Genomic DNA, 56,264 nt, shown 5'->3' with positions numbered 1-56,264 from the left:
CACCAGCTCGCCTCGATGATTGCCTATCTCGATCCGCTCGCCATTCTCGATGCCAAGCTCAGCCGCGTCATCAGGATGGATAAGCAATTCTGGCCGGATTTCCTTGGCAAGCGATGTCGGCGTCTCGGCAAAGGTTGAATTCAGGAAATTATGCGCCGGTGAGGTCGTCATGCGGAAGGGATGCTCGGCATCCGCCGTTTCGATCACTTCCCAATGGTCTGGAAACTCCGGTATCGACTGGAAGGGCCCCTGCAGCCCCATGACTTCCGGCGGCTTGTTCGGCGACGGGCTCCCGGTCCAGTCGGGTCGGAAGCGGAATTTGCCATCCGGCCATTTGAAGCCATTGATATAATGCGCTTCTTCGAAGGGCGGCTGCAGATCGACAAAGCGCTTTTCCTTCAATTCGTCGAATTGCGGCAAATCGCTATTGGCATTCATGTTGTCGATCAGCGTGCGCGCGTCGAGATCAAAACCCGGCAGATGCGCAACGCCGAGGCGCTTTGCCAGTTCGTTGATAACGAAGATATTCGGACGCGCATCGGCGAGAGGCTCGATCAGCTTCGGCCCCAGAACCACATGCTGCTGCCCGCCGCCGCGATAGATATCGTCATGCTCAAGGAACGTCGTGGCGGGCAGCACGACATCGGCCATCTTCGCCGTATCGGTCATGAACTGTTCGTGCACGGCAACGAAAAGATCCTCGCGCGCAAAGCCTTTGCGAACCAGCCGCTGTTCCGGCGTCACATTCATCGGGTTGGTGTTCTGGATCAGCATCGCCATGACGGGTGGGCCGCCATAAAGAGCCTCACTGTCACCGGTGAGAATACGACCGATTTTCGACTGATCGAGAAAACGAAGACCTACATCCTGCATGGCGCGACCTTCGATCTCGCGCTTGTCCATCTTGAAGATGCCGGAGTTCGAGTGGAATGCGCCACCGCCTTCATAAAGGAAAGCGCCTGTCACACAGGCAATCGAAGAAGCTGCGTGCATGTTCACTGCGCCGTTGCGCTGGCGGGTGAAACCATAGCCAAGACGGAAATAGGTGCGCTTGGTCTTGCCGACGAGATGGGCGAATGCCTCGATCTCTGCGACCGACAGGCCGGTGATGGCGGCTGCCCATTCAGGTGTCCGGGTTTGAAGATGCGCTTCCAGTCCTTTCGGATCATCGGTGTAGCGCTCCAGATAATCCCAGTCTGCAAGGCCATCACGGAACAGCACATGCATGACTGCGCAGGCAAAGGCGCCATCCGTACCCGGTTTCAGCACAATGCCCATATCCGCCTGCCGGACGGTCGCATTGGCGTAAACATCGATGACGACGATCTTTGCGCCGCGTTCCTTTCGCGCCCGAACCGCGTGGGTCATCACATTGACCTGCGTGGCGGCGGCATTGGTGCCCCAGATCACCACCACATCTGCCTTTGCCATTTCACGCGGATCGGGACCGGTCAAGCTCCCTGTTCCCGCAAAATAGCCAGTCCAGGCCATATTGGTACAGAAACTGTCAAACTGGTTGGAATAGCGCTTGGCGAAACGCAGACGATTGATTGAGTCGCGCTGCACCAGCCCCATCGTGCCAGCATAGTAATAGGGCCAGACGCTTTCGCTGCCAAACTCATGCTCGGCTTTCAGGAAGCGCTCGGCAATGAGATCAAGTGCTGCTTCCCATGAAGCTTCCTTCCATTGCCCCGTGCCTTTCGCACCGGCACGAACCAGCGGATGCTTGAGGCGGTCGGGATGATGGACACGCTCGGCATAGCGCGCGACCTTGGCGCAGATGACGCCAGCCGTGTAGCTGTTGTCCTTTGCCCCCCGCACGCGCCCTATGGTGCGCTCATCGAGGATTTCGACATCGAGTGCGCAAGTTGACGGACAGTCGTGCGGGCAAGCCGAATGACCTGTTTTGATGTTCGAGATGGGAGCGTGCTGGTTCATGTTACTTTATTATCTCAAGCCACTTCACGCAGAAACGAATTTCTGCCGGAAGATTGTCACTGTGACGAAATAAATTTTCACGACAGGCGGAGCGAAATCGCACCAAGAACGATAAGACCGGCAGCGATGAAACGCGGCAAGCCAACCTTTTCCTTCAACACCACCGCCGAGATGAGTACGCCGAAGAGGATAGCCGTTTCGCGAAGCGCCGCCACGACGGCAATCGGAGCCATGGTCATCGCCCAAAGTGCCAATCCGTAAGAACCGAGGGTTCCGACACCGCCAATCATGGCCGGTCGCCAGTGATTGCGCAGATATTGGATAAACCTGTTCGGTTCACGATAAAGAGCCCAGCCTGCCAGCGGCATGGCGTTCATCAGGAATAGCCACAGCGTATAGGAAATCGGTGCGCCCGAGACACGAACACCGAGGCCATCAATGATCGTATAGCTTGCGATGAAGCCCGCATTCGCGAGCGCAAGCAACGCCGTGCGACTTGAGGCGCCACGATTTCTGCGGCGGGCATCCAGCGCCATCGCAAGAACACCGGAACAGATCAGCACGATCCCAAGCCAGCTTTGCCAGCCCATAACCTCGCCGACCAAGGGGGCACTCACCAGCGCCACCAGCAAGGGCGGCGTGCCGCGCATAATCGGATAGGCTTCGCTCATGTCGCCCGATTTATAAGCCGCGGCCACGAGCGACATGTAGAATACCTGCGTGACGGTTGAAGCAACTATGTAGCCCCAGCTTGCCGGGTTCGGCAGTGGCAAGAATGGCAGGATAAAAAGAGCAATCAAACCGGCCGCACCGGTTACACTGGCTGCGCCGAAGAACTTGTCTCCGCTTCCCTTTACAATTGCGTTCCAGCTCGCGTGGAGGAACGCGCCAAAGAGGACGATCAGAAGGACGCCACCAGACATTTCGGGACTCGACTCAAAGCTAAGGAGCGGATGTTGAAAGTTGTATGTCACATTTGTGACAGGAGAGATATTGCAGGAACGACGCAGACCGGGGTCTTTTTGGATATCACTGCCTCTTGCCGAAAACTGGCTGGCATGAAACAAGCGCAGCCATGAATTATCGTCACGCCTATCACGCCGGAAATTTTGCGGATGTCGTCAAGCACGTCATCCTGACCCGTCTCGTCGAGTATCTGAAACGCAAGGATCAGGCCTTTCGCGTCATCGACACACATGCAGGCATCGGCCTCTACGACCTGAAGGGTATCGAAGCAGGCAAAACCGGCGAGTGGACGGGCGGTATCGACCGCATCATGGACGCGGTGAAGAAAGGGCAGATCGAGCAGCCCGCGCTTGAACTTCTGGAGCCCTATCTCGCCGCTGTCCGTGCGGTCAACAACGGTGAAAAGCTTCGCCATTATCCGGGTTCGCCGCTTGTCGTCCGGCATTTGCTGCGCAAGCAGGATCGCCTGTCCGCACTGGAACTGCATCCGCAGGACTCCACCAAGCTGGCGAAACTTTTCGACGGTGATTATCAGGTCCGCGTGACGGAGCTCGACGGCTGGCTTGCGCTTGGCGCTCACCTTCCGCCGAAGGAAAAGCGCGGCATGGTGCTGGTTGACCCGCCTTTTGAAAAGGAAGGCGAATTCGATCGTCTGGTCGATGGTCTGGCCAAGGCCTACAAGCGCTTCGGCGGCGGCATCTATGCACTGTGGTATCCGGTGAAAGATCGCAAGGAAACAGAACGGTTCACCCGGCAGCTGCGGGAAACCGGCATTCCAAAGATCATGCAGATTGAGCTTGCGATTCGTGCACCGTCCGCTGAACCACGCCTTGATGGCACCGGCATGATTGTCGTTAATCCGCCCTATACACTCGAAAGTGAGATGCAAACCCTGCTTCCCTGCCTTACCAAGCTTCTAGCTGAGGAAAAAGGGAGCAATTTCAGCATCAAGTGGGTGCGCAGCGAGACGGATCGCACTTGACCCGCGCGAATTGCTGACAGAAACTGCGCCTCAACGCTTCGGCTATCACAGATTAGAGCGGGTGCGAGCTCGCAATTTGGGACAGGACAGAGATATGCAACGAACCCTGGAACGTATCGGACAGTATTCACGCGCAGCCCTGTTTGCTGCGTCTGTCCTTCCCCTGACGCTTGTGTCTCTGCCGGCCAGTGCCGCAGACTATCTCACTCCTGCTCCAGCAGGCGTTGCCGATGCAGGCGCTTGCAGCCAGCAGAGCGTTTTGCGCTCGGTGGTTTCCGATTTTGGCTATCAGGTACGTCATGTCCCGAACCTGCCGCAGGTCGGTATTTCGGCGATGAGCGATGTTCAGCTGACACGCTATGAGCCGAAGACCAATCCGGCCCAGATCGAACGTACCTATTGCAAGGCAACCGCCGTTCTGACCGACGGTCAGTACCGTTCGGTCTGGTATATGGTCGAAGAAGGTCAGGGCTTTGCCTCGATGGGCCGCAACGTCGAATTCTGCGTCGATGGTTTCGACCGCTGGTATGTGTACGACGCGAGCTGCCGCGTTCTTCGCTAGTGGTCTGATTCCGACATTTGCATCCCTCGGATATGAGCACTGAGCAAATGTCGGAATCAAAAGACCACTAGTAACTTTATGAATCTAGTGGATTTTTCGAATTTGACGTTTGAAACGAGATTTATATCGGACGGGTATCAAACGTCAAATTCAATCCACTAGTGTCTGCTCCAAAAGTCGCCATGCCGGTCTGCAAATGGCAATTTGTCTGCGTTCCGGTGCTCACGTACCTTTAAGTACGCTCCGCTCCGGTACTCGAAAATCACCATTTTCGCCTCGGCCTGTCGCTTTTTGATTCAGACACTGAAGCCTTGAGCAACGATTGAGTGGAGGGCATATGCTGCGGAATTTTGGTGCAGCTGCGTTTACGTTGCTCGCAGCGGCAGTTGCGAGTGTTTTGGCAGTCGCACCAAGCCATGCTGATGACGTTGCGGGCGAGTTCGACTTCTACGTCCTCGCCCTCTCCTGGTCGCCGAGCTATTGTGCCTCCGAAGGCCCCCGCGCCAACAAGCAGCAATGTGGAACCAACCGTCCTTTCGGTTTCGTGGTGCACGGTCTCTGGCCACAGAACGAATGGGGCTATCCGGCGAACTGCCAGTTCGACAATGCCCGCAGTCGGGGCAGCTATGTGCCTCGTCCAATCATTTCCCGCCTGTCGGATATCATGCCGTCTGCCGGTCTTGTCGCTTATCAATGGCGCAAACACGGCAGTTGTTCGGGCCTGTCGCAGGACGAATATTTCTCAACGCTGCGTAACGCTTTCGATCAGGTCAACATTCCGCCCAGCCTGCGCAATCTGGCGAGTGGCCGGCGTGTTGATCCCCTTCTCGTCGGAAAAGCCTTTATCGCAGCCAATCCCGGCATGAAGCCGGACGGAATTTCGATAAGCTGCAAGCGGAACTATCTTCAGGAAGTTCGCATCTGCATGACAAAAGACCTGCAATACCGCGCTTGCGGTCAGGTCGATGCCAATGCTTGCCGAAGCCGTTCCGTCATGATGCCCGCCACGCAATAAACTTTACATATCCGGTTTAGGAACGAACGATGACACAGATACTCTATTCGCCTGCTTCGCCCTACAGCGCGAAGGTGCGCATGGCCGCTCACTATGCCGGCATTCCGTTTGAAAGCGTCGTCGTCAACACCTCGGCGGAACCGGAGAACCTCATCCATGCCAATCCACTCGGAAAAATTCCGACGCTGGTGACGGATGATGGCAAATCGGTTTTCGACAGCCGTGCAATCATCCAATATCTGAACCGGGTTTCGGGTAACAAGCTCTTCCCGCGTAATGCCGAAAAGCGCACCGATGCAGAGCGCTATGAAGCCGTCGCCGACGGTCTCTGCGACGTGCTTCTGGCACATGTCTATGAACGCCGTATGCGTCCCGAAGAAAAGATTCATCAGCCCTGGCTCGACCTGCAATGGCGCAAGGCTGAACGTGCGCTCGATCTTCTGAACGAAGCACCGCCACGTCTGGCGGGCAAGCTGCATGGCGGTCATATCGCTGTCGCCGCCACGCTGGGCTATCTGGCGTTGCGCTTCGAGGGCAAATGGGAACGTAACCGTCCCAAGCTCAAGCGCTGGATGAAGCGCTTTCAGGAAGTGCATCCGGAATTGACGGAACTGCTGCCGCGCGGTTGATCGGTCTGGAAAGAAAAAACCCCGGATTTTCCGGGGTTCTTTTTTGCGGTCTATTGCTTCTTGTCGAGCGCCTGCAATATCCGATAGGCAGCCTTTACGCGCTCATCAATCGGATAGTTCCGGTTGGCAAGCAGAACAATTCCGGTCTTCTTCGCAGGAATAAAGGCCGCATAAGCGCCAAAGCCGTTGGTTGAGCCTGTCTTGTTGAGCCACACATCAGCTGACGGTTGGCGAGGTGTATCGAATTTCTCGATTTTGTGCGACTTCAGCGCCATGTCCGACGAGTTGCCCTCAAGAAGCGTCTTGAGCGCGGTCGGATAGTTGTAGAACTCCCAGCCAAGCCCCTGATTGTTCGCTCCGACATGGTAGTAACCGGTATGCGTTGCGGCGACGGCTTTCTGGAAATCAGGCTCCAGAGATGAGCTGTCGATGTTCAGTTCGACGAAGCGGGCAAGATCAAGCGCGGTGGTCTTGATGCCATAGGCTTGTGCATCCAGCGCCCCGCCCGATACCCGGATCGGCTTGTTGGCTTTGGAATAGCCGTAGGCGTAGTTCTTCATCTGGCTTTCCGGCACATTGATGAAGGTGTTCTTCAGGCCGAATGCAGGCAGAAGCGTTTGTTCCATCAAAACGTCGAACGGCTTGTCCATGCTTCGTGCCGCCAGATAGCCGAACAGGCCGATGCTGGGATTCGAATAGCGACGCTGCGTGCCTGCCGGATAGTCCGGCTTCCATTTCTTGAAATATGCCAGCATCGAACTGTCATCGGAGACAGCATCGGGAAACTGGAGGGGCAATCCGCCCGGCGTGTAGGTCCCAAGATCAAGCATGGTGATCTTGTCGAAGCTGCTGTCTGCCAGTTCGGGGGCCCATTTGGTCGCGGGATCGGACAGAGTGAACGCGCCTGTCGCCAGCCCGCAGCCGCCGAGCATTGCAGTGAAGGTCTTGCTGACCGAGCCGATCTCGAAAATCGTGTCTTCGGTGACTTTTTGCCCGTTTTCCTTCGATGCCACACCATAACCGAAGAAGTGGCTCTTGCCGTCGATGGTTATAGCGACGGCCATGCCGGGGATTTTCTGCTCGGCCATGAGCGGGCGCACCGTTTCATCGACAATACGGCGCAAGTCGCCATCATTCGCCTTGCTCGCAGCCAGCGCGCCGTTATTCGGGATAATAGCGGCAGTGGTGAGGAAACCGATCAAAAGTGTCGTAGATTTTCTCATGACAGATACATAAACCTCATGATTATGCGTTCCGCTGCATCTTTCTCAAGACATAGCCGGTATTGCGCGGTCCATTATATTGAAGCCCGCTTTGCGGGATATAAGCCTTTCAGGCCCAGCTTATATACGATGCTTGCGCTGGCGCGACAAACGACGTTATCTAGCACTTGGCATTAGAAAAATTTGGGGCAACATGGTTCGACCGCATCTCCCGCTCAATTCGCTGCGCGCCTTCGAGGCATCGGCGCGCCATCTGAGCTTTACGAAGGCCGCGATTGAACTTTGCGTCACGCAGGCAGCTGTCAGCCATCAGGTCAAGAGCCTCGAAACCCGTCTGAACGTGACATTGTTCGAGCGCCTGCCCCGCGGGCTGATGCTGACCAGCGAAGGAGAAACGCTGCTTCCCACACTGAAGGACGCATTCGACAGGATTGCCGGAACGCTAGAACGTTTCGAAGCGGGGCATTATCGGGAAATCTTGCGTGTGGGTGCTGTCGGCACCTTGGCCGTCGGATGGCTATTGCCACGTTTGCGCGATTTTCAGAATCGCTACCCGTTCATCGACCTGCGGCTTTCGACCAACAACAACCGGGTGGACATTGCGGCGGAGGGACTGGATTACGCGATCCGTTTCGGGAGCGGCGCCTGGCACGGCATCGACGCAACCCGATTACTGGAAGCGCCCCTGTCGCCACTTTGCATCCCGGAACTGGCGCGCGAATTGCGAACACCGGCCGATCTCGCACGACATACTTTGCTGCGCTCCTATCGTGCCGATGAATGGACACAATGGTTTCAGGCAGCAGGCGTCACGGGCGACATGCCCCTGCCGCGAAGCATCATGTTCGATTCGTCGCTCGCGATGATGGAAGCCGCCATGCAGGGAGCGGGTATTGCGCTTGCCCCGCCACTGATGTTTTCCCGGCAATTGCTGTCGGAAACCATTGTCCAGCCGTTCGAGACGACGGTGACGATGGGCAGCTACTGGCTGACAAGGCTACAGTCGCGGACGGAAACGCAAGCGATGGCCGCATTTCGCGACTGGCTGACAGATGCCGCGAACAACTGAGCTAAACAGCGCAACAAAAAACCGGGCAGTTGCCTGCCCGGTTTTCCGTGTTCAATTATCAGATAATTAGAACTTGTAGCCAACGCCGACGCGGATGTCGTGGGTGTCGAGCTTGTTACGAACCGATTCGTTGCCGAGGTCGTAGGTCTTGTTACCGAACTGGGTGTAGCGGTATTCAACGCGGCCCAGGATGTTGTCCGTGAGCTTAGCTTCCAGACCGGCACCAGCAGTCCAACCAACGCGGAACTTGCTTTCGTCGTCAAAGCCGTTGTCGAGCTTGACCTGCGAACCGGCAACACCAGCCGTGATGTACGGCATAACCGGGTTCAGGTCGTAGCCGAGACGTGCACGCAGCGAGCCTTCGAAGCCCTGCTTAACTTCCAGACCATCCTTGGTCTTCTTGGCCCAGGAGTAGCCGGCGTCGCCTTCAACACCGTATACGAACTGGTCCTGCTGGAAATTCCAACCAGCGTAAGCGCCAGCCTTCATATCGTCAGGCTTAACGGTGCCTACGGTGTCGGTCTTGGCCTTGTTCCAGCCGTAGCCGAGGTACAGACCGGTGTAGCCACCAGCCCAGCTGTACTGCGGAGCCATTTCGACCGGAGCCGGAACAGGAGGCTGTTCCTGAATGGCATCAGCAGCGAAAGCAGTCGCAGAGAACGGCAGCAGCGCAGCCGAGGCGATTACGAGAGACTTAAGAGTGCGCATAGCATTCTCCTTACACAAATTACCTTTAGCGCGGTCCCTTATCGGGCGGGCGATGTTGGGAGCAAATCGTCCATGCCGCGCTGACAGGATCGACATATCGGCGGTAATTGCGGCACGAAATGCCCGCTTCTGTGGAGAGAACCTGACGAGAACATGGCAAAAATACGATGTTGCATTATCGCAACGCCGAATTCAGCCACCTATATAGTGGGATAACGTCGATTGCAGTGACGGCAACGCGCGGCGAAGTGACACGAAGCCGCTGAAATCTCTACAAATTTGTCAGTTGTGAACATTGCAGGCGCTGTTTTTAGCTGCAATCTTCCGACCGAAATGGCATGAAATCGATTGAAGAATCTCGATAAGAAAGTGTTTACCGTGTTGAACGATCAAGAGCCTCGCCTGCTTGCTAAATGCCCGGTTCTGGTCACCGGCGGCGCACGGCGCATTGGGAAGGCAATTGTCGAAGACCTTGCCGCCCATGGCTTCCCGGTCGCCATACACTATAATCACTCCATCGATGAAGGCGCCGCCCTTGCAGCGTCTATAAACGAACAAGGCGGCAAAGCCTGTGTCGTGCGTGCGGACCTTTCGTCCGAATCTGATATTCGCAATCTTGTGCAAGATGCGTCGCGCCAGATCGGGCCGATCCAGCTCCTCGTCAATAATGCATCGCTCTTTGAAGATGACCGCATCGGCCAACTGGACATGACGCTGTGGGACAAGCACTTTGCCATCCACCTCAAGGCGCCTGTCCTGCTGGCTGAAGAAATGGCAAAAGCCCTGCCCGATGGTGAAGAAGCGCTTGTCGTCAATGTCATCGACCAGCGCGTCTGGAAGCTCAATCCGAACTTCTTTTCCTACACGCTTTCAAAGACGGCCCTCTGGAACGCCACCCGAACCATGGCACAGGCGCTTGCACCGCAAATCCGGGTCAATGCAATCGCACCTGGTCCAACATTGCCGAGCGAACGGCAGAAGCCAGGCGATTTCGAACGGCAGGTCGAGAAACTTCTTTTGCAGCGTGCGCCGGAATTGTCGGAATTTGGGCGTACTGTTCGCTATTTCTGGGAAAGCCGCTCAGTCACCGGCCAGATGATCGCACTTGATGGCGGACAGCATCTGGCATGGGAAACCCCGGATATTGCAGGAATCACCGAATGACCGGAAACCGCAAGAACAATGAGGATGCCGTTGCAAACCTGCCGTCAGATGACGAGCAGGATGTGGCCGGTATAATCATTGGTGATGCGGAAACCGACGATGATGACGAGACGGACGATATAGTCGACGTCCCTGCCTCGCCGTACGCTGCCGATTCCATTCAATGGGATTCTTCGGATGGCCTGCCGGACATTGAAGGCCTGAGCGGTCAGGACATCATCAATGCTTTCGTGAAGCGCCTGCCGAACAATCCGGGCGTCTATCGCATGTTCAACAGCGATGGTGACGTGCTCTATGTCGGCAAGGCACGCAATCTCAAGAAGCGCGTCTCCAATTATGCGCGCGGGATCGGCCATTCGAATCGCATCACCCGGATGATCCGCGAAACGGTGACGATGGAATTCGTCGTCACCCGGACGGAAACCGAGGCCTTGCTGCTGGAAGCAAATCTCATCAAGAGATTGCGTCCGCGCTTCAACGTGCTGATGCGCGATGACAAGTCGTTTCCCTATATTCTCCTGACTGGCGACCATCGGGCACCCGGCATTTTCAAGCATCGCGGTGCACGGTCCCGCAAGGGAGACTACTTCGGCCCATTCGCCTCTGCCGGTGCTGTCGGTCGCACGATCAACGCGCTTCAGCGCGCCTTTCTGTTGCGGACATGCACGGATTCGGTTTTTGAGACACGCACCCGTCCCTGCCTGCTCTTTCAGATCAAGCGTTGTTCCGGCCCCTGCACGCACGAGATCAGCGATGAGGACTATGCCGAACTCGTCAACGAGGCCAAGGCGTTTCTGTCCGGCAAGAGCCAGTCGGTAAAAGACCACCTTGCAACGGCAATGCAAGCCGCATCGGCTGATCTCGATTTCGAACATGCAGCGGTTTACCGGGATCGTCTGGCGGCGCTTTCTCACGTCCAGTCACATCAGGGTATCAATCCACAGACGGTCGAAGAGGCTGACGTTTTCGCCATCCATCAGGAAGGCGGCATGACCTGCATTCAGGTCTTCTTCTTCCGTACCGGCCAGAACTGGGGCAATCGCGCCTATTTCCCCAAAGCGGACAGTTCGCTCGGCCCGGCAGAGGTTCTGGGGGCATTCCTGTCCCAGTTCTATGACGACAAGCCATGTCCGCGTCTGGTTCTCTTGTCCGAAACGGTTGAGGAGCAATCGCTTATTGCCGAAGCGCTCTCGACGCGAGCGGGCCATAAGGTGCAGGTCAACGTTCCACAGCGCGGCGAGAAGAAAGACCTTGTCGATCACGCCCTGACCAATGCGCGCGAAGCGCTTGGACGGCGGCTTGCCGAAACATCGTCACAGGCGCGCCTGTTGCAAGGCATGGCTGAGACCTTCGGCCTGTCCCAGCCCCCGCGCCGCATCGAGGTCTACGATAACTCGCATATCATGGGCACGAATGCCGTCGGTGGCATGATCGTCGCCGGGCCGGAAGGCTTTGTCAAAAACCAGTACCGGAAGTTTAATATCCGCTCGACCGACATTACGCCGGGCGACGACTTCGGCATGATGCGCGAGGTTATCGAGCGGCGCTTCTCACGGCTGGTCAAGGAGCATGGCACGCCGGAAGAGCCCGCTGACGCAGAAGTAACCGATACATTTCCCGCATGGCCCGATGTCATTTTGATCGACGGCGGTCAAGGCCAGGTCGGTGCGGTCAGGCAAATTCTCGGGGAGCTTGGAATCAGCCATCTCGTCAATGCAATCGGTATTGCCAAGGGCGTCGACCGTGAAGCGGGGCGCGAGCGTTTCTTCGTGGAAGGCAAACAGGCCTTCACGCTGCCGCCGCGCGATCCTGTACTTTATTTCATCCAGCGCCTGCGCGACGAAGCGCACCGGTTTGCCATCGGCACACACCGCGCCCGTCGCAAGAAGGAAATGGTCAAGAATCCGCTCGATGAAATTGCGGGAATCGGCCCATCGCGCAAGCGTGCCCTGCTGCACCATTTCGGGACTGCAAAAGCGGTTTCCAGAGCCGCGGTTGCCGATCTGATGCAGATCGAAGGTATCTCGGAAGCCATGGCCAAGACGATTCACGATCATTTTCGTGACAGATGACGCAATTTTGTCCGGGATTTATGCACAAGCGTCATTAGGTCCCGGCAGAACATATTCGCAGGTGTTGATTTTATCGGTCATCCCTGTTGATGTGCGCTAACAACGACGTGGCGGAACAATGCAGAAAAATCATACCCTCTCCTTGCCCAATATCCTCACTTACGGCCGGATCATCGCCGTTCCCCTTGTGGTATTGTGCTTCTTTGTCGAGGGGCGGCTGGAATCAAGCGATTTCGCCCGATGGACAGCTCTGGGATTGTTTATCGTCGCCAGCATTACAGACTTTTTCGACGGTTACCTCGCCCGCATCTGGAAGCAGACATCGACCATCGGTCGCATGTTGGACCCGATTGCCGACAAGCTGCTCGTATCCGCCATCCTGCTGCTTCTGGCAGCTGATGGCACGATCGCCGGCTGGACGCTGTGGGCCGCAATCATCATCCTTTGCCGCGAAATCCTTGTTTCGGGGTTGCGTGAGTATCTTGCCGAACTGAAGGTCAGCGTTCCCGTCTCCCGTCTCGCCAAATGGAAGACGACAGCACAAATGGTTGCTCTCGCTTTTCTGCTCGCAGGCCCTGCTGGTGACAAAGTCGTGCCCTATGTAACCGAAATGGGTATTGTCCTGCTTTGGATATCGGCTCTTCTGACGCTTTATACGGGCTGGGACTATTTCAAGGCGGGCCTCAAACACGTAATGGATTGATCCAGTGACGGTAAAACTCGTCTATTTTGCATGGGTGCGCGAGAAAATCGGCAAGGGTGAAGAGTTAATCGAACTTCCCTCACCCAAAACGACAGTGGCTGACCTGATCAGCCACCTGAAATCGCGCGGTGATGAATATGAAGCCGCCTTCGAGCACGAACATGTCATCCGTGCCGCGATCAATCAGGAACATGCCGAGCACGTTGAACTCGTGAATGACGGCGATGAAGTTGCGCTCTTTCCGCCCATGACGGGAGGATGAAGTGAGCGGGCAAGAGCATTTCCAGCAAAAGTGCGGAGCGGTTTTGCGTAGGATAATGCGTAAAAGAAAAACATAGGCCATTTTCAATGATTCAAGCAAAACTGGAAATGCCCTGATGACATGCCCACTTTTCATCGGCATAAGAAGCGAAGACTTCGACACGGCAGCGGAACTGCGCAAGCTTGAGCGTGGGCGCACGGATATCGGCGCTATCGTCACCTTTACCGGGCTGTGTCGCGATGAAAGCGGCACGCTTTCCGCTCTGGAACTGGAGCATTATCCGGGCATGGCCGAAGCGGAAATTACCCGCATCGCCCGACAGGCCATCGAGCGCTGGCCGATAACAGCCCTCACGATCATTCACCGTTACGGACTCATCAAACCGGGCGAAAACATCGTTCTGGTTGCAGCAGCGTCGTCGCATCGACATGCGGCTTTCGAGGCCGCCTCATTCCTGATGGACTACATGAAAACCGACGCCCCCTTCTGGAAGCGGGAACATCTCGCAGATGGTTCGGTTGGTGGCTGGGTGTCGTCTAAAGAGGAAGACGAAAAGATCCGTGAACGCTGGAAACAGTCGTAATCTTTCGATTGCCAGCTATTCTGTTGATCTCTATTTCTCATTTTAATCGTGAATTAACTATTTAACCCCCTAGAATAATGGCTAATTTAGGTGGTGTGTTCTTGCGCTGCCACAATTTTCACATGAAGATTTCGCTAATGTCGGCATGATGAATCAGACGCTGACAAGCGATAATGAAAGACAGATTGGAAACCGCATCAGCGCCATCTGTCTTGCAACAGATGACGCGTGCGGGAACGGAAGTTTCGGGCTTTGACGATGCGAAATGGACTGGCAAAAACCCTTTCAATTGCTGCGGCACTCGTGGTCGGCATTGGCGCGCTTGGTGGCGCTGCCTTATTCCTGACCACGTCGATGCCGACGAGCAGCATTGCCGCGGAAAAAACCGTCAGCGGCAAGGTGATGTATCGTGAGCGTATCGCGCTGCCACCGGAGGCAAACCTGACGGTTCAGCTTTCCGATGTCTCGCTGGCCGACGCTCCTTCCAAAGTCATTGGCGAAACGCGGATTGAATCCGTTCAGGGATCGCCGATCCCGTTTGCCATCAATTTTGATACGGACCAGATCCAGCCCGGTCATACCTATGCCCTGCAGGCGCGCATTTCGGCAGGCGATACGCTATGGTTCGTCAATGACGAGCGCTATACCATCGATCCGGAGAACCCCGGCGAACCGGCAGAAATCAAGGTTGTGATGGTTCGCAAGAGCGGTGATGAAGGCGTTGCTATCGGCATCGAGGGCAAGGACTGGCTCGCGGAAGACATTCAGGGCGGCGGCGTGATCGACAATGCCCAGACGACGCTGACGGTTTCGAGCGACGGTGCCGTCAGTGGCTCAGGCGGCTGCAACCGTTATTTCAGCAAGGCGGTCGTGACCGGGGAAAACATTTCCTTTGCCGATATCGGATCGACCTATGTCCAGTGCCCGCCTGCCCTCATGAACCAGGAACGCAAGTTCCTTGACGTACTTGGTAAAACCAAGTCCTACAAGATCGACATGGGCAAGCTTGTTCTCTTCGATGACGAAGGGAAAGAGATGGCAAGGCTCGCACAGAGCCTCTGAGATTTGCTTCTGCGCGTCATCTCACCCAACAAAAAAAGCCCGGCAATGCCGGGCTTTTTCTTTGAATTCCGGGTGGGATTAGCCGACGATTTCGGTGCCCGAGAACCAGTAAGCGATTTCTTCTGCAGCGGTTTCAGGAGCGTCCGAACCGTGCACGGAGTTTTCGCCGATCGACAGGGCGAATTCCTTGCGGATGGTGCCTTCGTCAGCGTTGGCCGGGTTGGTTGCACCCATGACTTCGCGGTTCTTGGCGATGGCGTTTTCGCCTTCCAGAACCTGAACGATCGTCGGGCCGGAAGACATGAATTCGGTCAGTTCGCCGAAGAACGGGCGATCCTTGTGAACAGCATAGAAGCCTTCAGCTTCACGCAGGCTCATCCAGACGCGCTTCGAAGCGACAACGCGCAGGCCAGCTGCTTCGAGCTTGGCAGTGATTGCGCCGGTCAGGTTGCGGCGGGTCGCATCGGGCTTGATCATGGAGAAGGTACGTTCGATTGCCATTATGACACCTTGTTCGCTGGGAAATTTCAGAAAAGTGAGGCTCTATACCGTCGATAGGCCTAATTGCCAAGAGGCCACACCATTTTGAACACATCGCATACCGCCTAGCAGCTTGAGACGACGGAAATTTGAAGGCATAGATAATGCCACTCTGATTCAGGCTATCGGGTAGCGGGGAACTTGTATGGAACAGCATTTTCAAATGTTTGCGTGGTACAATCGCTGGGCCAACGAACTGCTCTATGCCGCTGCCGCCGATCTGAGCGACGAGGAATACCGGCTCGATCTTGGGCTGTTCTTCGGTTCGATCCATCGCACGCTCAACCATCTTCTGGTCACCGACCGCATCTGGATGAAGCGGTTTACCGGCGAAGGCGACCATCCAAAGCAACTCGACGCCATCATCACCGACAATTTCATCACGCTGCGCGATCTGCGTCATGCCGAAGATGAACGCATCTGCCGGTACACCGACTCCTTGAACGCCGACAAGCTTGCTGGACGTTTTACCTATACGACCGTTTCGGACATGCGCACGATGAGCCAGCGGCTTGCGCCTTCGCTGGCGCATCTGTTCAATCACCAGACCCATCATCGCGGCCAGATCCACGCGGCATTGACGCGGCTCGGTACCGACGCTCCGTCGCTCGACCTCTCACAATTCCAGCGAACCGAAGGCGGACGCCGCTTCGCCTGACTGATGTTGATACTTGCGGAAACGCTTCAAGCCGTGCAAAAGCGCTTTCACCATGCTTATCCTTGACGACATCTCCGTACGAATTGCCGGACGCCTCTTGATCGACCATGCCAGCGTAACGCTGCCTGCGGGGTCGAAGACGGGTTTCGTCGGCCGCAACGGCACCGGCAAATCCACGCTGTTTCGTGTGATCACGGGCGATCTTGCGCCGGAAACAGGCAGCATCTCGCTTCCGAAAAATACCCGTATCGGTCAGGTGGCGCAGGAAGCGCCCGGCACCGAGGACGCACTGATTGAAATCGTCATGAAGGCGGACAAGGAGCGCACAGCACTTCTTGAAGAGGCCGACACGGCAACCGACCCGCACCGCATTGCGGAAATTCATACACGCCTTGCCGATATCAATGCGCATTCGGCGGAAGCTCGCGCAGGCGCCATTCTGTCCGGTCTCGGTTTCAACGCCGAAGCACAACGCCAGCCTGCGTCCGCCTTTTCCGGCGGCTGGCGCATGCGCGTCGCTCTGGCCGCAGTTCTTTTCGCCGAACCGGACCTGCTGCTCCTCGACGAACCGACCAACTATCTCGACCTTGAAGGCGTGCTGTGGCTGGTCGACTATGTGAAGCGCTATCCGCACACCGTCATCATCATCAGCCACGACCGTGATCTCCTGAACTCGGCGACCAGTTCGATCATGCATCTCGACCAGAAGAAGATCAGCTTCTGGCGTGGCAATTACGATCAGTTCGAGCGCCAGCGCCACGAAATGCTGGAATTGCAGCAGAAGGCCCACGCCAAGCAGGAAGCCCACCGCAAGCACATGGAATCCTTCGTGGAACGGTTCCGTGCCAAGGCCACCAAGGCCCGTCAGGCGCAATCGCGCATGAAGGCTTTGGAAAAGCTCAAGCCAATTGAGCTTTATGTTGAAAGCAATGTGCAGCCGTTTCGTTTTCCGGATGCCGACAAAAAGACGGCATCGCCTGTCATCGCGCTTGATAATGCCGATGTCGGTTATGTGCCGGGCAAGCCGGTCCTTCGCAATGTGACCTTGCGCATCGACAATGACGACCGCATCGCCCTCCTCGGCTCGAACGGTAACGGCAAATCAACGCTTGCAAAGCTGATTGCCGGGCGGTTGCAGCCGGAAAAAGGTACACTTACGCTTTCGCCAAGCCTGAAAGTCGCGTTCTTCGCACAGCATCAGATGGATGATCTGATCCCCGAAGACAATGCCATCGAGCATGTGCGCAAGCTCATGCCGACGGAACCGGAGGCGAAGGTGCGCGCACGCGTTGCGCAGATGGGCCTGTCGACCGAGAAGATGCTGACGCCGGCCAAAGACCTGTCCGGTGGCGAGAAAGCGCGTCTCCTGATGGGACTTGCGACCTTTCATGGTCCCAACCTGTTGATCCTCGACGAACCGACCAACCATCTCGACATCGACAGCCGCGAGGAGCTTGTGCATGCGCTGAACGCTTTCAACGGCGCGGTTATCCTGATTGCCCACGACCGCCATCTTATCGAAGCCACGATGGAACGACTCTGGTTGGTCCGCGAAGGCGGCGTGAAGGCGTTTGAAGGCGATCTCGATGAATACCGACAGATCGTTCTTGCTGATGCCAAGGGAGAATCGGCTGCCGACCGCGACGATAACGCCAAGATCAACAAGGCTGAACAGCGAAAGCTCGCCGCCCAGAAGCGCGAAGCCATGGCGCCGCTGCAGAAAAAGATCAAGGAAACCGAAGCCTTGATTCAAAAACTGCAGAAACAGATTCAAGGCTTCTCGTCGCAACTGGAAGACCCGGCGCTTTACGAGAAGGAACCCCAGAAGGCGGTCCGGATCAACAAGGACATGAGCGATACCCGTTCTGCACTTGCGGATGCAGAGGACAAGTGGCTGGAGCTTTCCACCGAATATGAAGAAGCTATGGCCGATTAAAAATCGGCCTTCTGTCTGTCGGCAGAGTCCTACGTGAACATAAGCAAGATCACGACCCCCAACAGGATCCAGCCGATGACACGCATGGTAACCAGCAGAGGACGGGGCATGAACCGCACCGCGAGAAGCGCGAAAATGACGGTCAGAACGGGAAACCCGAAATAAAGGGCGGCGTAACCGCTCTGCCCTTCAAAGGAAGAGCCGAAGACGCCAAGCTTTTCGAGCGGTATCAGCGCAACCAGCGCTGCAAGAGCCGAAAGCAGCAACAGCAGCAATCTGTCGGAAATTTTGCAGAGCATCGTCATCAATCAGCTCTGGGGACGCAGGCGCGTGCGCATCAGGGCATAAAGACCGAATGCACCGAGGATCAGACCTATGGTCGTATAGACCTCGTCCGGTGTTTCCGCTCCCCGACGCAATACGAGATCGGCTTTTGAAACCTGAAGCCCATCCGTGTTTCCCTGCACCAGACGAAATGCATAGAGCCCCGGAATGACCGGATCGATGTCCCCGGCGCTCTGGCGCAGAACGCTGCCATCCTGCGGGCGGTCCGTATTGATGGAACCGCTGGTGGAGGCAAAATCGAGTCCCTGGGAGAGAACCGGCTGACCGTCGCGGCTGACCGCAAGGGTCACCGCCGAGCGCCTTTCCGCAGGTACGTAACCCGGCAAAGGCGTTGCATCAATGAACACACGCACCGGCCCATCGTCCGCCGACAGCCTGACTTCCTGTATCTTGAAGCCGCTTTGGCGGTTTTCAAGCATGGTCCAGCGCCCGATTTCGCTGCCGGTGAAATGGCGCATATACCAAGGATAACCGATGGCGAGCCCGAAACCGGCGACGATCATCAAAATAAATAGCAATCGCGTCACGCTTTGCGCTCCCAACGGCGATCGGGCGTTTGCTGCCAGTAGGTCAAGTCGTGGCTCCCCGCCTTGAAATTTTTCCACTGCCCTCGGGCAATATCGAGCTGATCCTGATCGTGGCCGTCGAACATGACGACAAGACGTTCATAGGCATCCGCCTGTTCCAGTCCTGCGCCTTCAACGAGAAAGCGCACCGTCGCTCCATTCGGATTGGCTTCACTGGTCGTCAGCAGAACCGGCTGGTGTTCGGGATGAGGCTCTTTATCGGTGCCATGCGCCACGAAGGACGTATCGGAGAAGGTCCAGAGCAAACCATCCAGCGCATCGCGTCTTTCCTCGCTGACAGTCTGGATCGTGACGCGCCAGCCGCGCCCGAGCGAACGCTCGACCAGACCGGGCAAGGCCTCATCGAGTGTCGATTCCGTCAGATGGTAGAAGAGAATTTCCGCCATGCACTATCCGTTTCGGGAATGGGTGAAGAAATTGATTCCGCTTCTCCACCCATCCTTTTGTTTGGAAAAGATTTTAGCTTTCAAAATGATCCCGGACAAGGCGGTCCAGCAGGCGGACGCCATAGCCGGAAGCCCATGTCTGGCTATACTCGTTTGCTGGCGACCCCATAGCCGTTCCGGCAACGTCGAGATGCGCCCAAGGGGTTTCGCCGACAAAGCGCTTCAGGAACTGTGCCGCCGTGATCGATCCGCCGTAACGGCCAGCGCTGTTCTTCATATCGGCAAACTTCGAATCGATCATCTTGTCGTATTCGGTGCCGAGCGGCAGGCGCCACAGCTTTTCACCGGTCAACTGGCCTGCATCATAAAGCTGATCCGCAAGCTCGTCGTCATTGGAGAAGAGGCCGGCGTGATACTGGCCGAGAGCAACCATGACAGCGCCCGTAAGGGTGGCCAGATTGATGATGAAGCGCGGCTTGAAACGGTCATTCGTGTAGTGCAGCGCATCGGCGAGAACGAGACGGCCTTCGGCATCGGTGTTGATGACTTCAATCGTCTGTCCCGACATGGATGTAACGATGTCACCCGGGCGCTGGGCATTGCCATCCGGCATGTTTTCAACAAGGCCGATAATGCCGATGGCATTGACCTTTGCCTTGCGTCCAGCCAGAGCGCGCATCAGACCAGTAACGGCTGCCGCGCCACCCATGTCGCCCTTCATGTCTTCCATGCCAGCGGCAGGCTTGATGGAAATACCGCCCGTATCGAACACCACGCCCTTGCCGACAAAGGCAACCGGCTTTTCCTTGCTCTTCGCGCCCTGCCATTCCATGATAACCAGTCGCGGCGGGCGAACGGAACCCTGTGCCACGCCGAGAAGCGCGCCCATGCCGAGCTTCTTCATTTCCTTCTCGCCGAGAACCTCGATCTTCACGCCAAGCTTTTCGAGCTTTTCAGCTTCCTGTGCAAATTCGACCGGGCCGAGAATGTTCGCAGGCTCATTGACGAGATTGCGCGCCTGGATAACACCGTCCGCAACCGCTTCAGCAACTTCAAAAGCCCGCTTCGCCGTGTGCGGATCAGCGACGCAGATGCTGATCTTGGCAGCGTGTTTCGGATCGCCATTTTCCTCATTGTTCTTGCGCGTCTTGTAGCGCTCGAACTTGTAGGAGCGCAGAATCATACCAAGCGCGAGATCAGCTGCTTCGTCACCGGCAATGGTGGTTTCAGGCAATGCAAGCGTCACCGTTGCGCGCTCGGCTTTACCGATTCGTGAAAATGCAGCGCCGCCGATCTTCAACCAATCGTCATTGCCAAGCTTGCCCGGTTCACCGACGCCGACCAGAACAATCTTGTCGACACCGCTGGACGTGGTTTCGATCGCCTCAGCGGTCTTGCCGAGAGCACCGGTGAATCCGGAAATTTCGGCAATGCGCTTGATCTTTTCCGCACCGCCAGCAGCCTGAGCCGCCTCATCCGCAAAGCCGCCGCCCTTGGCGACGAGGACGATGGACACGCCTTTTTCCGGTGCTGCAAAATCGCTGAAAGAGATCGAAGGACGTTTAGACATGACAACTCCAAACTTGGTGTCGATTTGAGAATGACACGATTGTGTCGCGACTTTTCCCCACTCATGTGAGACGAATATGGCGAAACAGCAAGAGTTGATGCTAGATTGTCCAGTTTTAGCCCGAGGAAAACCGTGCAGGACACAATTGCAAACCCGTCTTACCTGCTCCGCACAAAAACTGGTTGCCATGAGCCGACTCATCGCTCATTAACAGGGCCCATTAATGGGAGTAGCAGAGCTGGCATCTTCCTAATGCTTTTAGTAGTCTGTTAACCGCGTTTATTGGGCCAATCTTAGCCAAGCGTCATTAAGTTTAATGATTATCACGAGTGCTGCTGCCCTTTCGGGTGCGCACTCCTTCAACGGAACCGGGATGTAGACTCCACCTATGCGATTGATTGAGTTGTACATCTTGCGCCGGGTGGCGATCATGTTCCTAGCAGTGCTTGGGGCGGCGGTCGGTATTACCTGGACTGTGCAGGTGCTCCAGCGCATCGACTTTCTGACCACAAGCGGACAGACATTCCAGACCATCATTCAGTTCAGCTCGCTGTTGATCCCGTCGGCCATCCCTCTCGTGATGCCGTTTGCGCTGATTATTGCGATCACCCAGACGCTTTCGACGATGAACCAGGATTCCGAGCTCGTCGTCATCAATGCGTCGGGCGCACCGCGCAGCGCGGTCATGCGTCCAATCCTGATTCTTGCAGCCGTCATTTCCGTCGTCTCGTTTCTCGTCGCCAATTATGTCGATCCCTATGCGCGCATGAACATGCGCGCGATGATTGCCAATGCCAGCGCCGACCTGATGAATGTCATCGTTCAGGAAGGCAACTTCCGGAAACTGGCGGATAATCTCTATATTCAGGTCGCAGAACGACGCGCAGACGGCAGCATTGGCGGGCTTTTCATTGCCGATTCACGTGATCCGTCGCTCGACCTCATCTATTACGCCGCAGATGGCGCGATTGCGTCGACGCCGACTGGCGACATGCTTTTGATGCAGAACGGTGAAGTGCAGCGGCGTGATGTGTCGGATGGCACCGTCTCGATCATCAAGTTCAATTCCTACGCATTCGATCTCAGCCAGTTCGCCTCGGCTGGCGACGATTTCGTTATCTACGCAAAGGATCGTCCGCTTTCTTACCTGTTGAATCCGGACCCGAACGATCCGATCCTTCAGACCCGTCCATTGCGCTACAAGGCCGAATTGCATCGCCGTCTGACGCAATGGCTCTATCCGGTTGTCTTTGCAATGATTGCACTGGCTTTTGCGGGCGATTCCCGCTCGCATCGCGAAGCCCGCGTATCGGCGTCCTTCTCGGCGATCAGCACCGCCCTTCTCGTCTATTGGGCAGGCTATTTCGCGTCCGACCGGGCCGACAAGGATGCAGGCTATATCGTTGTCATGTATCTCGTTCCTGCCGCTGTCATTCTTGTGACGGGCTTTGCGCTCGCTACCGGGCGACGGATCGGCCTGCCGGACAAATGGAACGACCGTATTCTCGACAATTTCGACAATCTGAGAAACCGTGTTTCGGAGCGCTATGCCCGTCTCACTGGACGTTCGCGCAATAAAGCCGGAGGTCAGGCATGATCGGCTGGACGCTTGGACGCTATTTCTTCATCCGCTACGTGCAGATCACGTTCTATTTTCTGCTCGGTATCTTTGCATTGTCCCTGCTTCTCGATTTTACCGAGAATGCGAGCAAGCTTTCGAACCTGCCGGACTATTCGGTATGGGCGGCGCTTGGCCTTTCCGCCATGCGCGTTCCGTTCATCATGCAGCAGATGATCCCGTTCGTTGCCCTGTTTTCCGCAATGGCGACGCTCATCTCGCTCAACAGAAAATACGAACTCGTTGTCGCCCGCTCCGTTGGCGTGTCGGCCTGGCAATTCCTTCTGCCTGCCTGTTTCGGCGCTTTCCTGTTTGGCCTTGCCACCATCTTCATCCTCAATCCGTTTGCTGCCTACGGCTTTGCCAAAGCCGACGAGATTGCATCGACATGGAAGACCGGCAAGGTTACCGACGTTTCCGCCTTGCGCGACCCATGGCTTCGCCAGAAAACGGATGAAGGCGAAACCATCATCGGCGCAAAAAGCATTCTGGATCAGGGCGCGACACTTGCCGATGCGACATTCATTCAGTTCGATGAAAAGAAGAACATCAAGGTCCGTTACGATGCGCGGACTGCGCAGCTGAAGGACGGTCATTGGGAGCTTACCGACGTGACGCGATTCGCGCGCGGCGAAGAACCCCAGAAAATGGCGAGTTTCAAGATAGAGACGCAGCTGCGCCCTGAATATGTAGAAGAGAAGCTCGCGACGCCGGACACGATCCCCTTCACGCAGTTGCGTCACAAGATCGAAGTCGCGCGTTCGTTCGGTTATTCGGCAAACGCATTTGACATGCAATACCAGTCACTTCTGGCATTGCCGGCATTGCTGATGGCGATGACTCTCATTGCTGCAACAGTGTCGTTGAAATTTGTGCGATTTGGTCAGTCAGGAGCGATGATTCTGGGTGGCGTTATCGCAGGCTTCATGCTTTATGTCGTTTCGGTGCTGGTGAAGGCATTCGGGAATGCGGGATTCGTTCCGCCGTTCGTGGCTGCCTGGGTTCCGGTTGTTATCGCGACATTCTTTGGTGTCTCCTTTCTGTTGCATAAGGAGGATGGTTAGTGGGTTCGAGTAACGCCCGCATGGTATTGCCCCATTCGCTCTCGCGTCTTGCGCGCGGGACGGCTTTGGCGTGCGTCCTTGCTTTACCTTTCATTTCTGTCGCAGCCCTGCCCTCTCCTGCATCGGCACAGGACGCTCTCGCATCCAATTATGAGAGCGATCCGAATGCGCGCATGCTTCTGCAAGCAGACGAGCTCGTCTATGATCGCGACATCAATACCGTCACGGCTCAGGGCAAGGTGCGCATCGAGTATGACGGCAACCATCTCGTCGCAGACAAGGTAACCTATAACCAGCAGACGCGGCGTATGACCGCGACGGGTAATGTTGAAATCGTCGAACGCGACGGCAACAAGATCTACTCCGAACATATGGATGTCACCGACAGTTTCCGCGACGGCTTCGTAAACGGCCTTCGCGTCGAGACGACGGATAACACCCGCTTCGCCGCCGAAAGCGCTGAACGCAGTAACGGCGAAATCACGACGTTCAACAATGGCGTCTATACGGCCTGCGAGCCCTGCGCGAAGAATCCGGACAAGCCTGTTCTCTGGCAGATCAAGGCGCGCAAGATCATCTGGAACAGCACGACGAAGACGGTTCGTTTTGAACATGGCCGCTTCGAGTTCTTTGGTATGCCACTTGCCTATTTCCCGGCATTCGAGATGGCAGACCCGACGGTGAAGCGCAAGAGCGGCTTCCTGTTTCCGGGTTTCTCCTACAAGGATGAGCTGGGTGTCGGCATCAAGAACTCGTATTTCTGGGCACTTGCGCCGAATTACGACGTGACCCTTTCGTCGACCTATTACACGAAGCAGGGCTTCCTGACCGAAGCCGAATGGCGTCATCGCCTGGAAAATGGCACATACAATCTTCGTATTGCGGGCATTCACCAGAACAAGCCTGAAGAATTCGATCTGAACACCATTGACCGCGAAGAAGACAATCGTGGCATGGTTTCATCGAAAGGCGACTTTAATCTCAATTCGCGCTGGCGTTTTGGCTGGGATGTGATGGCACAGACCGATCGGAATTTCAGCCGTACCTATGGCCTTGATGGATATGACGCTCAGACTCAGATATCCAAAATCTACCTGACTGGCGTTAATAATCGCAATTACTTCGATCTCAATTTCTATCGGTTTAACGTCCAGGAATCCTACCCAGTTACGGACGCTTACAAAGATTACGAGATGCATTCGAAGCAGCCTTGGGTTTTCCCAAGTCTGGATTATTCCTACACGATGCCTGAGCCAGTCTATGGCGGTGAGCTGAACTTCAATACCAATCTGCAGGTTCTCTATCGCCAGAATGCAAATTATACGGTGAACCCGAACAATGGTTTGCCTTACTACGCTCGTATTCCCGGCTTTAGCGGCACAAATGTTCGCCTGACCACCGAAGCGGAATGGAAGCGGACGTTCATCACGCCTGCCGGTCTGGTCATCACGCCGTTGCTGGCACTACGCGGTGACGCCATTGGCGCCAACACGAATTTCGATCCGGCGAGTGCTAACTATACGGACGCACTCGTACGTTCGGAAGCGCTTCGCGCCATGGCAACCGCAGGGCTTGAACTGCGCTGGCCGATCCTGTTCTCGACCACCAGTTCAACCCATATCATCGAGCCGATTGCCCAGCTTTATGTTCGCAACAACGAACGCTATGCAGGCGAGTTGCCGAATGAAGATGCCCAGAGCTTTGTCTTCGACGCGACGAACCTGTTCTCGCGTGACAAGTTCTCCGGTTATGATCGTGTTGAAGGTGGCACCCGTGCCAATCTCGGCGTCCGCTATTCGGGCAACTTCAACAATAGCGATTGGGCGCTTTATGCTCTCGGCGGTCAGTCATTCCAGCTGGGTGGCGTAAACTCCTACGGCACAAGCGATTTCGTGAATGTCGGCGCAGATTCCGGCCTGCAAGATGCCCGCTCCGACTATGTTGCCATGATCGGTACGTCCAACTCGACAGGTCTTGCTCTGGCTGCTCGAGGACGTTTCGACAAGGACAGTTTCGCAGTTCAGCGCGGCGAGCTTGAAGCCCAGCAGAGCTGGCAAAAGCTGACAGTTTCTGCACAATACGCCTATATCGCGCCGCAGCCGGCCTACGGATATAGTGATCTTCGTCAGGAAATTACCGGTTCGGCAACAGCGCGTATCAATACGAACTGGCGCGTCTTCGGCTCAGGCACCTACGATATGGTATCTGAAACCTTGGTCCGTGCATCGTCAGGCCTCGCCTATGATGATGAGTGCTTCACGTATTCCATGGCTTATGTCCAAACCCGCAATCCGGGTGATGATAAAGCGTCCCATAGCGTTGGCTTCAACATTTCGCTGCGCACCCTCGGCGACATAGGCAGCGGTAATCAGACTTTCTAATCTTGATGGACCGGAAGCGTTGGAAATGCTTCCGGTCTTTCCATTTAATGCGACAAAGAAATTTGCTCATCAAAGCCTGATTTGGCATCCTTTCTTCAGTATTCAGACGATACAAGCTTCCTAAAATAGCTTTTGGGTCATTGTTTCGCCGCACTAGCTCATCTATACAGGCAGCTTATGATCAGCCGCTGATATGATTGCTTGTTGGGCTGAATAGCGGCAATGATATAATGGGATATGTCCGGTAAGGATTGTCGTTCGTCGACCGGAAGGAATCGGGAAAGAAAGATGATGATTGCAAGACCTCTCTTCGCCTCCATGCTGAGCGCCGCAGTTTGCCTGACGACGCTTGGAACCGTTGCGGTTCCGGCATTTGCTGCAGGTGCAGGGTCCGAGGTCAAAGTCATCGTTTCCGGCAATGCCATCACGAACAGCGACATTCAGCACCGCGTCGCGTTCCTGAAGCTGCAACGCAAGGGTGGCAATCTCAGTCAGGTCGCGAAAGAAGAACTGACCGATGAAATGTTGAAGCGCATCGAAATGAAATCGCGCAGCATCAACATTACCGACCAGCAGGTCGATGAGGCTTATGCCGGGTTTGCCAGCCGCAACAAGATGAGCCTGGCTCAGCTCAATCAGTTGATGAACCAGTCAGGTGTTACGCCTGACCATTTCAAGAAATACATCATGGTCCAGATGGGCTGGGGCCGCCTCGTCAGCGCCCGCTTCCGCGCGACCGGCATGGTCAGTGAACAGGAAGCCGTTCAACGCATGTTGAAGGATGGCGGTAAGAAGCCTGTGGCAACCGAATATCGCCTTCAGCAGGTCATTTTCGTGATCCCCGCTTCCAAACGCTCTCCTGCCCTGCTTTCCAAGCGCAAGCAGGAAGCCAATGCGCTTCGCTCGCGCTTCCAGAGCTGTGACGCGACCCGTCAGCAGGCCAAAGGCATTCTTGACGTGACCGTCCGCGATCTCGGCCGCATCATCGAACAGCAATTGCCGAACGAGTGGGCGAAAGCGGTCAAGGCAACATCCGTCGGTGGCACGACCCCGCCACAGGAAACCGAAAAGGGCGTGGAATTCCTGGCAGTCTGCTCGACCCGCCAGATATCGGATGACCGCGTTGCTCAGCTCGTCTTCTCCATGGAAGGTGCAGATTCCCCTGCTGGCCAGGAAAAGAAAGCCGAACAGCTCAGCGAGAAATATCTGAAGGAACTGCGCGAAAAGGCGACGATCGTTAATCGCTAAACCGACCGGACGGTTCATCCGTCCTCTATGGAATATGACGTGATGTCCGCCGCACCTGTTCCTCTCCTCGCTATCAGCATTGGCGACCCTTCTGGCATCGGCCCCGATGTTGTGCTTGCAGCCTGGCTTCGGCGCAGCGAACTTTCGCTGCCGCCTTTCGCCTTGCTGGCAGATCCGCTGCAACTGGCTGCCCGTGCACGACACCTTGGTCTTGATGTTGAGATAGAGGTTATTTCCACTATATCTGCCGCAAGCAGTGTCTTTTCTCGTGCGTTGCCGGTGCTTCCGCTCGAGAACAAGCTGACGGATAATGTCGGGAAGCCGTTGCCAGAAAACGCTGCAGGCATCATCGAAGCCATCGAGCGCGCGGTCGCGCTCACACTGAAAGGTGAGGCTTCGGCAGTCGTTACCTGCCCAATCTCGAAGAAGCCGCTTTATGAAGCCGGGTTTCAGCATCCCGGCCATACGGAATTTCTGGCGGAACTGGCAAGCAAACATCTTGGAAAGCCTGTTACGCCGGTCATGATGCTGGCCGGGCCACAGCTTCGCGCCGTTCCGGTCACCATACACATTCCGCTTTCCGAAGTACCCGTACGCTTGCGTACTGCCGATATCATCGAAGTATCGCGGATCACCGCCACCGAACTGCGCGAACGGTTCGGCATCGCATCACCCCGTCTGGCCATATCCGGACTCAACCCGCATGCGGGCGAAGGCGGAGCCATGGGCAAAGAGGATGATGTCGTCATCCTTCCCGCAATCGAGGCGTTGCGCCATGAGGGGATCAATGCGCGCGGCCCCCTGCCCGCTGATACGATGTTTCACGCGCCAGCCCGCGCAACCTATGATGCTGCGGTCTGCATGTATCACGATCAGGCTCTTATCCCTGCCAAAGCGCTGGCTTTCGACGAAACCGTGAATGTAACGCTCGGGCTTCCCTTCATTCGCACATCGCCAGACCATGGCACGGCTTTTGACATTGCGGGCAAAGGCATCGCCCGCCCGGACAGCCTTGTCGCGGCTATTCGCCTTGCGCAAGAACTGGCTGAGAATGCAGCCAACGGACATTAACGAGTACAAATGGCATGAGTATTGATGGCCTTCCCCCGCTTCGCGAGGTAATCGAACGGCACGATCTGATGCCGAAGAAATCGCTCGGCCAGAATTTCCTTTTCGATCTCAATCTGACATCGAAGATCGCCCGGCAGGCGGGCAATCTGCAGGACCAGCCCGTCATCGAGGTTGGTCCGGGTCCCGGCGGACTGACCCGCGCACTTCTTGCCCAAGGCGCTTATGTCACGGCAATCGAGCGCGATGAACGATGCCTTGATGCTCTTGCCGAAATTGAGGCCCATTATCCGGGTCGTCTGCGCATCATCTCAGGCGACGCTCTTGAGCAGGATTTTTCGGCATTATTTCCAGATGGGCCAAAGCCGCGCATCGTTGCCAATCTGCCTTACAATGTCGGCACGCAGCTTCTGCTCAACTGGCTGCTGGTCGAGCCATGGCCCCCTTTCTATTCGTCGATGACATTGATGTTCCAACGGGAGGTCGCCGAGCGTATCGTCGCGACGCCTGACAGTGATCATTACGGACGTCTGGGTGTGCTCGCCGGGTGGAGAACTGTTTCGAAGATCAGCTTCGATGTACCACCGCAAGCATTTACACCACCGCCGAAAGTGATGTCGTCGGTCGTCCATATCATCCCGCGTGAAGACCCGCTGCCTTGCAATGCGAATGCGCTCGGGAAAATCACGCAGGCCGCCTTTGGACAGCGCCGCAAGATGTTACGCCAGAGCCTGAAACCGGTTGGCGGGGCCGAGCTTCTTGAGAAGACAGGCATCGACGGAACACGCCGTGCCGAAACGCTCAGTGTGGAAGAATTCGTCGCGCTGGCAAACGCCTATCGCCCGATCAAATAGTTAGAGCGGTTTACTCCTCTAATGACGGTCACTTTTCCCGGTGGCTGCCTTCGCCGCTTCAGGCGCAGCAGGCATGACTGGCAGCTTCATTTCATTGACGATCTGCCCCACGTGGTCGATCTCTTCACGGAAGCTGTTCAGGGACGAGCCAGTCAGTTTTTCACCAGCGTTGAGACGTGCCGTCAACGGATTGACATACTGATCGCCGACCTTGAGCTCATAATAGAGGTGTGGGCCTGTTGAATAACCTGTCGACCCGACATAGGCGATCACCTCACCCTGCTTGACGTGCTCGCCAACCTTCAGGTCTTTTCTGGCCGCTGAAAGATGCGCATAGGTCGTGCTGTAGCCACCCTGATGACGGATACGGACATATTTCCCATATCCCTTCTGATACGAGATCAGCTCCACCACACCGTCACCCGCTGCAACGATGGGCGAGCCGATCGGCGCATCGTAATCCACGCCATTATGGTGTTTGCGAACATGCAGAACGGGATGTATGCGCCAGCCAAAACCATCATTGAGACGGCCATTCGGGAGAGGTTTCTGCATGAGATATTTCGTCATGGAGGAGCCGTCTTCATTAAAGTAATCCGCACCGCCATTGCCTTCATGACGATACAGGCGGCGGCTTTTCCCATCCGTTGTGAACTCGACAAAAACCAGTTCCGGTTCCGTCTCCGCACTTTTGCGGAAGAGCAGGTCGATCAAGTCCGGCCTTTTACCACCATTCAGCGAAATACCATTCTGTGAAGCCAGCCTCTCGACTTCACCGACGATTGCTTTCGGTGCGCCCGCCTGTGCCAGCCGGGACGGAATGGAGCCGCTACTGCTGACCTCATTTTGTGGGTGGTAGGCTGTCAGCATCGCATCGCGCGACAGTCGTGCAAAAAGGCGTTCATTGCCGGTAGCGCGAAAAACGCCATCGTCGGCACGTCCGTAGACAGCTTTATCGATATCGCCATGCTCGAAGCGCGCAAGCGCGATGTGCTGTTCGCCATCAGCGCCAGCGTCTTGCCCCGATTTATCGACCAGCAGTTCCAGACTGTCACCGGGTACCAGTTCAGTTCGAGCCAGAGCCCCCTCAAGCCGCTTGCTGTCCTCGATTGCTATGCCTGCTGCCTGCAACAACGCACCCAATCGTTCGCGTGACTGCGGCGCGACAATAATTTCATGAACCTTGGCTTCTGTTCCTACGGCCGGTCTGGCGAGACTGACATTGACCGGAATACCCCGCTCCAGTGCTTCTTCGGCTGGTTCCGAACGAGATTTCAGCGAGGAAATTCCCCCGCGAAGCGCATCATCAATCGCGGCGCGTTTTGAGCCTTTGACGTCAAGAACCACATGCTGGTAGGTGTAAAGGCGCGCGTCGCCGTCCTCGACGCCTTCAGCTATGTCGATGCGTCTTGATACCCGACTTCCGGGGGCAATACTCCCTTCCGGCACCAGTCGCGCTTCTTTCGGTGCGGCGCGGTTCCTTCTCAGTGTAGTTGTATTGAACATGACCGGTTGTGCAGGCCGCCCATGCCGCACCAGCCGCCCTGTCGTAAACAAAAATCCGCCCCCGGCAATGACGGTAGCGGCTGCCAGTGCCAGACAGAACCGCAGATGTGTATGCAGGGAAAACCGGACCTGCCGGAATGGTCTCAGACTGTGGGAAGAAAGTGGCTCGCCCTTGAGGACAGCTCCGAAGGACGCAAAATCTGGCTCCGCCGTCGCAGCAACTAGTCTTTCGTTTGCTGACGCTGACCAGAAGACCATTTTAAATAATTCTCCGCCAAGGATTATCGGCGGAAGAGTGGCAAAGACAGCGGCCAAAATAAGGCTTCTGGCGGGATATCCACCAGAAGAGAATCACATTCAGCGAATTGTGAAGATCAGGCCTTCACCCGCCCCCGGCGATGTTCGACCAGCATCGACCATGTATAGAGCGCAAGACCGGCCCAGATCAGCGCGAAAGCACCGAGCTGAGCTGTCGAGAACGGCTCGTGGAAGATGAAAATCGCAAAGAAAAACAACATCGTCGGCGTCATATACTGCATGAGGCCGAGCGTCGTATAGCGCAGCAATTTGGCACCACCTGCATAAAGGATCAGCGGGATGGCTGTGAAAGGCCCCGCCAGAAGCAGCATCGTCACGTTAAACGCTGGGCCGGTCGAGAAATGGTCCTGACCGTTTGCGGCCAGCCACAGCACATAGCCCAGCGCCGGAATGCACAGGATGAGCACTTCAAGTGTAAAGCCCTGCAGCGGTGGCATTGGCAGTGACTTGCGGAAGAAACCATAGAGGCCGAAAGTCAGTGGCAGCGCCAGCGATACCCACGGCAAACCGCCTGCATTGACGGTCAGCAGTATCACTGCAGCGAAAGCCAGTCCCACGGCAACATATTGAACCCTGGTCAGCCTTTCGCCGAGGAAGAGACCCCCGAGGACGACATTGAACAGTGGATTGATGTAGTAGCCGAGCGCTGCACCCATCACCTGATCATGAGCCACAGCCCACACATAGATCGACCAGTTGATAGTGATAAGCCCGGCTGTCAGAGCAGCCATGGCCAGCATACGCGGCTGGCGCACGGCGTTGAGAATGCCTTTGAACTGGCCCAGAGCCAGCAAAAGCAGCAGCGCGACCGGAACCGACCAGATCACGCGATGCGACACGACTTCCATTGCCGGGATGTGGCCAAGTGCCTTGAGATAGAACGGTAGAGCGCCCCAGAGCCCATAGGCTGCCAAAGCCATCAGAAAACCGCGCGACCCGTCAGAAAGGCGCGTATCGGTGATGGTCTGGTCGGACATGCCTCTCTCCTCGGCGAAACTGAAGATGTCGCAAACCGATTGCGGCAGGCGAAGCATCAAACTTCACCTGCTATGCGCCCAACAACCCATAAAATCCATTCAATTAAACTGATCGAAGCATCAATCGCCGTGAACAGATGGGTTTACTCAGCAGCAGCCAGTCCGGCCATCGCGCGGTTCTTCATCAGCTTGTAGTTGACCGAATCCATCAGTGCCTGAAAGGACGCGTCGATGATATTGTCCGACACGCCAACCGTGCGCCAGCGGGCACCGGTCGCATCTCCGGATTCTATCAGAACGCGCGTAATAGCCGCCGTACCGCCATTGAGGATACGCACCTTGAAGTCCACCAGTTCAAGATCCTCGATTTCGGCCTGAAAACGCCCGAGGTCCTTGCGCAATGCAATATCGAGCGCGTTGACCGGGCCATGTCCTTCGGCGACCGACATGCGAACCTCGCCATCGACCTCAACCTTGACCACGGCCTCGGAAACGGTCTTCAACATGCCGTTGGCATCGAAACGACGCTCGACGAGGCAGCGGAAGGATTCGACCTTGAAGAATTCCGGCTGTGGCGTCAGCATGTTGCGCGCAAGAAGTTCGAAACTCGCATCCGCGCCTTCATAGGCATAGCCTTCGGCTTCGCGCTCCTTGACCACGGCAATCAACGTATCGAGACGCACATCGTCCTTCGCAACGCGAATGCCCCGGCGTTCCAGTTCGGCGATGAAATTGGACTTTCCACCCTGATCCGACACCATGACACGCCGGCTGTTACCGACGGATTCCGGTGGCACATGCTCATAGGTCTGCGGTTCCTTGAGCAGCGCGGAAGCATGGATTCCGGCCTTGGTCGCAAATGCGGAAGTGCCAGTATAGGGCGCCTGCTCCGTCGGCGGACGATTCAGGATATCATCGAAGGCGCGCGAAATCCGCGTGATCCCCTTCAGCGCAGCAGGCTTGATCCCCAGCTCAAAACGCTCTGCCCAATAGGGTTTCAGCGCCAGTGTAGGGATCAGCGAAACGAGATTGGCATTGCCGCAACGCTCGCCTATCCCGTTGAGGGTCCCCTGCACATGGCGAACACCCGCATCGATAGCTGCAAGCGAGACGGCGACCGCCTGCTCGGTGTCGTTATGGGCGTGGATGCCAAGGCTTTCACCCGGAACTACAGCCGTCACGGCGGCAACAATTTCGGCGATTTCCGACGGTTGCGTGCCGCCATTCGTATCGCAAAGCACAACCCAGCGCGCACCTGCCGAATAGGCAGCCTTGGCACAGGCAAGCGCATATTCGGGATTGGCCTTGTATCCGTCGAAGAAATGCTCGCAATCGACCAGCGCTTCCCGTCCTGCCATACGCGCAGCAGTGACGGAAGCCGTGATCGACTCCAGATTTTCCTCATTGGTACAGCCCAGCGCCAGGCGGACATGATAGTCCCAGCTCTTGGCAACGAAGCAAACAGCATCGGCAGAGGCTTGAAGCAAACTGGAAAGGCCCGGATCGTTGGATGCCGAAACGCCTGCACGCTTCGTCATGCCGAAGGCCACAAACTTGGCGCGGGCAGTCTGGCGACGCTTGAAGAAAGCCGTATCAGTCGGATTTGCGCCCGGATAACCACCTTCCACATAATCGACGCCCAGCTCTTCCAGCAGCACGACAATCGACTTTTTGTCCTCGACCGAGAAGTCAATGCCGGGTGTCTGCTGCCCATCCCGCAAAGTGGTGTCGTAGATATAGATGCGTTCGCGTGCCATTATTCTGCTCCCCGCATTCGGGCTGGACAACAACCTCCCGTTTCAAGTTTTGTCCGTCCTCGCACGCTTCGCGGCTGCGGGCGGACGGTAAGCGTCTGCTGCCCATCCCGCAAAGTGGTGTCGTAGATATAGATGCGTTCGCGTGCCATTGTGCCTGCCTGTCGGTGGGTCTGCGGTCCGGTCAACCTTGCTGTTGCGGCCAGCTTTCAGTGTCGTAATCGGGATGCTGGTAGGAAATCATCGTTCGTACAAATTCGATGCTCTCCGGATCGCGTTCCGTTGTGTAGCCGGGAAGATTTGCAAGTTCCGGCACATAGGGCAGCTGCTTTTCGATGCCCCACTGAACCGTCGGCTCGATTTCCTCCGGTGCATCGAAAGCGCCTATGGCAAGCGCGATCCCGTCGGGCGCTTCGTAGGTAAGCGGCGTGCCGCATTCGGGACAAAAGCCCCGCTGCACATGATTGGACGAACGAAAGCGCTTCGGCTCGTTGCGCGTCCATTCCAGCTTCGCATCGCTCACCGAAACCAGCGGCGCATAGAAATTACCGAACGCTTTCTGGCACATGCGGCAATGGCAGATCGATGCGGAGCCCATCGCGCCGTCGACGCGAAAGCGAACCGCACCGCACTGGCATCCGCCGGTATAGATCGGTTTGTTATCAAGCGTCATGTCATCCTCCCTGCTCCATAAGCTTGTTAGCCTACCACATCCCAGCTGGTTGTGCGTTCGCCCGTTACCGGGTCCTTGCCATCCTTGAGCTGAACACCTTCCTGAAGCAGTTCGTCGCGAATGCGATCAGCCTCAGCCCAGTTCTTCTCATTGATGAAGCGCAGACGCTCCGCGATACGTGCTTCGATGGCTTGATGATCCACTTCCGCCTTTGCAAAGACAGGAATATCTTCAGCCATAACGAAATGCGGATCCAACAAGCCCAGCAGCGCCATGCCCTCGCCTAATCCGGTGATATCGCGTGCTTTGAAAGCCTTGCGCAATGCGGTGATCGCCGTCCAGCTGTTCAAATCGTCAGACAAGGCCTCAACGACTTCACCAACTGCGGTCAGCGTTTCCGGTACAGTGAACTTCCTGTCGCGCAGCAAGCCATACCAGCGATGCAGTTCGTCGGCGGATTCTGCCAGACGCTGCGCCGTCCAGTTGATCGGCTCACGATAATGCGTCTGTAGCATCGACAAGCGTGCCGCCAGACCGATCCAGCGATCACGCGCATCCACGTCATCCCATACGCCCAGTTGCGGCAGGCCTTCGTTCAGCACATCGCGAATGGTGATGAAATTGCCGAGCGATTTCGACATCTTCTGCCCTTCGACCTGCAAGAAGCCGTTATGCATCCAGATGTTTGCCATCCGCTCAGTGCCGAATGCGCAGCATGACTGCGCAATTTCGTTCTCGTGATGCGGGAAGACGAGATCGATACCGCCGCCATGAATGTCGAACTGGTTTTTCAGCGGATCATCGCACTTCAATCCGCCACCAAACGGCTCAAGCAGCTTGGCCATCGACATGGCCGAGCACTCGATGTGCCAGCCCGGCCGGCCCAGCACCGCAATCCCCGCAGGAGACGACCAGCCCGGCTCGCCCTCTTTCGACGGTTTCCACAAGACGAAATCCATTTCGTCCCGTTTGTAAGACGCGACGTCAACGCGGGCGCCAGCCAGCATCTCATCCAGCGAACGGCGGGCGAGCGCACCATAGCGCGGCCCCTTCCGTTCATTCATGGCGGACGGCGAGAAGAGGACATGGTCCTCAGCCACATAGGCCACACCAAGCTTCACGAGACGATCGATCATCGCGCGCATCTCGTCCATATGCTCGGTTGCACGCGGCTGAACACTGGGCTGCAGATTGCCGAGTGCCGTCACGTCAGCCTGAAACTGCGCATTGGTGCTTTCCGTCACCCGACGAATGGCTTCATTGAAGGCAAGATCAGGGTAATCCCGCGCGGCACGGGCGTTAATCTTGTCATCAACGTCGGTAATGTTGCGCGCATAGGTGACATGTTCTGCGCCATAGACATGACGCAGCAGACGAAACAACACGTCGAAAACGATCACCGGACGGGCATTGCCTATATGCGCGAAGTCATAAACCGTTGGTCCGCAGACATACATGCGCACATTGTCAGCATCGAGAGGAGAAAACTCCTCCTTCGTGCGGGTCAGCGTGTTGTACAGACGCAGTTGTGGCGCATAAGCCATTGTAAATATTCCCCAAATAGACCTGTGAAATCAGTGCGCAACTGACCGCAGCCGACTGGCCGGGGCGTTATCATCCAATTTTTATGAAAGGGAGACGAAAACGGCCGGGCCAGCAAACTGCTAGCCAATAATAATCGCACAAATACAAATGATCGTGGTCGGCGTTTTCATGGCTGCACTTATCCTCAGCAGGAGTGCTTCCGTCAAGAACTTTCGCTAAGCGGCTGATAGTTTAGTGAGATCACCAAGCATGTTGTATTTTTGCAACCTGCATATCCCCCTTTCCCGCGTTAACCGGAAAACCGCAAAACCGGCTCCAAACAGCCTTCATTCGGTCTCAATCAATCACAAAATGGTGAGCAGGCATTATCGAAAGGAAGGACCAATGTCTAAGAGTGAACTGCAACCCCGCCAAGACCGACTGGTTGATAAATACCGCGAAATCGGGCCTGCCGTGCTTGTTGCAGCATTGCTGAACGCAACGCGGCGCAGCAGCGACGGTCGTAACGACAATCGCCGGCGTTCCATTCTCGCCGTCAAGAAGACAGGCTGAAGAAGCTGATGTCGTTCAGCGCCGAGCCGCGCAGGCTCGGCGATCAGAGTCGGTGGATGCGTAACAAATAGCGCCAGTTCAGCAAGACTGGCGGTCACGGTCAGAACATCGAAAGCTGCCCGCCATTTCCGTCATCGGATTCGGGCTTGTTCTTTCGCTTCGGCTTTGCATGCTCCGAAGGAACCTGTTCCTTTACACGCTCCTGCAAATCGGGCGTCGTGTTGGCCACCTTGTTGACCTTGTCCGACACCGGAATTGCATCAAAGAAATCATCCTGAGCCGGACGCATGATATCCGCCACTTCGCGCGGCAGAAAACGTTTGCAGTCCAGCCAGCGGGCAAAATCTTCCGGCTGCACAACAACAGGCATCCGTTCATGAATCGGCCGCAACAGGCCGTTGGCACTCGTCGTCAATATGCCTCCGGTATCGATCTGCGATCCGTCCGCACTGCTCCATGTCTCGATCAAGCCGCCAAAAGCAACGATTCCGCCCTTGCGCGGGCGCACCCAGTAGGCTTGAGCCTTGTTCTTCCCCTCACGGCGCCATTCATAGAAACCCGATGCCGGGATCAGGGCGCGCCGATGGTTCAGCGCCGCACGGAACGAATTCTTCTCTGCAGCCGTCTCGGAGCGGATGTTGAACATGAGCGGCCAGTCGTTCGGGTCTTTGACCCATGACGGGACAAAACCCCATCGCACCAGCAAGCCGACGCGATCCGGCCTGTTGCTGCCCGGCGGTGGCGTTTCCCCGCCCAGAATAGTCAATATGGGTTGCGTTGGCGCGATGTTGTATCGTGGAGGAAAATCCTCTGCGATCAATGCGGCCGCGAAGGCTTCCAACTCCTCCCGGCTTGCAGTCAATGAAAAACGTCCACACATGGTAGCCATGTTTAGCGTTTTTCTGCGCCGGTCAAGGGGTGCTTTTCCATTACCAACGGTGTAGCTCTAGCATGATGAAAACAGTTCCCGTAGTTCCGATACCTCTGAAGGTTCATGGTGTTTCACTGATCTGCAGACGCGAAGGGCGCTTCCTTCTGGTCGAGCGCGGGAAGGAGCCGTGGAAAGGCTGGCTTGCCTTTCCGGGAGGAAGTATCGAACCGGGCGAAACACCCGAACAAGCCGCGATCCGCGAGCTCAAGGAAGAAACGGCGCTTGATGCAAGGGCGCTATCGCACGTCATTACTGTAGATCTGGCGCTTGAGGGAAAGGCATATGACAAGAGCTATTATCTGTCTGTGTTCCGGGCCATCGAAGTTTCGGGGCAGGAAATTGCCGGAGACGACGCCGCATCCATTCACTGGCTGACGATAGAAGAAATGGCGTCCGCAAAGGTGACGGACAGTACCCTCGATGTCGCCCGCACGGTGGCGGAAAATGAAGACGAGCGCTTGGATATTAATCCTGTTTAGCGATCTGCCTTGAAGAGGCCCCGATTTATAGCAATAGCTCATTTTCAGGTGAGAGGTTTTCGATTGAAAAGCATTCCGTTTTTTCGACCGGCTATCTGCTTCTCGATCGCTTTATGGGTCGGGGCGGCATGTCCGGCTTCCGCTCAGGACGCGCCCTATGAAGGGAAGATGTTGCGGCTCGCCGAAATTCTCGGCTCGCTTCACTATCTGCGCAATCTGTGTGGCGAAGCTGGTAGCGAATGGCGCGATCGGATGGATGCGATTGTGACGGCGGAAAAGCCTTCCGAAGCCGAACGGGTGCGGCTCATTTCGAGCTTCAACCACGGGTATCGCGTGTTCAGCGACAATTATACCCGTTGCACCCCTTCGGCGCTTGCGGCGATTGATCGCTACATGAAGGAAGGCGAGGACTTGTCGAACGAGATCATCTCGCGCTATGGAAATTAACCAATCATTCACTCTTGTGCGGATTGACAGGATTAGTTCGTTCAAATCCGTGATAATCTGTTAACACTGTCTTAAGAAGGCAGTCACGTTGCCAGATGGTTGAGCTCCCGCGAAACGGTGAGACACCGACAGTGCAACAGAAAGGCGAAAGCCAGGATGAAGTCTATGGAACATGCACCGGCCGATCTGGACGAAATGATTGCGCGCGAGAAGAAACTCGTCGCAATCGAATATCATAACGAGGCCTGGGCAGACGGTATCTCTGAAGGTATCGAACCGGAAATCCTTGCCGAAGCAGCCTTTACGACCGCGCTTACTGAACTGATCCGTGAAGCGGGCGACGATTGTGCGCTGGAGCTGATTGAGAAAATGCGCGAACAGATTGTAGCGGGAACCTTCCTGCCGCAGCGCATTCTTCAATAGCATCGATAGAGCGCCGGTCGCGGGACCAGACCGGCGTAGCAGTTCCCTCCCGGCGTCCCTCTTCTTGCGCCAAATGTCATTCCCGATCAGGAACTTCGCCTCGCCCCGAGCTTTATTGGCCGGGATAATCCTTGCCTGCGGCATTGCCTTGCCCGCAGCCGCGGCAAACTCTTTTGACGTCGCACTGGCGAACCAATCGGATTTCCTGCAACGCCCCGGTGGCCGTGCAATTGCCGATGAGAGCGACAATCCTTCTCCCATTCCCGTGCCCGGAGCGCTTCCGCGCGCAATACCAAGAGTGTCGCCCGGCCATGAGCCTGCCCCGGCGACATCCTCCAAGCCCATGCCGGAAATCCATCGCGATTTCGACAAGCTGCCTGAGCCTGTGAGGCTGACGCGGGAGCGCATGCTGGAAGCTGCCCGCTCCGGCGACATTGAGCAATTGCGACCGCTCCTCGGCGTCGAGGACAAGGCCACCCAGCTCTCGCTTGAGGACCACGAGGAAGACGTTATCGATTTCCTCAAATCGCTGTCGGGCGACGAAGCAGGCCGTGAAGTTCTGGCAATCATCGTCGATCTACTGGATACGGGCTATGTGCACCTGAATGCAGGCAAGGACGACGAGGTTTATGTCTGGCCCTATTTCTACGCCATGCCCCTCGACAGACTGACACCGCCGCAGATCGTGGAGCTTTTCGAAATCGTCACCGCCGGTGATTTCGAGGATATGAAGAAAGCAGGCGGCTATATCTTCTACAGTATCGGCATCGGGCCGGACGGTAGCTGGCGCTTTTTCACTGCGGGTGAATAGTCAGACCCCGAAACGTACCCGGCTCGGCGGCTCGTTGTAGATGCGTTGCCAGACCCGGCGAAACTGCCGTGCAGAAGCAAAACCCGCTTGCGCCGCAACATTCTCGATATCGAGCTCGGAATTCAGAAGCATCTCGCGCGCAAGGCTGATCTTGAGACGATTGACATAGTCGGTCACCGTCATTCCGGCATATTCATTGAACAGACGCGAGAAGTTGCGCGGACTCGCACCGCCAATATCCGCCAGTCGTTCCACCGACCATTCCGCCGCCGGATCGTGCGCGATGGCATCCTGTGCGCGATGCACAACCGGGTTCATATGGTTTCGCCCATCAAGCCAGGGCGATAGTTGCGGATCATTGCCACTGCGCCGCAGATAAACGACCAGATAACGCGCAACCGCCAGCGCCGTGGCGTGATCGGTCAGCCCCGCCACGATGTGCAGCATCAGATCGATGCCTGCGGTGATGCCCGCGCTCGTCAACCGCTCGCCGTCTTCAACGAACAGCCTGTTCTCATGCACGCGTGCGGCAGGCGCCAGCCGTTCGAGTTCACCAAGCGTTAGATGGTGCGTGGTGCAGGAATAGCCGTCGAGTAATCCCGCGCGCGCTGCGAGCAGCGCACCGGAACAGATCGTCACCAGCCGCACACCGGGGCGAACTGCCCGGCGAAGCCATAGAACGATTTCATTTTCAAGTGCCGCATCAGCGGATCGGTGGATCTCCGCGTTTCCGAGCGGAATATCGGCAGCACCCGAAACAATGACCAGTGCGTCATCTGGCAAGGCTTCTGGCAAAAGCTCCACCCCCGCCACTGGCAGACCGATGGAACTAAGCACGGTCGATGCTGGCCCGATATAACAAACGTCGAACCGTACCTTATGCTGTTCAAGATTTGCCTTGCGCAAAACCTCCAGCGGTCCCGCCACGTCGAGCAGAAGCACACGTGGCGGGATTACGACATAAACCGGAACTACCCGGACAATGTCCGCTTGGTCACTCATGCTGCCTTCCGTTCTCCGGGCGTGGCGAGCGCCTGTTCCACAGTTACGATACGAGCAAAGCGATTGGCCAGAACAAGCTCGGTGCGAGCCTTGATGTCCACAGCGCTCCACTCATGGCCGCTTTCGTCAGTCATGGGAAAGGTCAATGTCGCTTCACTGACGAAATCGACGTGATATCCAAAATCCGATGCCTGCCGTGTTGTCGTCTCGCAGCATTGCTCTGTGCGGATACCCGAAACCAGCACACGGCGGATACCATTGGCAATCAGCCACACATCAAGCCCGCTTCCCACCAGCGCGCTGTGGCGACGCTTGCGGAAGACTGCATCGGGCTCAATCGACAGGGGCGAAATCGCCTTCACCAGACCCGATGCTTCCGAGAATGGGCCTTCATTCTCGACATGGAAAATCTGCACCACTGGAATACCGGCACGCTTTGCGCCATCGATCAGCGCCTGCTGGCGTTCAATATAGGCGCCAACCTCTTCGTCCCGGTAGTAAGGCCGGTGGCGGAATGACTCCTGAGCGTCGATAACCAGCAAAGCTGTATCTTGAGCGGACATTTTTGTTCTCCCTATAAAAAGACTATAGGGAGAGACTACGCCTTGCAACTTGGATCAAAAGCCACCTGACGGACAAAGAGCGGACAGATCACGCCAACACGTTACCAGCTCCTTACCTTAAAGAATATCCCCAAGAGGAGGTGCATACTTTGCTGGCGTAAACTCCACAACGTCATAAGTTGCCAGTCCGTGTTGCCTGAAAGGGTCAAGCCTCAGTATCGCGTCCAGCTCACTTTTGCTGACCTTACCGCTTGCAAGGATCACGCCGCCGTTTCGTGGGTTTTTCGGCCCGGAAGCCAGGAAAACGCCATCCGCATATTGCCGGTCCAGAAACTCCCGATGCGCTTCGAGATGCCTCCCGATCTCCTCAAGAGGCTTGATGTAGGTCAGGTTGACAACGAACATGAGACGACCTTCAGCGATGCGGCAATGCCTCGAGGAATTCCACCGGCTCGCCCTTGTTGGCGTTGACGATCTCCGCTTCCCACATCACCTTTATGCCGCGCACGAAAGTGCCAATCGGCCATCCGGTAACGGTCTTGCCATGATAGGGCGTCCAGCCAGCCTTCGAACCGGCCTGCTCATGCGTGATCGTTTCGCGGCGCTTCATGTCCACGATGGTCAGGTCGGCATCGTAGCCGACTGCAATACGACCCTTGCGCGCCATGCCAAAAATACGGTTCGGGCCGTGGCTGGAAAGATCGACGAAGCGCTCCAGCGTGAGCCTACCCGCATTGATGTGATCAAGCATGATGGGCACCAGCGTCTGCACGCCTGTCATGCCAGACGGGGAAGCCGGATAAGGCTTCTGCTTTTCTTCCAGCGTATGCGGAGCGTGGTCAGAACCGAGCACATCGACAATACCCTGATCGATGCCCTTCCATACGCCATCGCGGTGACGCTTGTCACGGACAGGCGGATTCATCTGGATGAGATTGCCGAGTGTCTTGTAATCGTCTGCCGACAAGGTGAGATGATGCGGCGTTGCTTCGCACGTCGCGACATCCTTGTGATCTTTCAGGAAGTCGATTTCTTCGGCTGTGGAGATATGCAGTACGTGAATGCGGGCGCCAGTATCGCGAGCGATGCGCACAAGCCGTTCCGTGCATTGAAGCGCTGCAACTTCGTCGCGCCAGACCGGATGGCTCGACGGATCACCCTGCACGCGCAGGCCTTCGCGTTCCTTCAACCGGAACTCGTCTTCAGAGTGGAAGGCCGCGCGACGGCGCGTGTTCTTCAGGATCGAACGAACGCCATCATCGTCTTCAACAAGCAGATCGCCGGTGGACGATCCCATGAAAACCTTGATGCCAGCAGCGCCCGGCAGGCGTTCCAGTTCAGCAACGTCGTTTGCATTGTCGCGCGTACCACCAACCCAGAAAGCGAAATCGCAGTGCATGCGATGGCGGCCACGACGAATCTTGTCTTCCAGCGTCTCGGCGGAAGTGGTGAGCGGCTTGGTGTTCGGCATCTCGAACACGGAGGTCACCCCACCCAGCACGGCTGCGAGTGAACCGGTTTCGAGATCTTCCTTGTGTTCAAGGCCAGGTTCGCGGAAATGGACCTGGCTATCCACCACGCCGGGCAGAATATGCAGGCCGGTGCAGTCGATCACCTCACCTGCCGTATGTGTGGAAAGAGAGCCTATGGCAGCGATGCGACCATTGCGAATACCGACGTCGCGTTGGCCTATACCGTCGTGATTGACGATGGTTGCACCCTTCAAAATCGTATCGAATGTTTCGGCCATAGTTGTCTCCTGCCAGATTGATAGGACTTGCGAGCCTTTCCATTGGGGCTTACGTAACGAAGGCGCGAAAGGCAAGGACGAAGCGATGACGACGGCAGTTGAAGTGGTAAATCTTTCAAACAGGGCTTTGGTTCATATCACTGGCGAAGAGGCGGAAAAATTTCTGCAGGCTGTGATTACCACCGACCTCGACAAGCTTGGACCGGACAACCTGAAACCGGGAGCATTGCTCGCTCCGCAAGGGAAAATCCTGTTCGATTTTCTCGTTTCACGCATTGATGGCGGCTTGCGTTTCGATCTCCCGGCAAGCATTGCCGCCGATTTCATCAAGCGTATCACCCTCTACAGGCTGCGTGCAAAAGCCGAAATAACGCAACTACCAGAATCGCTTGTCAGTGTTTCCTGGCAAACTGAATCACATCCTTCACAGAATGATTCAATCAAGCGGGACAGCCGCTTTCCGACCGAGCTGAACGTACACCGGATTTACGGTCCGGCCGATGGCACGACCGATGAAAGCGCATGGACAAAGCTGCGCGCAGAGTATGGCATAGCGGAAGGCGAAACGGATTTCGCTTATAATGACGTCTTCCCGCATGACGTCAATTTCGACCAGACCGGCGGCGTTTCCTTCCCGAAAGGCTGTTTCATCGGGCAGGAAGTCGTGTCGCGCATGCAGCATCGCGGTACGGCTCGGCGGCGCGTTCTGGTGGCGCACTCCGATGGAAATCTACCTCCGATGGGTACGTCCATTACCGTTGATGGGCGCGAGATCGGCACGACAGGAAGCTCCGCTGACACTATCGGCATCGCGCTTGTGCGCATCGATCGCGCCAAGGATGCGATAGATGCGGGCAGTCCGATTCTGGCTGGCGAAACGCCCATAACACTCACCTTGCCGCCTCATGTGCGGTTCGCGTTTCCGGAAGCTGAAGCGGGTAACGCCTGATGGCAAGCGCCGACCGATCTTCCGGCAAGACACGTGCCTGGCAGCGCATGTTGTCGGGACGCCGTCTCGACCTGCTTGACCCCTCGCCGCTCGATATTGAAATCGAAGATATTGCTCACGGCCTTGCCCGTGTTGCGCGCTGGAACGGTCAGACTGTTGGTGAACATGCATTTTCGGTTGCACAGCACTCGCTGCTCGTGGATCAGATATTCAACCGGCTGGTGCCCGATGCCAGCGTTGAATGGCAGCTATTGTCACTCCTGCACGACGCACCGGAATATGTGATCGGTGACATGATCTCGCCCTTCAAGGCGGTGATGGGTGGTAATTACAAGATAATTGAAACGCGACTGGAAAACGCAATTCACCTGCGCTTCTCGCTACCGATTACCGTGCCCGTCCAACTCAAGACGCTGATCAAGCGCGCGGATCAGGTTGCCGCTTTCTTTGAAGCCACACGACTTGCCGGTTTCACCGAGACCGAGGCCGTTAAATATTTCGGGCGCCCGCGTGGCTTCGACCCCGCAGGGCTGGATATCGCACCGCGCCCCACACAAGACGTGCAGACGGATTTCCTGGCGCGATTTGCGGCATTGGACAAGGCGCGACACCCTCGATGAGCCGGATCGTCGTGACGCCCTTGTCGCAACTGGCAACACAACTCGCATCGCACCAGCCAAGCCATGTCGTGACGCTTGGAAGCGAGGCTCCGGTGGCTCTGCCTGATGGATACGATGCCAATCGCCTGTCACTGACGTTCAGCGATATTATTGAGCCACGCGAGGGGCTGATTGCCCCCGATGAAAGCCATGTGCGGGGACTTCTGAACTTCGCGAAGAGCTGGCCCATGGACGCGCCTTTGCTCATCCATTGTTATGCTGGCATTTCTCGTTCTACGGCCGCGGCTTATATCATCGCTTCCGCATTGAACCCGACGCTGGATGAAAGCGAGCTTGCCGCGCTTGTTCGCAGCCTGTCACCATCTGCGACGCCGAATATCAGGCTCATATCGCTCGCAGACGAAATTCTGGGGCGAAATGGACGAATGGTTGCAGCCATACGCGCAATCGGACGCGGAGCGGATGCCTTCGAAGGTGAGGTTTTCAGCCTGCCTGTGAGAACAGGATCAAATGCATCTAAGGGCTGATTGCCCGCCCGAGAGCATTCAAAAACCCACCCCGCGCATCAGGCGGTGTTACAGCACGCGGCTCCCAGACATGCCGCATCAGAAAATAGCCTGTCATCGTGAACGCATGATCGATGTCGTCATAGGACGACGCGCGAACAGCCGTGTTGTTGACGAAGCCGGGTAGCAGCAGAAGCTTGTCAGCCCATGGCGCACCCGCATCACGGCAGACCGCGCGCCCGGATTTCGGCGACACATAGATCAGGTCTTCCTTGACGCCTGTTGCCGCGCATTTCTTGAGATCAAGGCCGAAGCCCAGCTCTTCAAGCATCATCACTTCGAAACGCAGCACCAGTTCGCCGGAGGCCAGCGGATCGTCAAAATGTTCGATGATGAGCCGCAATGTCTCATAGAGGCCGCGATGCGGATCGCGTTCCGGCAGGAGACGCAAATGGGAAGCCGCCAGTTGGATACCGTATAACGCCACCGGCGTTTCGATGAGGCGGGCGGCGGCAAATTCCAGCGGTTCGATGGTAAAACTGCCCATATGCTCGTCCAGCCGCGCCCACCATGTCACGTCCACATGATTGCCCGGCTGTAGCAAAGGCTGCATGCGGCGGGAACGCCCGCCGCGCACCATACCCATATGGCGGCCATGCTCACGGGTCATCACTTCCACGATGGCGCTTGTCTCGCCATGGCGTCGTGTCCCGAGAATTATGCCTTCATCGCGCCATTCCATGGCCGCCAGTCTTATAATTTAGGTTGGAAAATCAAGACCCATTTCACGATAGCGTTCCGGGTCGTTGCCCCAGTTCTCACGCACTTTCACGAAAAGGAAGAGATGAACCGTCTGTTCCAGTATCTCGGAGATTTCCTTACGCGCGGATTGCCCGATTGCCTTGATCGTCTCGCCCTTGTGGCCAAGCACGATCTTCTTCTGGCTTTCGCGCTCGACATAGATCACCTGCTCGATGCGGATTGATCCATCCTTGCGCTCTTCCCAGCGTTCGGTTTCCACCGTCGACGAGTAAGGCAGTTCTTCATGCAGGCGCAGATAGAGCTTTTCGCGCGTGATTTCGGCTGCAAGCTGCCGCATCGGCATGTCGGAAATCTGATCTTCCGGATAATACCAAGGACCGTTCGGCACGTTCTCTGCGAGATATTTCGCAAGATCCTTGCAGCCCGATCCGTTCAGCGCCGAGATCATGAAGGTCTGGTCGAACGCGACCAGCTCGTTGGCCTTGCGGGCAAGCTCCAGCAAAACCGGCGGATCGACACGATCAACCTTGTTGAGCACCAGAACCTTCTTCCGGCGCACATCCTTCATGCTCGAAAGCAGCGCTTCGGCGTTCTCGTTCAAACCGCCTTGCGAATCGAGAAGAACGAGAATGATGTCGGCATCCTTCGCACCGCCCCAGGCCGTGGTGACCATGGCACGGTCGAGCCTGCGCTTCGGCCGGAAAATACCAGGTGTGTCCACCAGGACGATCTGCGCCTGATCTTCGATGAATATGCCGCGCACAAGAGCGCGCGTCGTCTGCACCTTGTGCGTGACGATAGAAACCTTCGTTCCCACAAGCTGGTTGACCAGCGTGGATTTCCCCGCATTCGGCGCCCCGATCAACGCCACGAAGCCGGACCGGGTCTGGCCTGCCTCGTTTTCGCCGTCAGCCGGCGTCGTCCGATTGTTCATTTTTTATCCTTCCAGACGATATTTCCTTGCAGAACGCCGCCGTCCCCTGCGTACGGCATTCCGGATACGACAAAACCGCCGACGAAAGCGACACATCGTAATTGACTGATTATAACCGATCTCGACTTAAAAAACGCCAACTCTTGCATCAAGCGGAATCGTCACGCTTCCAGACGCCTTCGCGATAAAGCATCGCTTCCGCCGCATTCTGTTCGGCTATTCTTTTGGAACGCCCCTCACCCGTTTCCGTAGCAAAGCCCTTGACCGTAACCTCCACCGCAAACAGCGGATCATGGTCCGGACCGGTGCGGCTTATGATGGCGTATGAAGGATGGACGTTGCCCTGCTGGTGTGCCCATTCCTGCAATTCCGTCTTGGCGTCACGGCGGGCAGCGCCCGTTTGCAGAGACCGCTTCTCCCAGTAGCGCTTGACGAAAGGCCGCACGGCCTCCAGTCCGCCATCGAGATAGATCGTGGCGATCAGTGCTTCGACAACATCGGCGCGGACATTCAAAAGACGCTTGTCATTCAGCGACTTGATATCGGAACCGGTATGGATGAGGTTAGCGAGACCGATCTCATCGGCAATCGCCGCACAGGTTTCTGCGTTCACCAGCGCATTGAGGCGAACCGACAGTTCACCTTCGGATGCGTCCGGAAACTCATCGAACAGCATTTCCGCGACGGTCAGTCCCAGAACGCGGTCCCCGAGAAATTCGAGACGTTCATAATTTGCGCGCGATGGCGCCTGCACACTTGAGTGGGTGAGCGCACGATCCAGCCGTTTCAAATTGAGAAAACGGTGTCCGGTGCGCTCCTCCAGGATTGCTGCTGCCTGATTTGCCGAAGCCATTTCAGTTTCCGGTTACAGCTGTATGAGGCGCGGCATTGACTGAACTGAACAGTCGGCCAAAGCGCACATCAGTCGGCCATTTCCAGATTTCCAGCGGGCTCGCCTTGTCGGCGATCGAGAAGAAGATGATGTTTGCGCGCCCGACAAGATTCTCAAACGGAACATAGCCAACGCCGAAACGGCTATCGAGCGAGTTGTCACGATTGTCCCCCATCATGAAGTAATGGCCGGCTGGAACCTCGAAAACACGCGTATCGTCACCGATGGAGTTTGGCGACAGATCAAGCGTGTCGTAGGTCACGCCGTCCGGCAAGGTTTCACGATAGACTTCGACGGGACGGTTCTGTTCGGTGACATCGGGATTGTTGATCGTGCCGATGCGATCGCGCTTGACCGCCTGATCATTGATATAAAGCACACCACCGCGCATCTGCACACGATCACCCGGCAGGCCGATTACACGCTTGATGTAGTCGACGGAAGGATCGCTCGGCAGTTTGAACACCACCACGTCACCGCGCTTCGGTTCGGCACTCCAGATGCGACCTGAAAACAAATCCAGTCCGAACGGCAGCGAATAGCGCGAATAACCATAGGCATATTTTGAAACGAACAGATAATCGCCTTCGAGAAGCGTGGGGCGCATGGAGCCCGACGGTATGCTGAAAGGCTGGAAAAGAAGGGTGCGGATGACCAGTGCCAGCAGCAGCGCCTGCACGATAACGCTGATGGTTTCGCCAAGGCCGCCGGATTTTTTTGTCTCACTCTTGCTGGACACGCTCATTGTATCTCCGCTTCCGATAACGCGATCTAATAACGACTATGAATGCATGACGCAATCAGGCCACCGGCAGAACGCCGGTTTATCGCACGATTATGAGCAGGAGTTTACCTGTCACAACCACAACTATTTCGTCTCTGTGCCTGATCCAAAAGTCGCCATGCCTTGCTGCAAATGGCATTTTTCTGCGCTTCCGGTGCTCATGTACCTTTAAGTACACTGTGCTCCGGTTCTCGAAAATCACCATTCTCGCTGCGGCCTGACGCATTTTGATTCAGACACTCAGGCAGGGCTTCGATGATCACGAACGCCTGCGCGAGAGGAAAATCATCGGTAATTGTCAGATGTATGGCGGCGCGCGTTCCGGCGGGCAAGAGTTTCTGCAGCTGCTTCGCCGCACCACCGGTCAAATGCATGGTGGGCTTTCCGGAAGGGGCATTGACCACGCCCATGTCCCGCCAGAAAACGCCCTGAGCTATGCCAGTTCCAAGCGCCTTCGCACAAGCTTCCTTCGCCGCAAAGCGTTTTGCATAAGATGCGGCGCGCTGCTTGCGCCCGTCCGATTTTTTCTGCTCGACCTCGGTAAAAACCCTGTTGCGAAAGCGATCGCCGTGTCGTTCCAGCGCGCTTTCGACACGACGAATATCGATGAGATCGCTGCCTATACCGACGATCATACTTTCTGAAACTCCTGTTCGCGGTGCAGGCGATGCTTTTCGGCAAGGCGTTCGATACGGCGACGGCGGAAGGCCGAGACGGCAAACCGGGTAACGAAATAGACCACGACAGCGAATGCTGCGCCCAGAATCGTTGAGCCGAATAGCATCGGCTTCAAAAGCGGCGTCCAGATTTCATCGAAATGCATGGTTTCCAGCGCCCGCCCGAGATGAACTGGCGGAGCATCGTCGATGCTTCCATTCATGATGAAGCGGCCCAGCTCGAATGTGCTGCCCCAGATGAATGGCAGGGTCAGCGGATTGGCAAGCGTCGTGCCAAGTGCCGCGGCGGCAATATTTCCGGCAAGGAAGTAGGCCAGCACGATTGCGATGATGAGATGGAAGCCAAAGAAAGGCGTGAACGCCGAAAACACGCCCACGGCCAGACCGGCTGCGACAGCATGAGGCGAGGCAGTGATGCGCAGAATCCGCTTGCCACCGTACCGGAAGGAACGGGAGAAGGAGCGGCGCGGCCAGACCAGAAGCCTTAAGCGCTCTTTTCTGGTCGGAGGATTACGGCGTTGAAACAGCATGCGCTTCTATTAATGCTCTCCCATCGCGGAGACAATTGTTATTATTCGGCCAAAACTGCGGCGTTGTCGCTGCGCTCAAACGGAACAATGTCCAGTCGAGGCAAATAAAACCGCGGCGAAACACCGAGCATCCTGCGGAACATCGTCGTGAAAGCGGAAACGCTGTCATAACCCAGATCCAGTGCCACGCTCGTCACCGCCTCCCCTTCTGCCAGGCGCGGAACTGCCGCAAAAAGACAGGCCTGCTGGCGCCAGACTGAAAGGCTTACGCCAGTCTCCCGTTGGAAATGCCGGGTGAACGAGCGCCGGCTCATCGCCATTCTGTCCGCCCAGTCATCAATTGTGGCGCGCGAAGAAGGCTTTTTCACGAATTCACGACACAGTTTCTGCAAGCGCGGATCCGATGGAAAAGGCAGGCCCAGCGAGCGTTGCGGCAATGTGTGAAGGTCCCGCAGGATCAGTTCGATTACCAAAGCATCGCGACTATCCGGTTCCGGCGTGCTGTCCTGCGTCGTTGCATCCGTTATGAGGCACCGCATGAGATCGGTAAGCCCGACCACGTGGAGATAATCCGGTACGCCCGAGACGGCATCGACGCAGATGTAAATCGACCGCATGAAGACTTCGCCGAGGATTTCGACCGAGTGCTCCACACCTGCCGGTATCCACATGGCGTGGTCACTGGGAATCATCCAGCGTCCAGCATCCGTCGTCACCAGCACCACTCCTTGTGAGGCGCAGAGAAGTTGTGCCCGGCTATGACGGTGGCGCGGCACAAAATAGCCGTCGGGATAGCGTGTCGGCAAGGCAATCACTGGCCCGCTCATGCCTTCCAGCATGGCAATACGCTGCTCGTGGAACTTCTGCAGTTCCTCGCTTCCCGGCAGTAAAAGCCCCGGCGGAGACTTTGGTTTCATTGCAGTTCTGCCCTGCGTTTGGCCCACTCTCGAAACTATTGGACCAAATCACGAAAGCGGGCGAGAGGCAATAGTCCTATTAATGGCTTGCTGAGAATGGGTCGCGACATTCGCTGGCGGAATGAATTTGACGTTTGAATCGGACAAGTACCGGTTCAGACGTCAAATTCGCGAATTTTCGCTGGTTTCTCATCAACACCCCGTAATTTTCTTGAGGGTCTTGTTTCCTGTTTTCGGATGGTATCTGCAGGAAATTTGCCTGAGAGCCTGGATCAAAAAGCGTCATGTGTGTGCGAAATTGGTGATTTTCGAGTACCGGAGCGCAATGTACTTCTAAGCATGGTCCCGAAAAGTTGCAGACTTTTCGGATAAGACTATGCACCAGAGAAAGCTACATAAGCACCGGAACGCAGACAAATTGCCATTTGCAGCCACACAGGGCGACTTTCGGAACAGGCTCTGAAGACCGGCTTTCATCTTCGGAGAAGTAGTATGAGCATGAGTGCTGCACAGCAGCCATCAAACAGCGGCGCGGATAATACTGTCCTCGCCATTATTCTGGCCACAAGCATGGGCCATTTCCTGAACGACATGATGCAGTCGCTCCTTCCTGCCATCTATCCGATGCTGAAGGATAACTACAGCCTGTCATTCTGGCAGATCGGCCTCCTGACATTCACTTTCCAGATGACGGCATCGATCCTGCAGCCGCTCGTGGGTATCTATACCGACCGCAAGCCGATGCCTTATTCCCTGCCTTTCGGAATGGGCTGTACGCTTGTCGGGCTGATCTTTCTGGCAACGGCACATCACTATTCGATCTTGCTTCTGGGGGCGGCCTTTGTCGGTTTCGGCTCGTCCGTCTTCCATCCGGAAGCAGCTCGCGTGGCGCGTCTTGCCTCGGGTGGACGTCATGGCTTCGCGCAATCCCTGTTTCAGGTGGGCGGCAATTTCGGCTCGTCGATTGGCCCGCTTCTGGCAGCGTTCATCGTTCTGCCTTTCGGCCAGATCAGCGTGTCGTGGTTCTCCGTCGCCGCACTGATCGGCATGATGCTGCTCTGGTATGTCAGCAATTGGTATAATCGCTACCGGATTGCCAATGCCAGCAAGGCGAAGCCCGACAAGACCCTTCCGCTTCCACGCAACAAGGTTCTGGTGTCCGTTGGCGTTCTGGCAATGCTGGTCTTCACCAAGTACATCTACATGGCCAGCCTGACGAGCTACTACACCTTCTACACCATTAGCCATTTCGGCGTGACGGTGCAGGCATCGCAGCTTCTTCTGTTCCTGTTCCTCGGTGCAGTAGCTGCGGGAACGATCATCGGTGGTCCGATCGGCGACAAGATCGGCGCGCGCAAGGTGATCTGGGCATCGATCCTCGGCGTCCTGCCGTTCACGCTGGCCCTGCCCTATGCGAACCTGGAAATGACGGCGATACTGACGGTTATCATCGGCCTGATCCTCGCCTCAGCCTTCCCGGCAATCGTGGTGTTCGCACAGGAATTGCTGCCAGGACGCGTCGGCATGGTGTCAGGCCTGTTCTTCGGCTTTGCTTTCGGCATGGCCGGTATCGCAGCCGCCGTCCTCGGTATCGTGGCCGATCACAAGGGCATCGAGTATGTTTACACCATCTGCTCGTATCTGCCGCTGCTCGGCTTGCTGACGATTTTCCTGCCCAAGCTGGAAAAGAACCGCAAGGCCTGACCCATATGAAAACGCACAGCCCGAGAAGCAGTTCACGCTCCTCGGGCTGTGCTCAAAATAGTGGAGCACCGCACGTCCCCCAACGGCGGTGCTCCCATGCTACTGACCTTTTGACGGCCCGGTGCAGCAGCATTCTCTTGATAGAGCATCATCCGCTCTGTCTCTTTGTTCCAACGCAAGTTCAGACGGCGAAACTGAAGCCGTGCATCGTCTCCCTGCGAAATTCATCGAAAGCAGCCGCAACCAGACGGATCAGCGGCTTGCCGTCGCTTGTTGCGCTGATGACACCACTGCGGACTTCCACAAGCCCGTCAGCCACCAGAGGTCGCAACAAGGCCAGCTCATCGGAAAACTCCACGCCCGGCGCCGTGGTATTCAGATCGACCCGGAAATTGCACATCAGGGCTGTGATGATTCCGGCACGGATGCGGTCACTTTCGCGCATGGCATAACCGCGAACCGTTGCAAGGTCGCCCGCTTCAACCCGCTTGGAATATTGCTTCACGTCCGAGATATTCTGGGCATAGCCACCGGGGAATTGCGAAATCGATGACGGTCCGAGACCGATCAATGTCTGGCAGCGATCATCCGTATAGCCCTGGAAATTCCGGTGCAGCGTTCCATTGCGCGCAGCGACGGCCAGATTGTCATCCGGCAATGCGTAGTGATCGATCCCCACCGGCTCGTAGCCGAAACCGATGAAGCTGTCCGCCACCACACGTGCCTGAGCGAAGCGCTCGTCAGCATCGGGCAGAAGGCTTGCATCGATCAGGCGCTGATTGGCGCGCCGCTGCGGAAGATGCGCATAGCCATAGCAGGCAACACGGTCAGGCTTGAGCACTGCAACCTTTTCACAAGTCTCACGCAATGTCTCGACGGTCTGCAACGGCAGGCCGTAGATAAGATCGAAGTTGAGGCGATCAATGCCGACTTCCCGCAGCAGAGTTGCAGCCTTAGCAACCGTTTCTATCGGCTGAATGCGACCGATGGCTTTCTGAACCTCGGCATCGACATCCTGTACGCCGAGGCTGGCGCGGTTGACTCCCATGAGCGCAAGCGTTTGCACCAGCTGTGGGGTAACCGTGCGCGGGTCAAGCTCGATGGCGTGTTCCATCTCAGGCGCAAAATCGAACGCAACGCGCAGAGCGGCCAGAATGCTCGTAAACTGACGCGGGTTCAAAATTGAGGGCGTACCACCGCCCCAATGAAGATGGACGACATTGGGCCGTGCTGTCAGGCTCTTGCTGACAGTTTCGATTTCGCTGAGCAAAGAAGTGCAGAAGTTCTCGACCACGTCGTTGCGGACCGCCATCTTGGCATGACAACCGCAATAATGGCAGAGCTGCCGACAATAAGGCACATGGATGTAAAGGGAAACGCTTTCTTCCGGCCCGATCTGACGCAACCAACGATGAGTCGTATCGACCCCCACAGGCATGAAATCAGCAGCTGTCGGAAAGGACGTGTATCTGGGAACCGCCAACGCGGCGTAGCGTCTTATCGCTTCTTCATGCATAGCGCGTCCACCTTAAGCGTCGGGCGCTCCGGCGAGGCCCTGCCGGATATGCGCGCACCAGAACCGGGGCGACATTCCGCGGGGCAAGACGGCATGATGCGGCAAGGAAGCCCGCATGCATGACAGCCGATATTGCAATTCCCAGCCACAACAGCACCTGTTTTCCCCATTTTGAACGTGCAATCCTGAAACGGATCGCATCAATCTCTATGGTCAGGAATAGGCTGTTCTGCCGGGTGCTGCATTGATTTGAATCAACGGAAATACACCCGGCTTTTTAGGGATGGCAGCTTGAATTCAGAGGTTTTCCGGGTCCATTCCGGCAACGGCCGCCAAAGACCGGCGGGACAGGATCTCAACCGTATTGGCGTCAAGCAACTGGATCAGCCCCTGAGTCTTCAGCTTTGTGAAGCTCCGGCTGACAGTTTCAATGGTCAGGCCGAGATAATCGGCAATATCGGTACGGTTCATCGAGAGATGCACCGGGTTCGGCTTCTCACCACGCTTTTCAGCCCGCGCGGACAGCACCAGAAGGAAGCTCGCAAGCTTTTCCACCGGCGCAAGGCGCCCGAGAACCAGCTGATTGTCGCGCGCCGTGCGAAGAGCTGCCCGCGTCATCTGGTGCAGGCGCTCCTTCAATTTCGGGAAACGCTCCATCAGATCATCCATCTCTCTGGTGGAGAAGGCACACAAAACCGACGGTACGACCGCTTCAGCAGACTGGGAGTACGTCTCGTCGTCAGCCAGACCGAGATAGTCGCCAGGGAACAGGAAACCTGCAATCTGCCGACGTCCATCCGGAAGCGACGTGTAGATTCGCAGCATGCCGGAGGTCAGGCTGAAGACACGGCGCTTCGGCTCCCCCTCTTCCACCAGCTGCTCATTGGCATCGAGACGCTTGGACGTCATGATTGCTTCGAGAGCACCGAGATCGCCGTCGTCAAGTGCCGCACAAACCGCCGTTTGTCGGACATCGCAATCCACACATACCCCACATGGCGCACGGTAAGGCGATCTGGGGTCGAATCTGATAGGCGCTACACTCACGATGGAACCCTGTTTGTGGAAGCTGGAAGAACGTTTTTGCAGTTACCCCTTAAATAGGTAACTAGAACGCGTCCGGCAAAGCGGAATTTCGCCGCAGGGGTGTATCGTCCCCCGCAGCGTTTCAAAAGCCGTCGGTGTGTTGTTTAAATGTTGCGGCTACCGGGCTTCACAGCCGGAATTGCAGCAAGCTCCGGCGGCAATTTATCCGCAGGATAGGCCGGAACTTCATATTCGGCGAGAGCAATCAGCCTCGTGCCAACATCCGCCTTGCCCGCCGAGCGGTCGACGATGCAGGCCGCAGCCACAACTTCAATGCCGAGGTCCTTCATGCAGTCGATCGTTTCGCGGATGGAAAGTCCGGTCGTGACGATATCTTCCACGATAACGACGCGCGCGCCCTTCGGCACATCGAAACGACGCAGGCGGAACACACCGTTCTCGCGCTCTACCCAGACCGACGGGACACGCAGATGGCGTGAGGTTTCGTAGGAGGGAATCAAGCCACCAATTGCCGGACCAACCACATAATCGATAGGTCCAAGATCTGCCGCCTGGATTTTCTCTGCAAGCGCTTTGCATAGCTTTTCCGTCTTGTCGGCATGCATGAAAACACGCGCCTTCTGAAGGAAAACAGGACTGCGCAGGCCTGACGTAAGAATAAAGTGGCCTTCAAGGATCGCTCCCGCTTCGCGGAAGACGGCAAGCACATCTTCGGTGTTCATCTTAGTCCTATCCGTTCACGCGTTTTGCGCCGCTGACGCTCGCGCTTTCTTTCAATTGGGAAATGATACGGTTGAGATGCTTGAGGTCCCAAACCTCGACATCGATAATCATCTCGGTGAAATCCGGTGCGGTGCGTACCATGGAGAGATTGTGAATATTCGCGTCGTTGGCAGCCACGATCTGCGCGATCTCCGCCAGAGAGCCGGGCGAATTGATGGCCGATACGCTGACGCGAGCCGGGAAACGCTCACTCATCTGATCATCGATGTCCCAACGCACGTCGATCCAACGTTCCGGCTGATCGTCATAGGCCGTCAGTGCAGGTGATTGGATCGGATAGATCGTTATACCGGCGCCGGGCTGCAGGATACCGACGATACGATCTCCTGGCACGGCCCCTTCCGGTGCAAAGCGCACAGGCAGGTCCGAATTGGTGCCGCGAATCGGCAGCGCCTTTTTCCCGGGCTTCGCCACGGCTTCCGCATCGGTCTTCGCTGCATCCTCACTGCCCTCGGGCACCTTGAAGATCATGCCAGCGGCGTTCTGGATGTTGAACCAGCCCTTTTCGCCAGTCTTCGCCGGACTGTTCTGCGATGTGACGCGCGTGTCCTGATAGTCAGGATAGACCGCCTTGACCACATCGGTGGACGGCAGCTCTCCGCGTCCGACTGCGGCCAACACATCCTCCACATCCTTGCGTGCCAAACGCGGAAGTCCTGGCTTCAGAATATCCTTGCTGAACGGCTTACCGGCACGTTCGAATGCGCGTTCCAGAATGC

General features: G+C 56.4%; 57 protein-coding genes and 1 pseudogene (2 of these 58 only partly in view). 28 read left to right on the top strand and 30 right to left on the bottom strand.

Going from position 1 to position 56,264, the window contains the following annotated elements; genetic code table 11:
• Both OHI65_RS13310 and OHI65_RS13305 read right to left on the bottom strand, forming a co-directional pair.
• Positions 1-1,938, bottom strand: the 5' portion of a protein-coding gene (locus OHI65_RS13310; RefSeq protein WP_264358992.1) for a molybdopterin oxidoreductase family protein. The gene continues 183 nt to the left of window position 1, outside the view; the window shows 1,938 of its 2,121 coding nt (coding positions 1-1,938); it begins with the start codon at positions 1,936-1,938; its stop codon lies beyond the left edge, outside the window.
• A 77-nt stretch (positions 1,939-2,015) separates the two neighbouring features.
• Positions 2,016-2,861, bottom strand: a complete 846-nt coding sequence (locus tag OHI65_RS13305; RefSeq protein ID WP_010661688.1) for a DMT family transporter — start codon at positions 2,859-2,861, stop codon at positions 2,016-2,018.
• Between the two features lie 152 nt (positions 2,862-3,013).
• Here OHI65_RS13305 and OHI65_RS13300 point away from each other — a divergent pair, with 152 nt between their 5' ends.
• From OHI65_RS13300 to OHI65_RS13285, 4 genes are all read left to right on the top strand, one after another.
• Positions 3,014-3,886, top strand: coding sequence for a 23S rRNA (adenine(2030)-N(6))-methyltransferase RlmJ (locus OHI65_RS13300; protein WP_264358991.1), 873 nt, complete (start codon positions 3,014-3,016; stop codon positions 3,884-3,886).
• Between the two features lie 94 nt (positions 3,887-3,980).
• Positions 3,981-4,448 (top strand): phage portal protein, encoded by a 468-nt coding sequence (locus OHI65_RS13295; RefSeq protein ID WP_010661686.1) that lies wholly within the window; start codon positions 3,981-3,983, stop codon positions 4,446-4,448.
• A gap of 337 nt (positions 4,449-4,785) precedes the next feature.
• Positions 4,786-5,463 (top strand): ribonuclease T2 family protein, encoded by a 678-nt coding sequence (locus tag OHI65_RS13290; protein ID WP_264358990.1) that lies wholly within the window; start codon positions 4,786-4,788, stop codon positions 5,461-5,463.
• A 29-nt stretch (positions 5,464-5,492) separates the two neighbouring features.
• Positions 5,493-6,092, top strand: coding sequence for a glutathione S-transferase (locus OHI65_RS13285; protein ID WP_264358989.1), 600 nt, complete (start codon positions 5,493-5,495; stop codon positions 6,090-6,092).
• Between the two features lie 50 nt (positions 6,093-6,142).
• On the opposite strand, the gene blaOCH is transcribed toward OHI65_RS13285, so the two are convergent.
• The gene (blaOCH, locus tag OHI65_RS13280) at positions 6,143-7,315 is read right to left on the bottom strand and encodes an OCH family extended-spectrum class C beta-lactamase (RefSeq protein ID WP_264358988.1); all 1,173 of its coding nucleotides are present in this window, start codon (positions 7,313-7,315) and stop codon (positions 6,143-6,145) included.
• Positions 7,316-7,508: 193 nt separating this feature from the next.
• Between blaOCH and gcvA the strand changes: the two genes are divergently transcribed.
• A complete protein-coding gene (gene gcvA, locus OHI65_RS13275; protein WP_012092382.1) occupies positions 7,509-8,384 on the top strand; it encodes a transcriptional regulator GcvA in 876 nt (291 codons plus the stop codon).
• 66 nt (positions 8,385-8,450) lie between these two features.
• Here the strand turns inward: gcvA and omp25 are convergent, their stop codons facing one another.
• On the bottom strand, positions 8,451-9,092 hold the full coding sequence (gene omp25 / locus OHI65_RS13270; RefSeq protein WP_010661681.1) for an outer membrane protein Omp25: 642 nt from the start codon (positions 9,090-9,092) through the stop codon (positions 8,451-8,453).
• Between the two features lie 348 nt (positions 9,093-9,440).
• Between omp25 and OHI65_RS13265 the strand changes: the two genes are divergently transcribed.
• The 6 genes from OHI65_RS13265 to OHI65_RS13240 all read left to right on the top strand — a co-directional run bounded on the left by OHI65_RS13265 (position 9,441) and on the right by OHI65_RS13240 (position 14,938).
• Complete coding sequence (locus OHI65_RS13265) at positions 9,441-10,256, top strand: SDR family oxidoreductase (RefSeq protein ID WP_036580704.1); 816 nt, start codon at positions 9,441-9,443, stop codon at positions 10,254-10,256.
• Entirely contained in the window at positions 10,253-12,328 is a 2,076-nt protein-coding gene (uvrC, locus tag OHI65_RS13260) for an excinuclease ABC subunit UvrC (RefSeq protein WP_264358987.1), read from the top strand. Before OHI65_RS13265 ends, uvrC begins: the two co-directional genes overlap by 4 nt.
• 118 nt (positions 12,329-12,446) lie before the next feature.
• On the top strand, positions 12,447-13,031 hold the full coding sequence (pgsA, locus tag OHI65_RS13255) for a CDP-diacylglycerol--glycerol-3-phosphate 3-phosphatidyltransferase (protein ID WP_010661678.1): 585 nt from the start codon (positions 12,447-12,449) through the stop codon (positions 13,029-13,031).
• A gap of 4 nt (positions 13,032-13,035) precedes the next feature.
• Positions 13,036-13,293, top strand: a complete 258-nt coding sequence (moaD, locus tag OHI65_RS13250; RefSeq protein ID WP_010661677.1) for a molybdopterin converting factor subunit 1 — start codon at positions 13,036-13,038, stop codon at positions 13,291-13,293.
• 115 nt (positions 13,294-13,408) lie between these two features.
• Positions 13,409-13,876 carry a molybdenum cofactor biosynthesis protein MoaE gene (locus tag OHI65_RS13245; RefSeq protein WP_125301247.1) on the top strand — a complete coding sequence of 156 codons (468 nt, stop codon included), beginning with the start codon at positions 13,409-13,411 and terminating at the stop codon, positions 13,874-13,876.
• A gap of 258 nt (positions 13,877-14,134) precedes the next feature.
• Positions 14,135-14,938, top strand: a complete 804-nt coding sequence (locus OHI65_RS13240; protein ID WP_010661675.1) for a YbaY family lipoprotein — start codon at positions 14,135-14,137, stop codon at positions 14,936-14,938.
• A 78-nt stretch (positions 14,939-15,016) separates the two neighbouring features.
• Here OHI65_RS13240 and ndk read toward each other — a convergent pair whose 3' ends face one another.
• Complete coding sequence (ndk, locus tag OHI65_RS13235) at positions 15,017-15,439, bottom strand: nucleoside-diphosphate kinase (protein WP_010661674.1); 423 nt, start codon at positions 15,437-15,439, stop codon at positions 15,017-15,019.
• A 184-nt stretch (positions 15,440-15,623) separates the two neighbouring features.
• Between ndk and OHI65_RS13230 the strand changes: the two genes are divergently transcribed.
• Together OHI65_RS13230 and OHI65_RS13225 are read left to right on the top strand one after the other, a co-directional pair.
• Positions 15,624-16,136 carry a DinB family protein gene (locus OHI65_RS13230; protein WP_010661673.1) on the top strand — a complete coding sequence of 171 codons (513 nt, stop codon included), beginning with the start codon at positions 15,624-15,626 and terminating at the stop codon, positions 16,134-16,136.
• Between the two features lie 52 nt (positions 16,137-16,188).
• Complete coding sequence (locus tag OHI65_RS13225; RefSeq protein WP_264358986.1) at positions 16,189-18,072, top strand: ABC-F family ATP-binding cassette domain-containing protein; 1,884 nt, start codon at positions 16,189-16,191, stop codon at positions 18,070-18,072.
• Positions 18,073-18,101: 29 nt separating this feature from the next.
• Here the strand turns inward: OHI65_RS13225 and OHI65_RS13220 are convergent, their stop codons facing one another.
• The 4 genes from OHI65_RS13220 to OHI65_RS13205 form a co-directional block, all read right to left on the bottom strand.
• A complete protein-coding gene (locus OHI65_RS13220) occupies positions 18,102-18,377 on the bottom strand; it encodes a hypothetical protein (RefSeq protein WP_151610270.1) in 276 nt (91 codons plus the stop codon).
• Positions 18,378-18,380: 3 nt separating this feature from the next.
• Positions 18,381-18,920, bottom strand: coding sequence for a type IV secretion system effector BspB (gene bspB / locus OHI65_RS13215; RefSeq protein ID WP_151663475.1), 540 nt, complete (start codon positions 18,918-18,920; stop codon positions 18,381-18,383).
• A gap of 20 nt (positions 18,921-18,940) precedes the next feature.
• Complete coding sequence (locus OHI65_RS13210) at positions 18,941-19,390, bottom strand: DNA polymerase III subunit chi (protein ID WP_012092389.1); 450 nt, start codon at positions 19,388-19,390, stop codon at positions 18,941-18,943.
• A 73-nt stretch (positions 19,391-19,463) separates the two neighbouring features.
• Positions 19,464-20,960, bottom strand: a complete 1,497-nt coding sequence (locus OHI65_RS13205) for a leucyl aminopeptidase (RefSeq protein WP_040129505.1) — start codon at positions 20,958-20,960, stop codon at positions 19,464-19,466.
• Between the two features lie 388 nt (positions 20,961-21,348).
• Between OHI65_RS13205 and lptF the strand changes: the two genes are divergently transcribed.
• The 6 genes from lptF to rsmA all read left to right on the top strand — a co-directional run bounded on the left by lptF (position 21,349) and on the right by rsmA (position 29,193).
• A complete protein-coding gene (lptF, locus tag OHI65_RS13200; protein ID WP_010661667.1) occupies positions 21,349-22,557 on the top strand; it encodes an LPS export ABC transporter permease LptF in 1,209 nt (402 codons plus the stop codon).
• Positions 22,554-23,642, top strand: a complete 1,089-nt coding sequence (gene lptG, locus OHI65_RS13195; protein ID WP_094514904.1) for an LPS export ABC transporter permease LptG — start codon at positions 22,554-22,556, stop codon at positions 23,640-23,642. The genes lptF and lptG overlap by 4 nt, the downstream gene beginning before the upstream one ends.
• A gap of 20 nt (positions 23,643-23,662) precedes the next feature.
• Positions 23,663-26,023 carry an LPS-assembly protein LptD gene (locus tag OHI65_RS13190; protein ID WP_264359165.1) on the top strand — a complete coding sequence of 787 codons (2,361 nt, stop codon included), beginning with the start codon at positions 23,663-23,665 and terminating at the stop codon, positions 26,021-26,023.
• 288 nt (positions 26,024-26,311) lie between these two features.
• The gene (locus OHI65_RS13185) at positions 26,312-27,271 is read left to right on the top strand and encodes a peptidylprolyl isomerase (protein WP_010661664.1); all 960 of its coding nucleotides are present in this window, start codon (positions 26,312-26,314) and stop codon (positions 27,269-27,271) included.
• 42 nt (positions 27,272-27,313) lie between these two features.
• Positions 27,314-28,342, top strand: a complete 1,029-nt coding sequence (pdxA, locus tag OHI65_RS13180) for a 4-hydroxythreonine-4-phosphate dehydrogenase PdxA (RefSeq protein ID WP_041545222.1) — start codon at positions 27,314-27,316, stop codon at positions 28,340-28,342.
• A 14-nt stretch (positions 28,343-28,356) separates the two neighbouring features.
• Complete coding sequence (rsmA, locus tag OHI65_RS13175) at positions 28,357-29,193, top strand: 16S rRNA (adenine(1518)-N(6)/adenine(1519)-N(6))-dimethyltransferase RsmA (RefSeq protein WP_264358985.1); 837 nt, start codon at positions 28,357-28,359, stop codon at positions 29,191-29,193.
• Positions 29,194-29,211: 18 nt separating this feature from the next.
• On the opposite strand, the gene OHI65_RS13170 is transcribed toward rsmA, so the two are convergent.
• From OHI65_RS13170 to cysS, 5 genes are all read right to left on the bottom strand, one after another.
• Positions 29,212-30,957, bottom strand: coding sequence for a M23 family metallopeptidase (locus OHI65_RS13170; RefSeq protein WP_264358984.1), 1,746 nt, complete (start codon positions 30,955-30,957; stop codon positions 29,212-29,214).
• Between the two features lie 116 nt (positions 30,958-31,073).
• The gene (gene rarD / locus OHI65_RS13165; protein ID WP_010661660.1) at positions 31,074-31,994 is read right to left on the bottom strand and encodes an EamA family transporter RarD; all 921 of its coding nucleotides are present in this window, start codon (positions 31,992-31,994) and stop codon (positions 31,074-31,076) included.
• Positions 31,995-32,137: 143 nt separating this feature from the next.
• Positions 32,138-33,751 (bottom strand): citramalate synthase, encoded by a 1,614-nt coding sequence (gene cimA, locus OHI65_RS13160; RefSeq protein ID WP_264358983.1) that lies wholly within the window; start codon positions 33,749-33,751, stop codon positions 32,138-32,140.
• 181 nt (positions 33,752-33,932) lie between these two features.
• Complete coding sequence (locus OHI65_RS13155) at positions 33,933-34,421, bottom strand: GFA family protein (RefSeq protein WP_010661658.1); 489 nt, start codon at positions 34,419-34,421, stop codon at positions 33,933-33,935.
• Between the two features lie 26 nt (positions 34,422-34,447).
• On the bottom strand, positions 34,448-35,965 hold the full coding sequence (cysS, locus tag OHI65_RS13150; RefSeq protein WP_123218616.1) for a cysteine--tRNA ligase: 1,518 nt from the start codon (positions 35,963-35,965) through the stop codon (positions 34,448-34,450).
• Positions 35,966-36,350: 385 nt separating this feature from the next.
• Here cysS and OHI65_RS13145 point away from each other — a divergent pair, with 385 nt between their 5' ends.
• Positions 36,351-36,518 carry a hypothetical protein gene (locus tag OHI65_RS13145; protein WP_010661656.1) on the top strand — a complete coding sequence of 56 codons (168 nt, stop codon included), beginning with the start codon at positions 36,351-36,353 and terminating at the stop codon, positions 36,516-36,518.
• 100 nt (positions 36,519-36,618) lie between these two features.
• Here the strand turns inward: OHI65_RS13145 and OHI65_RS13140 are convergent, their stop codons facing one another.
• Positions 36,619-37,398 carry an SOS response-associated peptidase gene (locus OHI65_RS13140; RefSeq protein ID WP_264359164.1) on the bottom strand — a complete coding sequence of 260 codons (780 nt, stop codon included), beginning with the start codon at positions 37,396-37,398 and terminating at the stop codon, positions 36,619-36,621.
• A gap of 74 nt (positions 37,399-37,472) precedes the next feature.
• Between OHI65_RS13140 and OHI65_RS13135 the strand changes: the two genes are divergently transcribed.
• The 4 genes from OHI65_RS13135 (at position 37,473) to OHI65_RS13120 (ending at position 39,609) form a co-directional block, all read left to right on the top strand.
• Positions 37,473-37,928, top strand: coding sequence for an NUDIX hydrolase (locus tag OHI65_RS13135; protein ID WP_264359163.1), 456 nt, complete (start codon positions 37,473-37,475; stop codon positions 37,926-37,928).
• A 72-nt stretch (positions 37,929-38,000) separates the two neighbouring features.
• On the top strand, positions 38,001-38,375 hold the full coding sequence (locus OHI65_RS13130; RefSeq protein WP_373418758.1) for a TIGR02301 family protein: 375 nt from the start codon (positions 38,001-38,003) through the stop codon (positions 38,373-38,375).
• 156 nt (positions 38,376-38,531) lie between these two features.
• Positions 38,532-38,798: a hypothetical protein gene (locus tag OHI65_RS13125; RefSeq protein ID WP_010661652.1), complete on the top strand. Its 267-nt coding sequence runs from the start codon at positions 38,532-38,534 to the stop codon at positions 38,796-38,798.
• A 73-nt stretch (positions 38,799-38,871) separates the two neighbouring features.
• Complete coding sequence (locus OHI65_RS13120; RefSeq protein ID WP_264359162.1) at positions 38,872-39,609, top strand: hypothetical protein; 738 nt, start codon at positions 38,872-38,874, stop codon at positions 39,607-39,609.
• Here OHI65_RS13120 and OHI65_RS13115 read toward each other — a convergent pair whose 3' ends face one another.
• From OHI65_RS13115 to OHI65_RS13100, 4 genes are all read right to left on the bottom strand, one after another.
• On the bottom strand, positions 39,610-40,611 hold the full coding sequence (locus OHI65_RS13115) for a GlxA family transcriptional regulator (RefSeq protein ID WP_029925244.1): 1,002 nt from the start codon (positions 40,609-40,611) through the stop codon (positions 39,610-39,612).
• Positions 40,608-41,174, bottom strand: coding sequence for an isochorismatase family protein (locus OHI65_RS13110; RefSeq protein WP_264358982.1), 567 nt, complete (start codon positions 41,172-41,174; stop codon positions 40,608-40,610). Before OHI65_RS13110 ends, OHI65_RS13115 begins: the two co-directional genes overlap by 4 nt.
• A gap of 117 nt (positions 41,175-41,291) precedes the next feature.
• Positions 41,292-41,579 carry a YciI family protein gene (locus OHI65_RS13105; RefSeq protein ID WP_012092407.1) on the bottom strand — a complete coding sequence of 96 codons (288 nt, stop codon included), beginning with the start codon at positions 41,577-41,579 and terminating at the stop codon, positions 41,292-41,294.
• Between the two features lie 10 nt (positions 41,580-41,589).
• Positions 41,590-42,924, bottom strand: coding sequence for a dihydroorotase (locus OHI65_RS13100; RefSeq protein WP_012092408.1), 1,335 nt, complete (start codon positions 42,922-42,924; stop codon positions 41,590-41,592).
• Between the two features lie 85 nt (positions 42,925-43,009).
• Here OHI65_RS13100 and OHI65_RS13095 point away from each other — a divergent pair, with 85 nt between their 5' ends.
• Genes OHI65_RS13095 through OHI65_RS13085 form a run of 3 tightly spaced genes read left to right on the top strand, consistent with a single transcriptional unit; the run spans position 43,010 to position 45,020 of the window.
• Positions 43,010-43,873, top strand: a complete 864-nt coding sequence (locus OHI65_RS13095; RefSeq protein WP_012092409.1) for a YgfZ/GcvT domain-containing protein — start codon at positions 43,010-43,012, stop codon at positions 43,871-43,873.
• On the top strand, positions 43,873-44,493 hold the full coding sequence (locus OHI65_RS13090) for a YfbR-like 5'-deoxynucleotidase (protein ID WP_012092410.1): 621 nt from the start codon (positions 43,873-43,875) through the stop codon (positions 44,491-44,493). Before OHI65_RS13095 ends, OHI65_RS13090 begins: the two co-directional genes overlap by 1 nt.
• Complete coding sequence (locus OHI65_RS13085) at positions 44,490-45,020, top strand: tyrosine phosphatase family protein (protein WP_264358981.1); 531 nt, start codon at positions 44,490-44,492, stop codon at positions 45,018-45,020. The genes OHI65_RS13090 and OHI65_RS13085 overlap by 4 nt, the downstream gene beginning before the upstream one ends.
• Here the strand turns inward: OHI65_RS13085 and recO are convergent.
• The 7 genes and pseudogenes from recO to OHI65_RS13050 form a co-directional block, all read right to left on the bottom strand.
• Complete coding sequence (gene recO / locus OHI65_RS13080) at positions 45,010-45,741, bottom strand: DNA repair protein RecO (protein ID WP_012092412.1); 732 nt, start codon at positions 45,739-45,741, stop codon at positions 45,010-45,012. The two genes, OHI65_RS13085 and recO, sit on opposite strands and share 11 nt — an antisense overlap.
• A gap of 18 nt (positions 45,742-45,759) precedes the next feature.
• A complete protein-coding gene (era, locus tag OHI65_RS13075; protein ID WP_264358980.1) occupies positions 45,760-46,695 on the bottom strand; it encodes a GTPase Era in 936 nt (311 codons plus the stop codon).
• Between the two features lie 148 nt (positions 46,696-46,843).
• A complete protein-coding gene (gene rnc, locus OHI65_RS13070) occupies positions 46,844-47,548 on the bottom strand; it encodes a ribonuclease III (RefSeq protein ID WP_010661641.1) in 705 nt (234 codons plus the stop codon).
• A gap of 1 nt (position 47,549) precedes the next feature.
• Positions 47,550-48,332 (bottom strand): signal peptidase I, encoded by a 783-nt coding sequence (lepB, locus tag OHI65_RS13065; RefSeq protein ID WP_010661640.1) that lies wholly within the window; start codon positions 48,330-48,332, stop codon positions 47,550-47,552.
• A 281-nt stretch (positions 48,333-48,613) separates the two neighbouring features.
• Positions 48,614-49,006: pseudogene (gene acpS, locus OHI65_RS13060) on the bottom strand (holo-ACP synthase); the annotation flags it as partial.
• Complete coding sequence (bspA, locus tag OHI65_RS13055; RefSeq protein WP_264358979.1) at positions 49,003-49,578, bottom strand: type IV secretion system effector BspA; 576 nt, start codon at positions 49,576-49,578, stop codon at positions 49,003-49,005. The pseudogene acpS and the gene bspA, both read right to left, overlap by 4 nt.
• A gap of 41 nt (positions 49,579-49,619) precedes the next feature.
• Complete coding sequence (locus OHI65_RS13050; RefSeq protein WP_185756028.1) at positions 49,620-50,465, bottom strand: AraC family transcriptional regulator; 846 nt, start codon at positions 50,463-50,465, stop codon at positions 49,620-49,622.
• Between the two features lie 522 nt (positions 50,466-50,987).
• Here OHI65_RS13050 and OHI65_RS13045 point away from each other — a divergent pair.
• Positions 50,988-52,199, top strand: coding sequence for an MFS transporter (locus OHI65_RS13045; RefSeq protein WP_010661635.1), 1,212 nt, complete (start codon positions 50,988-50,990; stop codon positions 52,197-52,199).
• 181 nt (positions 52,200-52,380) lie between these two features.
• Here OHI65_RS13045 and hemN read toward each other — a convergent pair whose 3' ends face one another.
• From hemN to OHI65_RS13025, 4 genes are all read right to left on the bottom strand, one after another.
• On the bottom strand, positions 52,381-53,715 hold the full coding sequence (hemN, locus tag OHI65_RS13040) for an oxygen-independent coproporphyrinogen III oxidase (protein ID WP_012092415.1): 1,335 nt from the start codon (positions 53,713-53,715) through the stop codon (positions 52,381-52,383).
• 297 nt (positions 53,716-54,012) lie between these two features.
• Positions 54,013-54,762: a helix-turn-helix domain-containing protein gene (locus OHI65_RS13035; RefSeq protein WP_264358978.1), complete on the bottom strand. Its 750-nt coding sequence runs from the start codon at positions 54,760-54,762 to the stop codon at positions 54,013-54,015.
• Positions 54,763-54,905: 143 nt separating this feature from the next.
• Entirely contained in the window at positions 54,906-55,484 is a 579-nt protein-coding gene (pyrE, locus tag OHI65_RS13030) for an orotate phosphoribosyltransferase (RefSeq protein WP_036585798.1), read from the bottom strand.
• Between the two features lie 7 nt (positions 55,485-55,491).
• Positions 55,492-56,264: the 3' portion of a RelA/SpoT family protein gene (locus tag OHI65_RS13025; RefSeq protein WP_012092417.1), read on the bottom strand. The gene runs 1,474 nt beyond the window's last position; 773 of the gene's 2,247 nt are visible here — the last part of the coding sequence; its start codon lies beyond the right edge, outside the window; the stop codon is at positions 55,492-55,494.

This window comes from Brucella sp. MAB-22, from assembly GCF_025908475.1.
GTDB classification, from domain to species: domain Bacteria; phylum Pseudomonadota; class Alphaproteobacteria; order Rhizobiales; family Rhizobiaceae; genus Brucella; species Brucella anthropi.
Note: the sequence above shows the minus strand (reverse complement) of the source record. Positions and strands in the feature narration are given on the sequence as shown.

What these genes read in the sequence shown, in the direction of transcription:
- OHI65_RS13305 (WP_010661688.1), bottom strand. Translation starts at nt 2,861, where the DNA reads ATGTCTGGTGGCGTCCTTCTGATCGTCCTCTTTGGCGCGTTCCTCCAC.
- OHI65_RS13300 (WP_264358991.1), top strand. Translation starts at nt 3,014, where the DNA reads ATGAATTATCGTCACGCCTATCACGCCGGAAATTTTGCGGATGTCGTC.
- OHI65_RS13295 (WP_010661686.1), top strand. Translation starts at nt 3,981, where the DNA reads ATGCAACGAACCCTGGAACGTATCGGACAGTATTCACGCGCAGCCCTG.
- OHI65_RS13290 (WP_264358990.1), top strand. Translation starts at nt 4,786, where the DNA reads ATGCTGCGGAATTTTGGTGCAGCTGCGTTTACGTTGCTCGCAGCGGCA.
- OHI65_RS13285 (WP_264358989.1), top strand. Translation starts at nt 5,493, where the DNA reads ATGACACAGATACTCTATTCGCCTGCTTCGCCCTACAGCGCGAAGGTG.
- blaOCH (WP_264358988.1), bottom strand. Translation starts at nt 7,315, where the DNA reads ATGAGAAAATCTACGACACTTTTGATCGGTTTCCTCACCACTGCCGCT.
- gcvA (WP_012092382.1), top strand. Translation starts at nt 7,509, where the DNA reads ATGGTTCGACCGCATCTCCCGCTCAATTCGCTGCGCGCCTTCGAGGCA.
- omp25 (WP_010661681.1), bottom strand. Translation starts at nt 9,092, where the DNA reads ATGCGCACTCTTAAGTCTCTCGTAATCGCCTCGGCTGCGCTGCTGCCG.
- uvrC (WP_264358987.1), top strand. Translation starts at nt 10,253, where the DNA reads ATGACCGGAAACCGCAAGAACAATGAGGATGCCGTTGCAAACCTGCCG.
- pgsA (WP_010661678.1), top strand. Translation starts at nt 12,447, where the DNA reads ATGCAGAAAAATCATACCCTCTCCTTGCCCAATATCCTCACTTACGGC.
- OHI65_RS13245 (WP_125301247.1), top strand. Translation starts at nt 13,409, where the DNA reads ATGACATGCCCACTTTTCATCGGCATAAGAAGCGAAGACTTCGACACG.
- OHI65_RS13240 (WP_010661675.1), top strand. Translation starts at nt 14,135, where the DNA reads ATGCGAAATGGACTGGCAAAAACCCTTTCAATTGCTGCGGCACTCGTG.
- ndk (WP_010661674.1), bottom strand. Translation starts at nt 15,439, where the DNA reads ATGGCAATCGAACGTACCTTCTCCATGATCAAGCCCGATGCGACCCGC.
- OHI65_RS13230 (WP_010661673.1), top strand. Translation starts at nt 15,624, where the DNA reads ATGGAACAGCATTTTCAAATGTTTGCGTGGTACAATCGCTGGGCCAAC.
- OHI65_RS13225 (WP_264358986.1), top strand. Translation starts at nt 16,189, where the DNA reads ATGCTTATCCTTGACGACATCTCCGTACGAATTGCCGGACGCCTCTTG.
- OHI65_RS13220 (WP_151610270.1), bottom strand. Translation starts at nt 18,377, where the DNA reads ATGACGATGCTCTGCAAAATTTCCGACAGATTGCTGCTGTTGCTGCTT.
- bspB (WP_151663475.1), bottom strand. Translation starts at nt 18,920, where the DNA reads ATGATCGTCGCCGGTTTCGGGCTCGCCATCGGTTATCCTTGGTATATG.
- OHI65_RS13210 (WP_012092389.1), bottom strand. Translation starts at nt 19,390, where the DNA reads ATGGCGGAAATTCTCTTCTACCATCTGACGGAATCGACACTCGATGAG.
- OHI65_RS13205 (WP_040129505.1), bottom strand. Translation starts at nt 20,960, where the DNA reads ATGTCTAAACGTCCTTCGATCTCTTTCAGCGATTTTGCAGCACCGGAA.
- lptF (WP_010661667.1), top strand. Translation starts at nt 21,349, where the DNA reads ATGCGATTGATTGAGTTGTACATCTTGCGCCGGGTGGCGATCATGTTC.
- lptG (WP_094514904.1), top strand. Translation starts at nt 22,554, where the DNA reads ATGATCGGCTGGACGCTTGGACGCTATTTCTTCATCCGCTACGTGCAG.
- OHI65_RS13190 (WP_264359165.1), top strand. Translation starts at nt 23,663, where the DNA reads ATGGTATTGCCCCATTCGCTCTCGCGTCTTGCGCGCGGGACGGCTTTG.
- OHI65_RS13185 (WP_010661664.1), top strand. Translation starts at nt 26,312, where the DNA reads ATGATGATTGCAAGACCTCTCTTCGCCTCCATGCTGAGCGCCGCAGTT.
- pdxA (WP_041545222.1), top strand. Translation starts at nt 27,314, where the DNA reads ATGTCCGCCGCACCTGTTCCTCTCCTCGCTATCAGCATTGGCGACCCT.
- rsmA (WP_264358985.1), top strand. Translation starts at nt 28,357, where the DNA reads ATGAGTATTGATGGCCTTCCCCCGCTTCGCGAGGTAATCGAACGGCAC.
- OHI65_RS13170 (WP_264358984.1), bottom strand. Translation starts at nt 30,957, where the DNA reads ATGGTCTTCTGGTCAGCGTCAGCAAACGAAAGACTAGTTGCTGCGACG.
- rarD (WP_010661660.1), bottom strand. Translation starts at nt 31,994, where the DNA reads ATGTCCGACCAGACCATCACCGATACGCGCCTTTCTGACGGGTCGCGC.
- cimA (WP_264358983.1), bottom strand. Translation starts at nt 33,751, where the DNA reads ATGGCACGCGAACGCATCTATATCTACGACACCACTTTGCGGGATGGG.
- OHI65_RS13155 (WP_010661658.1), bottom strand. Translation starts at nt 34,421, where the DNA reads ATGACGCTTGATAACAAACCGATCTATACCGGCGGATGCCAGTGCGGT.
- cysS (WP_123218616.1), bottom strand. Translation starts at nt 35,965, where the DNA reads ATGGCTTATGCGCCACAACTGCGTCTGTACAACACGCTGACCCGCACG.
- OHI65_RS13145 (WP_010661656.1), top strand. Translation starts at nt 36,351, where the DNA reads ATGTCTAAGAGTGAACTGCAACCCCGCCAAGACCGACTGGTTGATAAA.
- OHI65_RS13140 (WP_264359164.1), bottom strand. Translation starts at nt 37,398, where the DNA reads ATGTGTGGACGTTTTTCATTGACTGCAAGCCGGGAGGAGTTGGAAGCC.
- OHI65_RS13135 (WP_264359163.1), top strand. Translation starts at nt 37,473, where the DNA reads ATGAAAACAGTTCCCGTAGTTCCGATACCTCTGAAGGTTCATGGTGTT.
- OHI65_RS13125 (WP_010661652.1), top strand. Translation starts at nt 38,532, where the DNA reads ATGAAGTCTATGGAACATGCACCGGCCGATCTGGACGAAATGATTGCG.
- OHI65_RS13120 (WP_264359162.1), top strand. Translation starts at nt 38,872, where the DNA reads ATGTCATTCCCGATCAGGAACTTCGCCTCGCCCCGAGCTTTATTGGCC.
- OHI65_RS13115 (WP_029925244.1), bottom strand. Translation starts at nt 40,611, where the DNA reads ATGAGTGACCAAGCGGACATTGTCCGGGTAGTTCCGGTTTATGTCGTA.
- OHI65_RS13110 (WP_264358982.1), bottom strand. Translation starts at nt 41,174, where the DNA reads ATGTCCGCTCAAGATACAGCTTTGCTGGTTATCGACGCTCAGGAGTCA.
- OHI65_RS13105 (WP_012092407.1), bottom strand. Translation starts at nt 41,579, where the DNA reads ATGTTCGTTGTCAACCTGACCTACATCAAGCCTCTTGAGGAGATCGGG.
- OHI65_RS13100 (WP_012092408.1), bottom strand. Translation starts at nt 42,924, where the DNA reads ATGGCCGAAACATTCGATACGATTTTGAAGGGTGCAACCATCGTCAAT.
- OHI65_RS13095 (WP_012092409.1), top strand. Translation starts at nt 43,010, where the DNA reads ATGACGACGGCAGTTGAAGTGGTAAATCTTTCAAACAGGGCTTTGGTT.
- OHI65_RS13090 (WP_012092410.1), top strand. Translation starts at nt 43,873, where the DNA reads ATGGCAAGCGCCGACCGATCTTCCGGCAAGACACGTGCCTGGCAGCGC.
- OHI65_RS13085 (WP_264358981.1), top strand. Translation starts at nt 44,490, where the DNA reads ATGAGCCGGATCGTCGTGACGCCCTTGTCGCAACTGGCAACACAACTC.
- recO (WP_012092412.1), bottom strand. Translation starts at nt 45,741, where the DNA reads ATGGAATGGCGCGATGAAGGCATAATTCTCGGGACACGACGCCATGGC.
- era (WP_264358980.1), bottom strand. Translation starts at nt 46,695, where the DNA reads ATGAACAATCGGACGACGCCGGCTGACGGCGAAAACGAGGCAGGCCAG.
- rnc (WP_010661641.1), bottom strand. Translation starts at nt 47,548, where the DNA reads ATGGCTTCGGCAAATCAGGCAGCAGCAATCCTGGAGGAGCGCACCGGA.
- lepB (WP_010661640.1), bottom strand. Translation starts at nt 48,332, where the DNA reads ATGAGCGTGTCCAGCAAGAGTGAGACAAAAAAATCCGGCGGCCTTGGC.
- bspA (WP_264358979.1), bottom strand. Translation starts at nt 49,578, where the DNA reads ATGCTGTTTCAACGCCGTAATCCTCCGACCAGAAAAGAGCGCTTAAGG.
- OHI65_RS13045 (WP_010661635.1), top strand. Translation starts at nt 50,988, where the DNA reads ATGAGCATGAGTGCTGCACAGCAGCCATCAAACAGCGGCGCGGATAAT.
- hemN (WP_012092415.1), bottom strand. Translation starts at nt 53,715, where the DNA reads ATGCATGAAGAAGCGATAAGACGCTACGCCGCGTTGGCGGTTCCCAGA.
- pyrE (WP_036585798.1), bottom strand. Translation starts at nt 55,484, where the DNA reads ATGAACACCGAAGATGTGCTTGCCGTCTTCCGCGAAGCGGGAGCGATC.